The sequence below is a fragment of the Winogradskyella sp. genome, assembly GCF_965228925.1.
Classification (GTDB): domain Bacteria; phylum Bacteroidota; class Bacteroidia; order Flavobacteriales; family Flavobacteriaceae; genus Winogradskyella.
Genome location: NZ_OZ245845.1, coordinates 4,959,745 through 5,017,415 on the forward strand (window position 1 = coordinate 4,959,745; position 57,671 = coordinate 5,017,415).

36 protein-coding genes and 1 pseudogene (2 of these 37 only partly in view) are annotated in these 57,671 nt (G+C 40.4%); 20 read left to right on the forward strand and 17 right to left on the reverse strand.

Going from position 1 to position 57,671, the window contains the following annotated elements:
• The 3 genes from ACO052_RS20435 to asnB all read right to left on the reverse strand — a co-directional run.
• Positions 1–148, reverse strand: the 5' end (the start) of a protein-coding gene (locus ACO052_RS20435) for a CPBP family intramembrane glutamic endopeptidase (protein ID WP_422105666.1). It extends 563 nt beyond the left edge of the window; the window shows 148 of its 711 coding nt (coding positions 1–148); it begins with the start codon at positions 146–148; the stop codon falls past the left edge of the window.
• A 22-nt stretch (positions 149–170) separates the two neighbouring features.
• On the reverse strand, positions 171–737 hold the full coding sequence (locus ACO052_RS20440; RefSeq protein ID WP_422105667.1) for a DUF4870 domain-containing protein: 567 nt from the start codon (positions 735–737) through the stop codon (positions 171–173).
• Between the two features lie 252 nt (positions 738–989).
• Complete coding sequence (gene asnB, locus ACO052_RS20445) at positions 990–2,651, reverse strand: asparagine synthase B (protein WP_422105668.1); 1,662 nt, start codon at positions 2,649–2,651, stop codon at positions 990–992.
• Positions 2,652–2,891: 240 nt separating this feature from the next.
• On the opposite strand from asnB, the gene ACO052_RS20450 reads away from it, so the two are divergent.
• Complete coding sequence (locus tag ACO052_RS20450; RefSeq protein WP_422105669.1) at positions 2,892–3,437, forward strand: DUF2911 domain-containing protein; 546 nt, start codon at positions 2,892–2,894, stop codon at positions 3,435–3,437.
• A 145-nt stretch (positions 3,438–3,582) separates the two neighbouring features.
• Positions 3,583–4,854, forward strand: a complete 1,272-nt coding sequence (locus ACO052_RS20455; RefSeq protein ID WP_422105670.1) for a YCF48-related protein — start codon at positions 3,583–3,585, stop codon at positions 4,852–4,854.
• A 346-nt stretch (positions 4,855–5,200) separates the two neighbouring features.
• Here ACO052_RS20455 and ACO052_RS20460 read toward each other — a convergent pair whose 3' ends face one another.
• The 8 genes and pseudogenes from ACO052_RS20460 to ACO052_RS20495 all read right to left on the reverse strand — a co-directional run bounded on the left by ACO052_RS20460 (position 5,201) and on the right by ACO052_RS20495 (position 33,046).
• Positions 5,201–6,040: a T9SS type A sorting domain-containing protein gene (locus tag ACO052_RS20460; protein ID WP_422105671.1), complete on the reverse strand. Its 840-nt coding sequence runs from the start codon at positions 6,038–6,040 to the stop codon at positions 5,201–5,203.
• A gap of 82 nt (positions 6,041–6,122) precedes the next feature.
• Positions 6,123–6,314, reverse strand: a complete 192-nt coding sequence (locus tag ACO052_RS20465; protein ID WP_422105672.1) for a hypothetical protein — start codon at positions 6,312–6,314, stop codon at positions 6,123–6,125.
• Between the two features lie 12 nt (positions 6,315–6,326).
• Positions 6,327–12,779, reverse strand: coding sequence for a BspA family leucine-rich repeat surface protein (locus ACO052_RS20470; RefSeq protein ID WP_422105673.1), 6,453 nt, complete (start codon positions 12,777–12,779; stop codon positions 6,327–6,329).
• A gap of 75 nt (positions 12,780–12,854) precedes the next feature.
• Positions 12,855–23,933, reverse strand: a complete 11,079-nt coding sequence (locus tag ACO052_RS20475; protein WP_422105674.1) for a BspA family leucine-rich repeat surface protein — start codon at positions 23,931–23,933, stop codon at positions 12,855–12,857.
• A gap of 398 nt (positions 23,934–24,331) precedes the next feature.
• Positions 24,332–24,427, reverse strand: a pseudogene (locus tag ACO052_RS20480) (ATP-binding protein); the annotation flags it as partial.
• Between the two features lie 84 nt (positions 24,428–24,511).
• Positions 24,512–31,498 (reverse strand): BspA family leucine-rich repeat surface protein, encoded by a 6,987-nt coding sequence (locus ACO052_RS20485; RefSeq protein WP_422105675.1) that lies wholly within the window; start codon positions 31,496–31,498, stop codon positions 24,512–24,514.
• Between the two features lie 414 nt (positions 31,499–31,912).
• The gene (locus ACO052_RS20490) at positions 31,913–32,545 is read right to left on the reverse strand and encodes a 7-carboxy-7-deazaguanine synthase QueE (RefSeq protein WP_422105676.1); all 633 of its coding nucleotides are present in this window, start codon (positions 32,543–32,545) and stop codon (positions 31,913–31,915) included.
• A gap of 54 nt (positions 32,546–32,599) precedes the next feature.
• Positions 32,600–33,046 carry a RidA family protein gene (locus ACO052_RS20495; RefSeq protein ID WP_422105677.1) on the reverse strand — a complete coding sequence of 149 codons (447 nt, stop codon included), beginning with the start codon at positions 33,044–33,046 and terminating at the stop codon, positions 32,600–32,602.
• A gap of 150 nt (positions 33,047–33,196) precedes the next feature.
• On the opposite strand from ACO052_RS20495, the gene ACO052_RS20500 reads away from it, so the two are divergent.
• The 12 genes from ACO052_RS20500 (at position 33,197) to ACO052_RS20555 (ending at position 43,476) form a co-directional block, all read left to right on the forward strand.
• Positions 33,197–34,735 carry a helicase HerA-like domain-containing protein gene (locus tag ACO052_RS20500; RefSeq protein ID WP_422105678.1) on the forward strand — a complete coding sequence of 513 codons (1,539 nt, stop codon included), beginning with the start codon at positions 33,197–33,199 and terminating at the stop codon, positions 34,733–34,735.
• A 20-nt stretch (positions 34,736–34,755) separates the two neighbouring features.
• Positions 34,756–35,313 (forward strand): hypothetical protein, encoded by a 558-nt coding sequence (locus ACO052_RS20505; protein ID WP_422105679.1) that lies wholly within the window; start codon positions 34,756–34,758, stop codon positions 35,311–35,313.
• A 117-nt stretch (positions 35,314–35,430) separates the two neighbouring features.
• On the forward strand, positions 35,431–35,805 hold the full coding sequence (locus ACO052_RS20510) for a cupin domain-containing protein (protein WP_422105681.1): 375 nt from the start codon (positions 35,431–35,433) through the stop codon (positions 35,803–35,805).
• Between the two features lies 1 nt (position 35,806).
• A complete protein-coding gene (locus ACO052_RS20515; RefSeq protein WP_422105683.1) occupies positions 35,807–36,634 on the forward strand; it encodes an alpha/beta hydrolase in 828 nt (275 codons plus the stop codon).
• A gap of 6 nt (positions 36,635–36,640) precedes the next feature.
• The gene (locus ACO052_RS20520; RefSeq protein WP_422105684.1) at positions 36,641–37,357 is read left to right on the forward strand and encodes an acetolactate decarboxylase; all 717 of its coding nucleotides are present in this window, start codon (positions 36,641–36,643) and stop codon (positions 37,355–37,357) included.
• A 30-nt stretch (positions 37,358–37,387) separates the two neighbouring features.
• A complete protein-coding gene (rluF, locus tag ACO052_RS20525; protein ID WP_422105685.1) occupies positions 37,388–38,155 on the forward strand; it encodes a 23S rRNA pseudouridine(2604) synthase RluF in 768 nt (255 codons plus the stop codon).
• Positions 38,156–38,428: 273 nt separating this feature from the next.
• On the forward strand, positions 38,429–39,031 hold the full coding sequence (locus ACO052_RS20530; protein ID WP_422105686.1) for a LytR/AlgR family response regulator transcription factor: 603 nt from the start codon (positions 38,429–38,431) through the stop codon (positions 39,029–39,031).
• Between the two features lie 102 nt (positions 39,032–39,133).
• Positions 39,134–40,195, forward strand: a complete 1,062-nt coding sequence (locus ACO052_RS20535; RefSeq protein ID WP_422105687.1) for a linear amide C-N hydrolase — start codon at positions 39,134–39,136, stop codon at positions 40,193–40,195.
• Between the two features lies 1 nt (position 40,196).
• Complete coding sequence (locus tag ACO052_RS20540) at positions 40,197–40,811, forward strand: hypothetical protein (RefSeq protein WP_422105688.1); 615 nt, start codon at positions 40,197–40,199, stop codon at positions 40,809–40,811.
• 107 nt (positions 40,812–40,918) lie between these two features.
• Positions 40,919–42,010 carry a helix-turn-helix domain-containing protein gene (locus ACO052_RS20545; RefSeq protein WP_422105689.1) on the forward strand — a complete coding sequence of 364 codons (1,092 nt, stop codon included), beginning with the start codon at positions 40,919–40,921 and terminating at the stop codon, positions 42,008–42,010.
• Positions 42,011–42,066: 56 nt separating this feature from the next.
• Positions 42,067–42,945, forward strand: a complete 879-nt coding sequence (locus tag ACO052_RS20550) for a tetratricopeptide repeat protein (RefSeq protein WP_422105690.1) — start codon at positions 42,067–42,069, stop codon at positions 42,943–42,945.
• A 93-nt stretch (positions 42,946–43,038) separates the two neighbouring features.
• Entirely contained in the window at positions 43,039–43,476 is a 438-nt protein-coding gene (locus ACO052_RS20555) for a VOC family protein (protein WP_422105691.1), read from the forward strand.
• A gap of 1 nt (position 43,477) precedes the next feature.
• Here the strand turns inward: ACO052_RS20555 and ACO052_RS20560 are convergent, their stop codons facing one another.
• The 4 genes from ACO052_RS20560 to ACO052_RS20575 form a co-directional block, all read right to left on the reverse strand.
• Positions 43,478–44,362, reverse strand: a complete 885-nt coding sequence (locus tag ACO052_RS20560; RefSeq protein WP_422105692.1) for a bifunctional 5,10-methylenetetrahydrofolate dehydrogenase/5,10-methenyltetrahydrofolate cyclohydrolase — start codon at positions 44,360–44,362, stop codon at positions 43,478–43,480.
• 56 nt (positions 44,363–44,418) lie between these two features.
• Positions 44,419–44,790 (reverse strand): four helix bundle protein, encoded by a 372-nt coding sequence (locus ACO052_RS20565; protein WP_422105693.1) that lies wholly within the window; start codon positions 44,788–44,790, stop codon positions 44,419–44,421.
• Between the two features lie 52 nt (positions 44,791–44,842).
• Positions 44,843–46,174, reverse strand: a complete 1,332-nt coding sequence (ffh, locus tag ACO052_RS20570) for a signal recognition particle protein (protein WP_422105694.1) — start codon at positions 46,172–46,174, stop codon at positions 44,843–44,845.
• A gap of 689 nt (positions 46,175–46,863) precedes the next feature.
• Positions 46,864–48,882, reverse strand: coding sequence for a hypothetical protein (locus ACO052_RS20575; RefSeq protein ID WP_422105695.1), 2,019 nt, complete (start codon positions 48,880–48,882; stop codon positions 46,864–46,866).
• Between the two features lie 99 nt (positions 48,883–48,981).
• Here ACO052_RS20575 and ACO052_RS20580 point away from each other — a divergent pair, with 99 nt between their 5' ends.
• The 4 genes from ACO052_RS20580 (at position 48,982) to ACO052_RS20595 (ending at position 53,373) form a co-directional block, all read left to right on the forward strand.
• Positions 48,982–49,497, forward strand: a complete 516-nt coding sequence (locus tag ACO052_RS20580) for an RNA polymerase sigma factor (protein WP_422105696.1) — start codon at positions 48,982–48,984, stop codon at positions 49,495–49,497.
• A gap of 102 nt (positions 49,498–49,599) precedes the next feature.
• On the forward strand, positions 49,600–50,493 hold the full coding sequence (locus ACO052_RS20585; RefSeq protein ID WP_422105697.1) for a FecR family protein: 894 nt from the start codon (positions 49,600–49,602) through the stop codon (positions 50,491–50,493).
• Complete coding sequence (locus tag ACO052_RS20590) at positions 50,486–52,783, forward strand: TonB-dependent receptor domain-containing protein (protein WP_422105698.1); 2,298 nt, start codon at positions 50,486–50,488, stop codon at positions 52,781–52,783. Before ACO052_RS20585 ends, ACO052_RS20590 begins: the two co-directional genes overlap by 8 nt.
• 44 nt (positions 52,784–52,827) lie before the next feature.
• Positions 52,828–53,373 (forward strand): YfiT family bacillithiol transferase, encoded by a 546-nt coding sequence (locus ACO052_RS20595; protein ID WP_422105699.1) that lies wholly within the window; start codon positions 52,828–52,830, stop codon positions 53,371–53,373.
• A gap of 74 nt (positions 53,374–53,447) precedes the next feature.
• On the opposite strand, the gene ACO052_RS20600 is transcribed toward ACO052_RS20595, so the two are convergent.
• Entirely contained in the window at positions 53,448–54,746 is a 1,299-nt protein-coding gene (locus tag ACO052_RS20600; protein WP_422105700.1) for a carboxypeptidase-like regulatory domain-containing protein, read from the reverse strand.
• A 200-nt stretch (positions 54,747–54,946) separates the two neighbouring features.
• Positions 54,947–56,728, reverse strand: a complete 1,782-nt coding sequence (argS, locus tag ACO052_RS20605) for an arginine--tRNA ligase (protein WP_422105701.1) — start codon at positions 56,726–56,728, stop codon at positions 54,947–54,949.
• Positions 56,729–56,846: 118 nt separating this feature from the next.
• Here argS and ACO052_RS20610 point away from each other — a divergent pair, with 118 nt between their 5' ends.
• Positions 56,847–57,215 (forward strand): bleomycin resistance protein, encoded by a 369-nt coding sequence (locus ACO052_RS20610; RefSeq protein WP_422105702.1) that lies wholly within the window; start codon positions 56,847–56,849, stop codon positions 57,213–57,215.
• Between the two features lie 24 nt (positions 57,216–57,239).
• Positions 57,240–57,671, forward strand: partial view of a glycoside hydrolase family 53 protein gene (locus tag ACO052_RS20615; RefSeq protein WP_422105703.1) — the 5' portion only. The gene runs 687 nt beyond the window's last position; only the first 432 of its 1,119 coding nucleotides appear in the window; its start codon is at positions 57,240–57,242; its stop codon lies off the right edge, out of view.

Below are 57,671 nucleotides of genomic sequence, written 5' to 3' on the forward strand. Positions count from 1 at the left end.
GAACAATTACGGTTATGACTAACACTCCTATCATAAACTGAGTCCATCTATTTTTGTTAGGAGTAATCCCTAACACATCTATGTTTTTTTTCTCAATAAAATGCAACAGCAGCCCTGAGATTACTATTATTACTAATAATCCTAACATGTTTCTAAAAATTAAATTTGGTTTAAGCCTTAGGCTTTAAAAAAGGAATTGATAAAGGGTAGTAATAGTTCCCAGTATCTAATGAGGTCATAAAATTCTTTAGGCTAAAAATAATGCCGAAAAGGGCGATTCCTGCTGTTATCATAAAATTATACCCAGGGATTAAAAAAAACAACAGTAAGGACAGAATTATTAACAAGTTAAGTGTTGAATGAAAATTTACAACTGCTCTTCCATGCGCGTCATAAATCTTATTATCCTTGGCTTTACTTATCCAGATAAATAATGGAAATAGCACGTTCGCAAAAGGTATAATTAAACCAAAGAATGGCGAACCATGTATTAATAACATCCATTTTCGTTGTACGGTTTCCTCTTTAGGATCATCCAATACGATGAGATCTTCAACTTCGACACCAAGACCCACCGCCAATAATTTTACAGTTTGTAAATGCGGTTGTACATCTCCTTTCTCAATACGCTGAATGGTTCGGACAGTGACCGAAGTTTTATCCGAAAGTTCCTCTTGTGTATAGCCTTTCAGTTTTCTCTGATAGACTAAGTTTTCGCTTAAAGAATATTTATTCATTACTATTGTTTTGCTGCTACAAATTTACAGCAAGCCATTGGTCTTCAACACGACATTTAAGTGTCATCTATCTGTCATATACAGTAAATATAGGTGTTTCGCGAGACATTATTAGCAAACCAAAGCAATTATATGGCTACAAAACAAAAGAGACAAACCTTTCGGTTTGTCTCTCTATAGAAGTAAAACATTATCACATTTGTGTGAGTTAGATAAACTCTTAAGTTCATATCTTAAAAGTTCAAAGGGCAATTAATAGGCATCTTCATGTACTTTTGCCACTGCTCTACCAGAAGGGTCATTCATATTTTTAAAAGCTTCGTCCCACTCTAGTGCTATTTTTGTACTACAGGCTACACTTGGCTCCTGAGGTACGCTTAACGCCGCCGCATCGCTTGGAAAATGTCCTTCAAAAATGGTTCTATAATAATACTCTTCTTTATTTTGGGGTGTTTGAATTGGGAAACGGAAATGGGCATTGGCCATTTGCTCGTCACTTATTTCTTTTTCCACAATAGCTTTTAGAGTATCTATCCAACTATAACCTACACCATCGCTAAACTGCTCTTTCTGTCTCCATGCTACACTTTCTGGTAACATATCTTCGAAGGCTTTGCGCACCACCCATTTTTCCATACGTTCACCAGTAATCATTTTGTCTTGTGGGTTAATACGCATGGCAACGTCCATAAACTCCTTGTCTAAAAATGGTACACGGCCTTCAATGCCCCAAGCTGCTAAACTTTTGTTAGCTCTTAGACAATCGTACATATGTAACTTGCTTAGTTTACGCACAGTTTCTTCATGAAATTCCTGTGCATTTGGAGCTTTATGAAAATATAGGTAACCTCCAAATAATTCATCAGCACCTTCCCCAGAAAGCACCATTTTTATGCCCATAGACTTAATGACGCGTGCCATCAAATACATTGGTGTACTAGCCCTTATCGTGGTAATATCATAAGTCTCTAATTGGTAAATGACATCTTTAACAGCATCTAAACCTTCTTGAATCGTGAATTTAATCTCATGGTGCACGGTACCGATATGATCGGCTACTTTTTTCGCAGCCGCCAAATCTGGAGAACCTTCTAAACCTACAGAAAAACTGTGCAACTGTGGCCACCAGGCTTGTTCTTTATCGTCCGCTTCAATACGACGTTGCGAATATTTTTTGGCAATGGCGGAAGTAACCGAAGAATCCAATCCACCTGAGAGTAATACCCCATAAGGCACATCACTCATTAATTGTCTATGCACAGCATCCTCTAAGGCTTGTCTTACTTCTGCAATGCTCGTTTCATTATCTTTAACCGCATCATAAGCTTCCCAATCGCGCTTATACCATTGTACTAGTTCACCATCTTTACTGCTTAAATAATGACCAGGAGGAAATAACTCAATCCTTGTACAAACCCCTTCTAAAGCCTTTAATTCGGACGCCACATAAAAGGTTCCGTATTTATCCCATCCCATATACAATGGAATAATGCCCATATGGTCTCTAGCAATAAAATACTCATCGTTTTCGACGTCGTAAATCGCAAAACCAAAAATACCGTTCATCTCATCGACAAACTCGGGCCCTTTTGCTTTATAAAGTGCTAAAATCACCTCACAATCACTTTCGGTTTGGAACTTATAATCCGGAAACTGGGCGCGCAATTCTCTATGGTTATAGATTTCACCATTAGCCGCCAAAATTAACTTCCTGTCTTCACTAAACAGAGGTTGCTTGCCCGAAGCCGGGTCTACAATGGCCAAACGTTCATGGGCCAGAATGGCTTTGTCATCACTGTAAATACCACTCCAGTCCGGTCCACGGTGGCGAATGGTTTTTGCCATCTCTAAGACTTGAGGTCTAAGTTCTTCTGATTTTTGCTTTATATCGAACGCACATACTATTCCGCACATAACTTTTATTCTTTTTATTATTAATTATGAAGCAAATATTAGACTAAAGTTTCATTTATTAAACACAAAAGCATTAATCAATAATAAATTGATACTAAAATGAAGCGAATAATAATTTTTTAAAACATAAATAAGAAAAAACAAGGGTTTAACTTTTAATCTGTAAACTTTAGCATTTCTTTTCGACCTTTTCTTTTATCAATATCTAATTTTAACATAAATAAAATCACAGCATTTATTATGAAAAAAACACAACTAATCACAACCATTGCTTTTGCATTTATGCTATTAGTATCTTTTAATGCGGAAGCTCAAAAATTTAGAGGTTTAGACAAAAGCCCTATGGACGCCGCTTCCTTTCCAAGCGATTACAAAGTTTCTGACAAGCTCATTAAGATTGTATACAGCAGACCCCAATTAAAAGGTAGGGATATCAATAAACTAGCAGAGCCTGGCAAAGTCTGGAGACTTGGAGCTAATGAAGCTGCAGAATTACACGTTTACACTGATATGAAACTAGACGGTAAAGCTGTAAAAGCAGGTACTTATACCGTATACGCCATTCCTGGAGACAAAGAATGGACGGTCATTGTTAGTAGTGATCTGAATGTATGGGGAAGCTATTTCTATAACGAAAAAAATGATGTGGCAAGAATTACGGTTCCTGTTACAAAAGGGGACGAATCTCTAGAAGCATTTTCCATTGCCTTTGAAAATTCAAGTGATGGTGTACATATGCATATGGGTTGGGGCACTGTTAGAGTTGCCGTACCATTTACCAAATAAGAGCATTACTCACAAATAAAAAAGCCTTGATTTCTCAAGGCTTTTTTTGTGGTATATTAAAATATGGACTGAACGTTTATTAGCGAAAATATCTTCGACCAATAAAAACATATTTATACCTTTACAATCTGAAACTTAGCCTTATATGAAATTATTTCAATTTTTAGTTTTCCTGATCATTGCCAATATGAGTGCACAACCCAATTGGCAGGTGGCCCCCAACATATTCTCAAACCCTAATAACCAACGTTTTGATGATGTTTTCTTTTTGAATGAAAATTTGGGGTGGGCCGCCAACGGTTTTTATGCTAGAGTTTATAAAACCACAGATGGCGGTCTAAATTGGACGGAACAACTGAATGAAAATGATATTACTGGTAACTACTATTTTAGAAATATTGAATTTTTAAATGAAGATATCGGCTTTCTAGGCACCCTAAATGGTACTTTTTTTAAAACCATAGATGGAGGTTCTAATTGGAGCGAAGTCACTAATATACCCTCAAACCCTAATGCAATTTGTGGCATTGATGCCGTCGGTACCTCAACGATATATGGTTGTGGTGCCTATTTTAGTCCAGCACATATTATTAAATCTACCGATAGTGGGGATACATGGACGTTTATGGATATGTCGAGTTATGCCAATGCTTTGGTAGAAATTTTGTTTTTAGATGAAAATATCGGTTATGCTGCTGGTAGAAACGCTAATGGCGGACTGATTTTAAAAACTTTGAATGGTGGCACATCATGGACAGAAATTTATAATACAAATGTCAGTGGAGAATATGTATGGAAACTACAAACGCTTGAAAGCAATAACGATATTATCTTCGGTGCCGTGAGTTCTGTAGCCCCAAATAATGGAAAGCTTATTAAGTCCATTAATGGTGGCACTAATTGGACCAGTTTAGAATCTGTTGAAACAGACGTCCAAGCTGTTGGATTTATTACTGAGAACCACGGGTGGATGGGTGGACATACCACAGGTTTTTATGAAACTTTAGACGGAGGCCAAACGTGGAACAACTTAAATATTGGCAATAATTTAAATCGCATTTTTATTATTGACGCAACAACGGCCTTTGCGTCTGGAACCACGGTCTATAAATTCACTGAAGAAACCTTAAGTACCCAAGAAGAAGCCATTGTCCATGACGTATTAAACGTAAATCTACTTAAAAATCCTGTAGACACATATTTAGAATTTACGATTAACTTTCCGGCGGATGACAATTTATTAATTGAGCTTTATGACGCAAACGGTAAATACATTAAACAATTATCTAGAGATATCATTCTTGAAAAAACGGCAAAATCATATCGCTATAACCTTTCGGAGTTAGCTTCTGGAGCTTATTATCTTGATTTTCATAATAACTCTGGTCGATTCTCATTAAAATTTATCAAAAAATAAACACTACGTTGAAAACAGCAAGGCTATAGCACTAAGAAAATTATAGCCCCCAATCTTTCCGGCTCTGGGCGCCTTAATAATACTGATCACTTTATAATTTCCTCAAAGCATCGTCTTTTGAAACTTTTTCCTTAACTAGTAAAGCATACAGAAAAAGTATCGAACTTTCTCTTAGAAGAATTAGAAAATTCTCATTTTTAAAAAAGACCTAATATATCAAAAACAAAACCTCCTTGTTTTACAATAAGGAATCTGACATTACTGTAGTTACCCCTTTATCCAACAACAGCTATGTATATTTATTACTAGCATTATTGTTCAAGAGATAATCTTTGCTTTTAATCAGTTATTGTTTCACCAATTTAAAGGTTTGGGTAGATGAATTCTGTCCATATACCTTTAATAGGTAGACCGCTGATTCCAGTTCTGCTATAGAAATCTCGTTGAACTTATTTGTAACCGTCTTTACCAGCTGTCCGATCAAACTATAAATCTCTACACTTTCCAATTGATTGGTATCGCCATGTATGGCTATGATATCTTTTGCTGGGTTGGGATACAGGCTAAGCTCTAATCCTGAAAGCTTATTATCTACCACTGATAATGATGAGAACATAAAGCTGTTATGAGCTGGATCGGTCTGTCCGTAATAATCTTGGGTTCCATTTCCATCACCTAGATCTGCATTGATCACATTGTCTACCACAAAACCAATGCCTGCGAGTGCCAAGGCTATTGGATCATTGTTCTCCAAGATTTCGATCATACCACTAGATGGGGCATTGTCCACTACAAAAGATAGTACTGGTATGCCAACACCTGTAGCATGTGGTGTCGTGAGCTCTGACGTAGGTACCGGTAATGAGAACACCCAAATGTCCTTGCTCCCATCCCCAATACCAAAGCCTTGGATAGTGCTTCCCGTTAGGGCCGTGTTTACTTGCCAATTTGTGCCAAACAGTTCAGTAAAACTATTAGCCTGGATGCTATTCCCTGCACTTATGGCAACAGTCAGTTGAATGTCGGCCATGTTAGGGTCTGTATTGTCAAAATCTGGTGTGGCTACAAAGGTGAACTCGTATGGGTTTCCAGTACCGTTGTAATCACTGACGATTCCAAAGTCATAACTCTGGGCAGTTAGTGATACCGTCATTACTATCAATAGGGTTTGTAAAATTGTCTTCATTATTTCTATATTTTAAGGAGTTAATTGTTGTTGTTTTTAAGGGTTATCCAAGAGATATAAACCATTTATTTGCTATTAATCACTAATGAAGATTATCATGCCCCTTTTTGAATAACCCCTGAAAACAAAACCTCATAGGTGAAGTTTCGGCTATTAACTCAATATTAGTTTTTGGGTTGATATAGGTCTTAAGTGTCTCATTAGCGCTCGCGTTCACACCTAAAGGAATGGTAATGTTATACACACCATTTATGATCTGTAAAAATCGTTTCATTAGATTCGAGGATTAATCGTTATTTTGTGCTTGCCTGTTTTTCTCGGTCATCTCAATATCAAAGGCCATACGTCCAGCAGGTACTACTGCCGGTAATTGCTCCAAAATGTTATAACCATAGAACTGTAAAAAAGCATTGATCGGATGATTCAGTATATTGTCCCTGAGTGTATTGGCATCGTTGTGCACACCAATAATATTAGCACCGCCCGAGAGGTTCACATCTTCATTGGTATAACCCGACACTGTAAAACCATAGAACTGTATTACTGAGTTGATTGGGTCATTGAGTATCTTATCTCTTAAGGTATTGGTATCATTTGGTGCACCGATAATGTTCACCTTACCATCGCCATTGGCATCCCCTGCCCACATACCTTGTATACCATTAGGCATACCAAAGCTCGTCTGGGCATTGGTACCATAAGTCGCTACACTACCATCGGTAAAGTTTAGCATTGTAGCGGTACTGCTAAACGCTATGGCACTGTTGCTCATAATCCCCAAATGATTACGGTGCTTAATCACTACATAATAGGCATCAGCCGGTACATTGAAGCTTAGTGGTATGGCTAAACTTATATCTATAGGATCCACAATATTACCGTTTCGCGTCAGCATGCCAGACTGTCCTGCTATGACCACTGTAGGGTCATTCTTGTCTCGCAGTTCTACCCAGACCCAATCTACGAAGGCACCAGGACCTGAATAACCCATAAACGCGGATAGATCGTCTATTAACACACCATCCACATATGGGGATGTTCTGATTCCATCTGTGCCAGCGACACGAAAATCATCGCGCATCAAAGTCTCCTCGCCTGCATTTGGATTTAATGATGCGCCTTGCAGGTATACTTTTAGAGATACTAATATATGTGTTGAACAATTTAGACCACCATCGGTAATGCCCCACCCATAGGTGTCTATAAGCTCTTGTCTTTTAACTTCTGACGCACAGTACCGACTATCCCCTCCGCCAAAATTAACGTTTAGTGGAATTTGTGTTTCACCAGCATCTAAAGTGGCCCAACCTATCAATGTATTATCATAGTTCTGGGTAGAGAGCCTAACCCCTTCGAACATATCGAGCATAGAAAGAGCTGAAGAAATATCCCAATTCCCCAAGTCCTGATCAAAATTGGTGGCACCAGCAAACATCTCTTGCGTTTGTCTAACCAAAGCAGTATCCCAGTTATGTAAAGGCTGATTAAAGTTTGTAGCACCGGCAAACATAGCTCTCATGTTCTCCACTGCCGCAACGTTCCAATTATTTAAGGGTTGATTAAAGTCGGTGGCTAAACCAAACATACCACTCATGTTCTCCACTGCAGCAACATTCCAATTGTTGATATTTTGATTAAAGCTTGTTGCGTAAGCGAACATACCCTCCATATCCTGAACTGCAGTGACATTCCAATTATCTAAAGGCTGGTTGAAGTCGGAAGCATCAATAAACATTAGCTGCATATTTATTACATTAGATACATTCCAATTGTTGATATTTTGATTAAAGCTTGTTGCGTGAGCGAACATACCGTACATATTCTGAACCGCATTGACATTCCAATTATTTAATGGTTGGTTAAAGTTCGTAGCACCAGCAAACATAACGCCCATATCCTGAACCGCATTGACATTCCAATTATCTAAAGGCTGATTGAAGTTTGTAGCACCGGAAAACATACCGCTCATGTTCTCCACTGCAGCAACATTCCAATTGTTGATATTTTGATTAAAGCTTGTTGCCTCAGCGAACATACCGTACATATCCTGAACCGCAATGACGTTCCAATTATCTAAAGGCTGGTTGAAGTTTGTAGCACGGTCAAACATAAGGTTCATGTCCTCCACTGCAGCAACATTCCAATTGTTGATATTTTGATTAAAGTTTGTTGCCTCAGAGAACATACCCTCCATATCCTGAACTGCAATGACGTTCCAATTATCTAAAGGCTGGTTGAAGTTTGTAGCTTCAGCAAACATATACCCCATCATTTCTACATTGGATACATCCCACGAGTTGAAGCTTAGGTTTCCTACTAAGTTTTCGCAACCTCTAAACATGCCTGACATGTTGGTGACCTGAGATAAATCAGGGATGTCAGTAGCTGTTACCTGTAAATCGTCACACCCTGCAAATGTATATTCCATGGTGGCCCATGCAATATCACCCCAATATTGTACCGCTTTGATCTTTGAATTATTTTGTGAATCAAGGTGGAATCTTGGGAAATCCCCAGAAATAGAAACGGTATGTATACCTGGTGTTGCATATTGATGGATAGCATCTCCCGTTACACCGTTTTGTATGATACCGTCACCCCAATCTATATGATAATTGTATCCATCTCCCATGGTTGAAATAGTGATACTTTCATTTGTACTAGTGGTTTCCCAGGTTGTAACGAACGGAGATGCAAATATATGTGTATAACAATCCAAACCACCATCGGAAATGTTCCATCCATATGTATCTATAAGCTCTTGTCTTTTAACTTCTGACGTACAGTACTGACTATCTCCTCCGCCTAAATTAACGTTTAGTGGAATTTGTGTTTCTCCGGCATCTAAAGTGGCCCAACCTATCAAGAGATTGTCATAATTAGCATTTGATAATCCTGAATTCGAAAACATGAAAATAGCACTGTTTAAGCTTTCTATATTCCAATTACTCAAGTCTTGGTCAAAATCTTCGGCTCCATAAAACATACTATCCATTTGGTTGACAGAAGAAACATTCCAATTACTCAAATCCTGATTGAAGGCACCTGTATTATAAAACATATTGCGCATTATTAATGCGCTGCTTACATCCCAGTTACCAATGGGTTGATTAAAGACATCAGCACCCGAAAACATAGCGAACATAGTAACTACGTTGCTGGTGTTCCATCCACTAATATCCTGATTGAAGTTTGTAGCACCCGCAAACATAGCTCTCATGTTCTCCACAGCAGCAACATTCCAATTGTTGATATTTTGATTAAAGCTTGTTGCGTTAGCGAACATAGTGGCCATATTGATTACACTTTCCGTATTCCAATTACCAATAGGCTGATTAAAAGCTTCAGCTGATGAAAACATAGCTGCCATATCGATTACATTTCCCGTATTCCAATTTCCAATAAGCTGATTAAAAGTCTCAGCTGATGAAAACATAGCTGACATATCGATTACACTTTCCGTATTCCAATTACCAATAGGCTGATTAAAAGCTTCAGCCGATGAAAACATACTTTCCATGACTTGAACATTAGTAACGTTCCAATTATTAAATGCCGTAGTTCCAATTAACGAGGTACAATTGCTAAACATTCTTCGTAATGATGTAACATTAGTAAGTTCTGGCGCATCGATAGCAGTGACATCTAAATTTGAACATCCCCAAAATGCACCTTCCATAGAACTCCATGAAGCAGGTCCCCATTCCACTAGTGATAGTATTTTTTCCTTATCACCTGTATTATTGAAGTAGATACGCGGAAAGTCACCTGTAATTAAAACCGTATAAACCGCTGGATTATAATATACATGCGTAGCATCTCCTGTAAGACCTGTTTCTACAGTTCCATCCCCCCAATTTATGCTGTAATTATAGCCGTCTCCTGTTGTTGGGATGGTGATAGTTTCATATATGTCAGAGGTCTTAAAAGTCATCACAAAAGCAGTATCTATAGGATTTACATTCACGGTTGTATTACAACTGTGTTCCGTTCCATCATCCTCAGTAAGGGATATGGTAACATCTACCGAATAGGGATTTTCTGCCCAATCAAAGGTCGTTTGGCTCAACATGAAATCCTCAATATCATAACATGATAAATTACTAGACGCATCTCCGGCATCGTTAAATAACATATTATAGATATTACCATCGGTTAAGGTATATTGGCCTTGTACGTTGGTAACATTAATATCAATAGGAGCACATTCAATGTTAACTATACTGGTATTAATGACGTGCACCACAAAATTATGTACGTAGGTATTTCCACTTTGATCTTCAATAGTCCAAGCAGAAGGGACTGATGTTCCTACTTGGTCACATGTAAAAAGGGTAGGGCCTGTAAATCCTGAGCCTTGGTTATTAATCCCACAATTATCTGATGACGCCTGATAGAATTGACTTGCAAAATGTTGAATGGTTCCTCCAAAACGAATATCTACAGTCATCTCGTCATTAATACCAGTATCAAACGTTGGTGCTATGTCATCAATGACCGTTACGGTAGCCTCGCAAGAACTGCTTTGAAGACCGTCTGAAGAGGTCATAGTTAAAGTCACCAGGTTATCTCCCAGATTATCACATGTAAAGATATCTTGTGAGATGGTAAACGTAGGAGGCGCACATCCCACAGCTACACTATTATCATTTATTTCATTAGGATCCAATTGATACGTTCCATTTTCATCCAATGCAACCGTAATGTTTTTACAAATGGCTGTAAATTCTCCGTTTTCAGTAACAGTGACATCCACCACGCAAGAATCAGTATTTCCATTGGCACTAGTTACTGTTAAGGTGACTTGTTGTGTTCCTATATCATTACAGCTAAAGGTATCGATATCTGTAGAAAATGTAAGATCACAGTTTCCACCAGTACTACCATTATCTAATTCCATAGGATCGAGTGTAGCGGTTCCATTTTGTAAGGCTATGGTATACGTGTCTTTACAAATCGCTACCGTAGTACTACTATCAATAATAGTTACCATAGAGACACACTCTGAAGTATTCCCAACATAATCAGTCAAGATGAGTGTAATTGGTATGGTTTGCCCCACATCTTCGCACCCATAAGAAAGGTCGGTACCAGGTGCAAAACGTATCGTTCCATCACCTTCACAAAAGAATGAAGAATTATCATTTATATCATCTATTGTAAGCGTCTTATATCGTTGACCTTCTAAATCTAATTCAAAATCAGGTACACAATTTGCAGTAGGACCTTCATAAGGTAAAACCGTAACTTCAGTCCTACAATGACTAACAGCACCATTTTCTGATTGCACCAATAAAAAAACCGCCATATCTTCGACCCCTACATCAACACAACTGAATAAAGTTTGATCTGCAAAAATTTGTAGATTATCATTACAGTCTGGATGATAGGATCCATCGTTTATAAGTTGGGCCAAGTCAGGATTGTTATAGAAACCATCTGGCCCTAGTGTAATAGTAATATGATCTATACATTGCGCAACTGGAAGTGTATTATTGCTAACTCCTACCGTAAAATCATATTCAAAGACATCTCCCGTACCCGTATTGATTACTTCCAATGTGTAATCTCCAGCTCGCACAGAGCGAAAGACACCATCCCCCAAATAATTCCATCCATTGATAGGCAAAAGTCTCCAATCTAATGCCGTATCACAATATCCAGTATCAGCAAGCGTATAGTTAAATTGAATACGTCCTTGATCGTCTGCTGTACATAAAGTGTTTATATATTCAAAACCAGTGACATTTATAGTACATTCGTGGTTTAGCGCAATATATCCATGTTCTGTATTAGTGTCATGACCGCCTGCAGTGATATTGCCGTTAGCCGTATAAGTACTATTAAGATAGCTTCCACCGCCGCCGCCATTATCCAATTCGGAGCCACCGCCGCCGCCAGAGTAGCCGCCGCCACCGCCGCCGCCAGAATTAGCAGAGCCACCACCACCATAACCAAAACCACCTTCATGATCGTCCCAGGTACCACCATGACCTCCCCAATTACCCCCCTTTTTACCTCCCATTCTATGGTCGTCCTCACCAATAACGATATTGCTGCCAGTTCCATCAGAGAAGGCACCACCGCCACCGCCGGCCAAATCGGTCCATCCAAAATTGGCATCACCGCCTCCGGTACCTCCTTCACCATTACTTCCACCATCACCACCGTAGGTTCCATGGCCATTTCCACCAGAAGTCGTTGAACGCCCTCCTTGCCCAGGTTCGTTATCGACACAGAATCCTAGTGCTCGTCCACGGTAGGCACCGCCTCCACCACCAGCAACAGCAATGATTTCCCAGGATGAGTCTATATTTGCCAATACTGCAGTACCGCCGCCACCACTGCCTCTGGCTCTTACATTATCTGAATTGACAATATTATCGTCGGTTCCTTTACCGCCAACAATATATCTGAGTGTGGTCCCCGGAGGAATTTCATTGGCACCATAGCCTACGGTTAAGGTAAATTCGACAACAGCACCATTTCCGCCTCCAGACCAACAATCCGAAACTCTTGCAAAACCACCGTCGCCCCCTCTTATCTCAAAGTGAAGTTGCGACCCTTCATTTGCATTGGCATCAATGGTATCTTCATATATACCTCCAAAATACTCGAAAACCTGCTGCGCCCATATGGAAGTTGGTAGGAAACAAACTAAAAGCGCTAGAATGAAAGTGTTAATAACTGACTTATATTCTGTTTTTTTGGAGATTTCTGTTGGGCTTGCATTTTTCATCTTGATGTATTTGTTTTTAATCAATTATAGACCCTTTTCAATACCACTTAATCCTAGTTAACTTAAACAAAGGGATTATTCTGCTTTTTTAATCAATTGTTTAGTTGCTGTGGCGCTGTCACTGGTAATCTTTACAAGATATACGCCATCATCATAAGCGTTCATGTCTATGGGGCTATCATCGCTTCGCCGCTCCTCTATAATCAATCTACCGTTGACATCGTAAACCCGTACATGACTCGCTGTGGTCAATCCTTTAATTCTAAAGCTCGTGCTCGCTGGATTCGGGTACAACAGAATAGGGCTGTCGGTAATCTCCGTTATCCCCAAGGTACCTACGCCCGCCTCTGAACAGTCATAGCTATCGTTGGTGATCTGTACGCCTGGTGTGTTGGTACAATCTGCCGTGGCCGTACCACCACAGGCCGTAAAGAACTGGTCCTGAAAAATACCCTCGCTGTAGAAACACATCCCTGCTTCTTCGCTAACATCCGTATAGCGGATCTTGATATGGAACAACACCTTTGGTGTCGAAGTGATCTGCAGCTCCGGTGCCGTCTCCAGTCCGGTTAGGCCGACGTTTTGCTGAAAGGACAGTGACACCCTTGAAGTGATGTTGTCGTTCTCTATAAAATCCCTGTAGGCCGGTGAAAAGGCCCCAAAGCTATAACCCAGTATGGACCCATCGGGTTGGCTGTACTCTATGTTACCATTGGCGGATATATTCTCGCCAAAGGCCGCTGTAGCATAGTCCAGGTACACCTGGCCAGAGCCCACGTAAAAGTCCGTTGTGCCCGATATCACAATATCGGCTTCGTAGTAGTCATCAACGCCATCATTGGTGATCTGTGCATTGGCAAAGGCCAAGGTCACATCGGTCGATAACTGCTCTGTGGGGACACTAGGCCTACCAAACTGCTCTCCCCGTCCGATGTTGGGACTGATCAGTACATTCACATCCGTGTTCTGGATTTGGGTGTTAAGGTCCATATCGGCACCCTCATAGCCCGTAACGCCAATCTGTGGCACCACCGCATTGGCATCCGTATTCTGGATCTGCGCATTGGCATCATAATCGCCCGTGTACATCCCGTAACTGCCGTTGGCCAACAGCATTACCGAATTATCGCCCCCTTGGACCGTGGAAGGATCTGAGGACAGATCAACTTCGATCACGGTACCGCTCAAGCTTACTGCCGTACTGCTCATAATCCCCACATGGTTACGGTGATTAATCATTACATAATAGGCATCAACTGGTACATAGAAATTTAGTGGTACGGCTAAACTTATATCTGTAGGGTCCACAATATTACCGTTTCGCGTCAACATGCCAGACTGCCCGGCTATGACCACTGAAGGGTCATCCTTGTCACGCAGTTCTACCCAGACCCAATCTACAAAGGCACCAGGACCTGAATAACTCATAAACACGGATAGATCGTCTATTAATACACCATCCACATATGGGGATGTTCTGATTCCACCTGTGCCAGCGACACGAAAATCATCGCGCATCAAAGTCTCCTCGCCTGCATTTGGATTTACAGCCGCCCCTTGTAAATACACTTTTGGGGCTACAAAAATATCGGTAGGACAGCCTAAACCGCCATCGGTAATGCTCCACCCATAGCTATCTATTAATTCTTGTCGCTGTGTTTCGGACAAACAATATCGGCTACTTCCACCATTAAAGGTGATACCGGAAGGGATTTGTGTTTCACCTGCATCAAGCGTTGCCCAACCTATTAATGTACTATCATAATTCTCCGTAGATAGCGTAGCATTATAAAACATGTCATTTGCCCCGGTTAAACTAGAAATATCCCAACTCCCTAAATCCTGGTCAAAATCCGTTGCGCCATAGAACATCCATCCCATGTCGATTACATTGCCAACATTCCAACCGCTCAGATCTTGATTAAAACTAGTAGCACCATCGAACATCCACATCATGTCGATTACATTGCCAACATTCCAACCGCTCAGACCTTGATTAAAACTAGTAGCGCCATAGAACATCCAATTCATGTAGAGTACATTGCCAACATCCCAACCGTTCAGATCTTGATTAAAACTAGTAGCGCCATCGAACATCCATCCCATGTCGATTACATTGCCAACATTCCAACCGCTCAGATCTTGATTAAAACTAGTAGCGAAACTGAACATACTTTGCATGGAAGTGACATTCCCCACATTCCAATTGTTTAATGGTTGATTGAAACTAGTAGCGCCATAGAACATCTCCCCCATATTGACGACATTACTAACATTCCAATTGCTTAAAGGTTGATTGAAATTAGTTGCTCCTGCAAACATTCCTTGCATAGTTTCTACATTGGTGACGTCCCAAGCATTGAAGCTCGAATTGCCCACTAAGCCTACACAAGATGCCAGCATGTTATTGACGTTCGTCACCTGAGACAGATCCGGAAGATCGGTAGCAGTAATATCCAAATGTCTGCAACCCGTAAATGCGTTCTGCATACTGGTCCAGGCCGTACTTCCCCATTGCGTAACTTCTCGAATCTTTAAACGATCGCCACTACGGTTGAAATAGATTCTTGGAAAATTACCAACAATAGACACGGTATAGGTCCCTGACGTAGCATATTGGTGTGTCGCATCACCCATAAAACCAGTATCAATTGTGCCATCCCCCCAGCTTACATTGTAGCTATATCCTGAACCCGTTGTTGGGATGGTGATACTTTCGTTATCCGAAGTGGTTTCCCAAACGGTTACAAAACTATCAGAATCGAAACAAACCGAAGATTTCCCTCCATCCGAGATGGTCCATCCATAGGTATCTATTAATTCTTGTCGCTGTGTTTGAGACAAACAATACTGACTGTTTCCTCCATCAAAGACAATGCTTAAAGGTATTTCTGTTTCTCCGGCATCAAGCGTCGCCCAACCAATTAAGGTGTTGTCATAGTTTTCTGTTGATAGTCCAGCATTAACAAACATGTTACGCATACCTGAAAAAGGACCTTCTTCATTTATACTACTGACATCCCAAGTGCCAAGGTTTTGGTTAAAGCTCGTCGCATTATTAAACATACCATTTAAGTCGGTAAGCCGACCTGTATCCCAGCTTCCAATATCTTGGTTAAAATTGATAGCGTTTAGAAATAGGCTATTCATGCTATTTATATGACTTGTATCCCATGAAGCAAATGCCGATGTCCCGACCAGTGACGTGCAACCTGCAAACATTTCACTCAATGAACCTGTATTTGATAAATTTGGTGTATCTGTTGCAGTGACGTCTAAATTTGCACAACCTTCGAAAGCTGAATGCATACTGGTCCAGGCCGTACTTCCCCATTGTGTAACTTCTCGAATCTTTAAACGGTCTCCACCATTGTTGAAATAGATTCTTGGGAAATTACCAACAATAGACACGGTATAGGTCCCTGCCGTAGCATATTGGTGTGTCGCATCACCTGTAAAACCAGTATCAACTGTGCCATCCCCCCAACTTACATTGTAGCTGTATCCTGAACCCGTTGTTGGGATGGTGATACTTTCGTTATCCGAAGTGGTCTCCCAAACGGTTACAAAACTATTAGAATCGGAACAAATCGAAAGTTTCCCTCCATCCGAGATGGTCCACCCATAGGTATCTATTAATTCTTGTCGCTGTGTTTCAGAAAAACAATACTGACTGCTTCCTCCATCAAAGACTATGTTTAAAGGAACTTGTGTTTCACCTGCATCAAGCGTTGCCCAACCCATTAGTGTGTTATCATAGTTTCCTGTTGATAAACCCGCATTGAGAAACATGCCATCTGCCTCGGCTAAACTGGAAATATCCCAACTCCCTAAATCCTGGTCAAAATCCGTTGCGCCATAGAACATCCGCATCATGTCGACTACATTGCCAACATCCCAACCGCTCAGATCTTGATTAAAACTAGTAGCGCGACTGAACATCCAATTCATGTAGAGTACATTGCCAACATCCCAACCGCTCAGATCTTGATTAAAACTAGTAGCTCCATCGAACATCCATCCCATGTCGATTACATTGCCAACGTCCCAACCGCTCAGATCTTGATTGAAACTAGTAGCATCATAGAACATATCCCCCATATAGACGACATTACTAACATTCCAATTGCTTAAAGGTTGATTAAAAGTAGTCCATGCAAACATTTCTTGCATAATTTCTACATTGGAGACGTCCCAAGCATTGAAGCTCGAATTGCCCACTAAGCTTACGCAAGATGCCAGCATGCCACTGACATTCGTCACCTGAGACAGATCCGGAAGATCCGTAGCGGTAATATCCAAATGCTCGCAACCCCTAAATGCCGACGCCATACTGGTCCAGGCCGTACTTCCCCATTGTGTAACTTCTCGAATCTTTAAACGATCGCCCCCATTGTTGAAATAGATTCTTGGGAAATCACTAACAATAGACACGGTATAGGTCCCTGCCGTGGCATATTGGTGTATCGCATCACCCGTAAAACCAGTATCAATTGTGCCATCCCCCCAACTTACATTGTAGCTGTATCCTGAGCCCGTTGTTGGGATGGTGATACTTTCGTTATCCGAAGTGGTTTCCCAAACGGTTACAAAACTGTCAGAATCAAAACAAACCGGAGATTTCCCTCCATCCGAGATGGTCCATCCATAGGTATTCATTAATTCTTGTCGCTGTGTTTGGGATAAACAATACTGACTATTTCCTCCATCAAAAGTGATGTTTGAAGGTATTTGCGTTTCGCCAGCAACCGCATCTAAGGTCGCCCAAGCAATTAAGGTGTTATCATAGTTTTCTGTTGAGAAACCTGCATTGAGAAACATGCCATCTGCCATGGCTAAACTGGAAATATCCCAACTCCCTAAATCCTGGTCAAAACTGATGGCCCCATCGAACATCCATCCCATGTCGCTTACATTGCCAATATCCCAATTGTTTAGAGGTTGATTAAAACTAGTAGCGCCATTGAACATCCATCTCATGTTGCTTACATTGCCAACATCCCAACCGTTCAGATCTTGATTAAAACTAGTAGCGCCACTGAACATCTCATACATGGAAGTGACATTCCCCACATTCCAATTGTTTAATGGTTGATTGAAATTAGTTGCCAATGCAAACATCCTGGCCATGCTAACAACATTATTCGTATCCCAAGTACTTATGTTGCCGTTAAAGCTAGTAGTACTTCTAAACATCGAAGACATATCTGTGATAGTACTCGTATCCCATAAACTGAAATCGGTATCTGTTCCTGTTAAATTTGCGCATTCTTCAAACATGCCCACTAACGAGGTTACTCCTGATAAATCAGGGACATCTGTAGCTGTAACATTTAAATTTTGACAACCTGAGAATGCAGATCTCATAGAGGACCATTGCACATTACCCCATTGTTGGACTTCTTGAATCTTAAAATGATCCCCACCAAACCTGAAATAGATTCTTGGGAAATCACCAGCAATCGACACGGTATACATGCCCTCTGCAGTATAGTTGTGCGTGGTATCTCCTGTGACACCAGTTTCTATGGTTCCATCACCCCAATCTATGATATAATCGTATCCGGTACTGCCTGTTGTCGGAATAGTAATGCTTAGATCATCACTCGTGACTTCCCAAGTCGTTATAAATGCAATTTCATTGCAACCTGAGCCTCCATCGGTAATCGTCCATCCGTACGTATCCATAAGTTCCTGCCTTTGAAGTTCTGATAAACAGTATTGGCTATTACCACCATCGAATGTGACTCCTGTTGGAATTTGAGTTTCGCCAGCATCTAAGGTTGCCCAACCCATTAGTGTGTTATCATAATTCTCTATAGATAGCGCAGCATTAAAAAACATATCGTCCATGCCTTCTTGAAGTGAAGAAATATCCCAAGCTCCTAAGTTTTGATTAAACGAAGTAGTGTTCCTAAACATCCAACGCATGTTTTCTACTTGGCTCACATCCCAAATCAAAAGGTCTTGATCGAAACTTGAGGCGCTAAAGAACATGGCAAACATATTGGTCACATTGCCTACATTCCATGATGAAATATTTTGATTGAATTGCGAATTAGCCTGAAACATGCGCTTCATGTCCGATACACTATCAACAGTCCAAGAAGAGATATCTTGATTGAAATTGGATTGCCTGAAGAGCGAAGACATATTCTCAATAGTGCTTACATCCCAATGTGAAATATCGGCCCATAGATTGATATCTATATTATTCCCTGCTGCCTGAAGCATCCTTTCCATATTGGTGACATTTGATAAATCAGGTGCATCGGTAGCAGAAATAATTAGATTCTCACACCCAAGGAAAGCGCGTTCCATAGAACCCCATGCAATGGCGCCCCATTGTTGTATTTCAACGAGCTTTAAACGATCCCCACCATTATTAAAATAGATGTGTGGAAAATCCCCCAAAACACGGACGGTATAGGTATCTGCAGTAGCATAACTATGTGTAGCACTACCTGTAATACCCGTCGCAATGGTCCCGTCACCCCAATCTACGACATAATTGTATCCCGTACCTGCTGTGGGTATGCTAATCGTTTCATTATTTGAGGTCGTTTCCCATTGGGTGGTAAAGGATTCCGTTTCATCAATGGTGAGGGTTACCGTAGCCGTGCATTCTGCGGTATTTCCCATAGCATCAACAACGGTAAGCGTAACCGGGTTATCACCAAGGTCTTCATAGGTGAAGGCTACGGAAGGTTCCCCATTAATCAGAAATTCTGCTATGCCTACATCATCTGTTGAACCGCCGTCAATTTGATCTCCCGTGACCGTCACTCCATTGAGACCAACGGGTACTGTGATGTTTTGACAAATGGCCACTGGATCAACCCCATCGGTTAGTAAGACCACATCGTTGCCGTCGCCACCCACATAACTGATCATACCTCCGAAGTCTCCAAAAACGATTCCAGTGCCCTCGGGAAGGTTATTAAAGGTGCCTATCACGGGATCCGAACCATCGTTATCGATTAGTATGATTTCTTCCGTTCCAGAATCAATGCCAAAACTCCCCGTAGGCTCAAAGTCCACACCGGCCAATTCTACAGTCCCTATGACAGTCACGGCATCAAAATCCGTATCATTGTCAATGAACGGTGCAAAGTTGGAATTCTCATTGGAGGTCGAAAACAGCTTTAAATTCCCGTTGATGGCCAGTGTTCCTCCAGCCCCATCGGTACCGGGATTCAGCGTTGCTCCATTGCGGATGTCGACATCACCGATAATGGTTCCGGCACCTTCCAACGAGCATCCGGTAAAATTAAAGTTACCCTTGTTAAGTAAAGTCACCGTAGACCCCGCAGCGATTGTAAGTGCATCGAAGAAAAAGTTTAATGCTCCAAATGTTTGTGTATGGTCCGGTGTATCGATGAGCACCTGTACATTCGAGATCCGGGTCGTGGCTCCTGAAACGGCCGTATACCTAAACGCTCCTGTAAATGCATATGCGCTCGCACTGTCTAGAATTAATGTCCCGCCATTGTGATTGATCTGCGCTGGGTTGTTGATATCTGTTGCGGTCTGGTTGATTGCGCCAATTAAACTACTATTGGAAGCAATCGTAAGATTGGTGGCCCCTGTAAGGATAAATGTATCGGCCGTGACAAAAACAGCATCTGTATTAATAGCCCCCAATTCTAGGGCATCCGCATCTTTGAAAACAATCGCCCCTACCAAGTGGTTTGATGTATTGGAGCTGAGCTTATTCACATTATTAGGAGCCGCATCCAAAAAATATACGCTATTATCAATTGAAACGGCAGATTCTAATGTAAGTTCGTTGGTAGTGATCACCGCACTAGCCACCTGTTCTACAAACTCTCCCCGTATGACCAAATTAGAATCACCCGCGGTGGTCACTGTATCTGTAAAGTTTATATCTCCTGCCGAATATAGATAGTTGGTATCCGTAAGGGCATCTCCCGAGGCAGCAATGGTCCCGAAGGTAAGATTACCACTATTATTGGCCCTGAAATCGATCGTGTTTCCCTGTAAATTGACCACGCCACCGTATGAACCACTTGTGCTTACGATGTCGGCATCTCCCGTTATGGTGAGGTCACCCTCTATCTCTATGGCCCCCGATTGCACATAGTTGCTTATATCATTGATCACAATGCCATTGGTCGAACCCGTGAGCACAAGGTCGTCGGCAATGGTGATGCTGTTGGTGCCCTGGCGCCCATGGAACACTATGCCGTTGGTGATAGCATTTATCGGGACGCTCACTACGGTTCCCGTATCGCCATCGTACGACAGTGCGCCTCCTGAAAGCTCCACGGAGCCATTAAGGCCACTGATGTACAGAACGGTGCCGTCATCCGATATGGACAGTGTCACCTGGTCATCATCGGTGAGGGTATTCCAGTCCTCTATGACAAGCTCCCCCTGATCGAGGCTGACCCTCGTCTCAAAAGGGTTCTCAAATACTGTAACGTCGAATGAGTAGGTAAGGGTCGTGCTGCCACTGCTGACCTCGAAGGTATTCGTGGTGGTCCCCACCTCGAATTGAGAACCAGAAGGAAGCCCTGCTATTTGCACGGGCTGGGAAAATACCGGGCAATTTATATTAAAGGTATTTATATCGTATTCATAGGTCGGCAACGGGGCCCCGCGGTTTACATAGAGCGTCACGTCCTCTATTTCCGTTATGGGGGGAAGGATGGTCACGGTCGTGCTGCAGGTACTGGAAAGTCCTTCATCCGTGCTGATCTCTAGCGTGATATCCTGGTCGCCTATGTCTGTACACTGGAAACGTATCGTCGTATCTGAACCGTTGATGGTGGTACCCGTGAATAGGCCTTCGGCCGTATCGGCCAGGTCCCAGAAGCCCAGATCCACCTTTCCATTCTGGTCGTTCGATTCCAGATAGAACACCAGGTTGTTCTGGCAGCTTACCTGAAGCGGTGCGACTCCAACGCCCTTGGCGTCAAAGCTGTACGTCGGGTCATCCAGGTCATTGCTGTGAATCGTTATGGTGCCACTTTGTTCCCCTACCGCGGTCGGCGTAAAATTGACCGTAAATGTCGTGCTGCTCCCTGGGGAGATATTGGCTTCATGGCCCCCGATCGTGAACTGGCCGTCGCTGCTCGTTATACCGGACACCGTCAAAATATTGCTCCCGGTATTGGATATGGTGTAGGTCTTGCTCCTGGAGGTGCCTATCGTGGTCTCTTCAAAATAGGTGCTTACAATACCGATGTCCTCATCACAGACATCCGTTAGGCTCACGCGAAAGACGGCATCCCAGTCATGCCATAGGAAATGGACCCCCCTGGGGTAGTCTTCTGTCGCATAGAATGCAAGCCCCCAGTCCGTAGTGTCCGGATCGCTGATGGCAAAGGTATATACATGGTCCTCTTCCAGGTACAGTGTCTCGTCAATGGTTATCGTATTGAACCTGCTCAGCGCACCTACAAGGCTCTTGGTGTAGATCACCGGACCTGCGCCAACGCCCTCGCCTCGGTATATCTTCAAGGTGGCGTTCTGGGGGATCCCATACCCATTGTTCGGATTGTCGATCAGCTCGAAATACAGGCTCTCCATGGTGCCCGAGCTCTCCGGCGAAAAGGATTGCCACTGGGTATGATACCCATTGGGCGTAAGCCAAAATAAGGAGTGCACATTATCGATGAGCTCAACGTTTCCCGAGGTACAGTTGTCCACCGCTATCTCTGGGGCCCGCACATGGATCGTCATCTCGTGCGCGCAGGTCACGGTGCCGCCAAACGACACCAGTCCTATCTTTTGGGTGTATGCGCCCGAGGTGAACGTCTTCTCCTCGCCTTCGGCAGTGCTGCCGTCGTCATTTAGGAATTGGAAGCTGAAGTTCTCTATCAACGGGGTAGAGGTCCCTGTCATGTTCACCAGGTCCTGAGCGTTGAGCGTAATCGTAGGGGTATTCAAGGTAACGCTCACCTCGTCCTGCCATTCAAACTCTGGGTATACAATCGTTTTTTGAGAAAGCGCCGTATTGTTATACACTACAACAATAGTATTCTCAACTCCTTTTTCAATGAGTCCAATTGCCTCTCTATCACGCTCCCAACTATCACTCTCATGATTGTAAACGGCATAGCGGAGCCTGCCACTACAGGTATTCCCCAAAGGAGGGTTGGTTATAAAACTGAACCATTTACTAGGAGAGGTATCATTGCAATCGTTGCTATTTAGGGTTACAATGTCAATAAGCTCGGCTTCTGGCGTTACAGATAACACACAGTCCACAGCATATTCTATATAGCCATGATCTGGTGTAAGCGTAGTTCCGTTTTGTGTTACTGTTTGCGTTACAGCATAGTCAGTATTGACCCAACTACCACCACCGCCACTGGCATACGCACCATATCCAGTTACCTTACCGCCGCCACCGCCGGAGTAACCGCCACCGCCGCCAGCAGCCGTTCCATCATTATCAGTTACTGGGCCGCCGCCGCCGCCAAAGCCAAAAGAACCATTACCAGCGCCAAAACTTCCTATGGGTACACCGGCATCCGTTATAGAACTTAAATAGCCTCTTCCTCCTTTTGCGTAATTGTCATCATCATAGGAGCCATCTCCACCAGCAAATCCATTATTTTCATTTACTCCAGTTCCTCGCCCCCAATATCCAGCAGTCTGTCCTCTTCCTGGTCTGGCATCGTAATTGTAATTCTGCCCACCACTACCACCGCCACCGGCAATGGCTAAAAGCACCCATCTGTCTTCTCCAGGCACTTCAAAGGGTCTTCGAAATGCCAGGCCGGTTCCACCTGCTCCCGTATAATCCTTTTTTCCTTCGCCAAGAATCATTCGAAGATTACTTCCCACAGGTATTTCATTCACTCCAGACCCAATAACAACACGCATAGTGATGGTAACTCCTTCACCTCCTTCATTATAACCACTACTAATACTATCCTCAAAATAATAATAGTCTCCATCTGCACCTTGTATGGTAAAATCTATAGCCCTACCTTCAAACTCAGGAGGTATTGCGAAATCTTTAACAGCATCTAATGCCGGGTCGTTTGTACCATCTGGATATGATACACGTACGGTTTCATAGCTATCAGTTAATGGAATAGATTGAGCAATAGCACAAAAACTAAAAGATAATAAGTAGGCTATTGAAAATATGATCGGATGTTTCAAACATTTTTTCATAACGATTGGGACTATTAAAATAATTATCAAAACCAAAAGCAGTTGATTTTTTATCTTTGCATACTTTACATACTTTACATACTTTCTAACAAAATTCCATTAATTTGTACGTATAGGAAATACTTGCAAATACTTATTATATAAGTAGTGTTACTTATATTGAATGTCGGTTTTCTTTAAGAAACTTTTTAAAAAACCTCCTTTATCAGGATAAAAAAGAAAAGACTCAAACACAAAAAATGCTTGAGTCCCATTTAGTAGCGGGGACCTGCTTGTGCTCCGTTTTTGCAAGTAGGCGGGATTAACTCACTTTGTTCGTTGGACCTAATGGTAAGCTTGTACTTATTTCAAGTATTCAAGTCGGACTATTATTTACCTAAAATTTAACCTAACCACCCTTATCTATCCAAACTTCGGTACTGAATCGCTTCACTGATATGGTTGCCATCGACGTTTTCAGAGTGTTCTAAATCAGTGATAGTTCTGACGACCTTATTGTTCAAGAGATAATATTTGCTCTTAATCAATTATAGACCCTTTTCAATAAAGCTTTACCTTAATTAACTTAAACAAAGGGATTACCCTGCTTTTTTAATCAATCGTTTAATTACTGTGGCGCTGTCACTGGTAATCTTTACAAGATATACGCCATCATCATAAGCGTTCATGTCTATGGGGCTATCATCGCTTCGCCGCTCCTCTATAATCAATCGGCCGTTGACATCGTAAACCCGTACATGACTCGCTGTGGTCAATCCTTTAATTCTAAAACTCGTGCTCGCAGGATTCGGGTACAGCAGAATAGGGCTGTCTGTAATCTTTGTTATCCCCAAGGTATCCACGCCCGCTTCTGAACAGTCATAGGTATCGTTAGTGATCTGGACGCCAGGTGTGTTGGTACAATCTGCCGTGGCCGCACCACCACAGGCCGTAAAGAACTGGTCCTGAAAAATACCATCGCTGTAGAAACACATCCCTGCATCTTCGCTAACATCCGTATAGCGGATCTTGATATGGAACAACACCTTTGGTGTCGAAGTGATCTGCAGCTCCGGTGCTGTCTCCAGTCCGGTAAGACCAACGTTTTGCTGAAAGGACAGTGACACCCTTGAAGTGATGTTGTCGTTCTCTATAAAATCCCTGTAGGCCGGTGAAAAGGCCCCAAAGCTATAGCCCAGTATGGACCCATCGGGTTGGCTGTACTCTATGTTACCATTGGCGGATATATTCTCGCCAAAGGCCGCTGTAGCATAGTCCAGGTACACCTGGCCAGAGCCCACGTAAAAGTCTGTTGTGCCCGATATCACAATATCGGCTTCGTAGTAGTCATCAATGCCATCATTGGTGATCTGTGCATTGGCAAAGGCCAAGGTTACATCGGTCGATAACTGCTCTGTGGGGGCGTTAGGCCTGTCAAACTGCTCCCCCCGTCCGATGTTGGGACTGATCAGTACATTCACATCTGTATTCTGGATCTGGGTATTCAGGTCCATATCGCCATCCTCATAGCCCGAACCACCAATGAGTTGTACTACTACATAAGCATCCGTGTTTTGGATCTGCGCATTGGCATCATAGTCGCCCGTGTACATCCCATACCTGCCGTTGGCCAACAGCACTACCGCACTGCTGCCCCCTTGGACCACGGAAGGATCTGAGGACAGATCAACCCCGGTCTCGGTACCGCTCAAGCTTACTGCTGTACTGCTCATAATCCCCACATGGTTGCGGTGTTTAATTACTACATAATAATTGCCAGAAGAAACGGATTCAAATCTTACAGGTGCTGATCCATCAACATCTACCACATCACCATCGCGTTGTAATAAGGCTGAACGCCCTGCTATAATATTGGTATCATCTGCAGCATCACGTAATTCTACCCAAACCCAATCTACAATGTTGTTATTAGGCTCTACTTCTGAAAATGCATTAGCGTCAGCTGATAAGTCTCCATATGGACTATTTATTGGTAATAGACTTGCCACACGTAAATCGTCACGCATCCAACTCTCCTGACCTGAATTTGGATTTAATGATGCGCCATTCAGGTATACTTTTGGAGATACTAATATACCTGAACAACTTAGACCACCATCGGTGATCGTCCAGTTGTAGGTGTCAATAAGCTCCTGACGCGCCGCGGCTCCAAGACAATACTGGCTGCTCCCGCCAAGAAAGTTCAGATTCGTTGGGATATGGGTCTCCCCGGTACTGGTGTCCAAGGTGCTCCAGCCCATTAACAGCGCATCGTAGTTGGCCGTGGACAGGGTCACACTCGAGAACATATTCCCTGCTCTGTCACTTTCAAGGCTACTGATGTCCCAATCGCCTATATCCTGGTCAAAGGATATTGCACCAGCAAACATTGCGTTCATCCAAGTAACCTTTGATACGTCCCAACCACCAATATCTTGGTCAAAGGCTTCCGCACGAAAGAACATTGCATGCATGCGCTCTACACCCGAGGTGTCCCATCCGGTAATATTCCCATTGAAGGCCTTGGCTGCAGTGAACATATTGGCCATACTAATCACATTGGCCGTGTTCCATCCAGAGAGGTCCTGATTAAAGGCCTGAGCATTCGAGAACATGCCTTCCATATTGGTCACTGAACTCACATCCCAGCTCCCTATGGGCTGGTTGAATGCCAGAGCGCCAGTAAACATAGAGTTCATGCTCGTGGCACTGGTCACTGTCCAACCACTGATATCTATATTGAACGGTTCTGCACTAATGAACATAGCGTCAAAGTCTTCCACATTGGAGACGTCCCAACTACTGAATGCAGCGGTTCCCGTGAGCGCAAAGCATCGATAGAACGCATATCTCATGGAGGTGACCCCCGATAGGTCCGGAGCGTCCGGAGCGGTAACGTCCAGATTGTAGCACCCTCTAAAGGCATCTTCCATAGAGGTCCATTGGATGTCGCCCCATTGGGCAACATCAATGATCTTTTGGGAATCACCACTGTTATTAGAATTCTGAAAACTAAAGTAGATCCTGGGAAACGTGCCGGCTATCCTGACGGTCACCTCGCCTACGGTCTCATAGGTATGCGAGGGAGAGGTATCCGTGTTGAAGGCCTGCACGGCAGTACCATCACCCCAATCCACATAATAGTCATAGGTCTCCCCCGCAAAGGTGGGGATGGTGATCGTGTTGTCATCGGATGCCCCGGGGTTGTCCGTTCTCCACACCGTTGTAAAGCTGGTGGCAGGGTCGATCGTGAAAGCTTTCAGCACCACGTCATTACCGTCCCCACCCACATAGCTAATAATGCTGGCATAGCCTCCTATGTTGACGATGCTGCCCTCGGGATGGCCCATGAAGGTCCCTATCACGGCATCTGTTCCATCATTGTTTATGAGGACCATCTCTTGGTCTTCATCCGTAATGACAAAACTCCCCGTAGGCTCAAAGTCCACATCGGCCAATTCTACGGTTCCCATGACAGTCACGGCATCAAAATCCGTATCATTGTCAATGAACGGTGCAAAATTTGAGTTTTCATTGGATGACGTGAATAATTTCAAATTCCCATTGATGGTTATGATTCCTGCAGCCCCATCGGTACCGGGATTTAGCGTTGCTCCATTGCGGATGTCGACGTCACCGATAATAGTTCCGGCACCTTCTAGAGAAGTGCCCAGAAAGTTAAAGTTTGCTTTGTTAAGGACGTTGACCGTAGACCCCGCAGCGATTGTAAGTGCATCGAAGAAAAAGTTTAATGCTCCAAATGTTTGTGTATGGTCCGGTGTATCGATGAGCACCTGTACATTCGAGATCCGGGTCGTGGCTCCTGAAACGGCCGTATACCTAAACGCTCCTGTAAATGCATATGCGCTCACACTGTCTAGAATTAATGTCCCGCCATTGTGATTAATTTGCGCTGGGTTGTTGATATCTGTTGCGGTCTGGTTGATTGCGCCAATTAAACTACTATTGGAAGCAATCGTAAGATTGGTGGCCCCTGTAAGGATAAATGTATCGGCCGTGACAAAAACAGCATCTGTATTAATAGCCCCCAATTCTAAGGCATCCGCATCTTTGAAAACAATCGCCCCTACCAAGTAGTTTGATGTATTGGAGCTGAGCTTATTCACATTATTAGGAGCCGTATCCAAAAAATATACGCTATTATCAATTGAAACGGCAGATTCCAATGTAAGTTCGTTGGTAGTGATCACCGCACTAGCCACCTGTTCTACAAACTCTCCCCGTATGACCAAATTAGAATCACCCGCGGTGGTCACTGTATCTGTAAAGTTTATATCTCCTGCCGAATATAGATAGTTGGTATCCGTAAGGGCATCTCCCGAGGCAGCAATGGTCCCGAAGGTAAGATTACCACTATTATTGGCCCTGAAATCGATCGTGTTTCCCTGTAAATTGACCACGCCACCGTATGAACCACTCGTGCTTACGATGTCGGCATCTCCCGTTATGGTGAGGTCACCATCTATCTCTATGGCCCCCGACTGCACATAGTTGCTTATATCATTGATCACAATGCCATTGGTCGAACCCGTGAGCACAAGATCGTCGGCAATGGTGATGCTGTTGGTGCCCTGGCGCCCATGGAACACTATGCCGTTGGTGATAGCATTTATCGGGACGCTCACCACGGTTCCCGTATCGCCATCGTACGACAGTGCGCCTCCCGAAAGCTCCACGGAGCCATTAAGGCCACTGATGTACAGAACGGTGCCGTCATCCGATATGGACAGTGTCACCTGGTCATCATCGGTGAGGGTATTCCAGTCCTCTATGATAAGCTCCCCCTGATCGAGGCTGACCCTCGTCTCAAAAGGGTTCTCAAATACTGTAACGTCGAATGAGTAGGTAAGGGTCGTGCTGCCACTGCTGACCTCGAAGGTATTCGTGGTGGTCCCCACCTCGAATTGAGAACCAGAAGGAAGCCCTGCTATTTGCACGGGCTGGGAAAATACCGGGCAATTTATATTAAAGGTATTTATATCATATTCATAGGTCGGCAACGGGGCTCCGCGGTTTATATAGAGCGTCACGTCCTCTATTTCCGTTATGGGGGGAAGGATGGTCACGGTCGTGCTGCAGGTACTGGAAAGTCCTTCATCCGTGCTGATCTCTAGCGTGATATCCTGGTCGCCTATGTCTGTACACTGGAACCGTATCGCCGTATCTGAACCGTTGATGGTGGCACTAGTGAATGGGCCCTCGGCCGTATCGGCCAGGTCCCAGAAGCCCAGATCCACCTTTCCATTCTGGTCGTTCGATTCCAGGTAGAACACCAGGTTGTCCTGGCAGCTTACCTGAAGCGGTGCGACTCCAACGCCCTTGGCGTCAAAACTGTACGTCGGGTCATCCAGGTCATTGCTGTGAATCGTTATGGTGCCACTTTGTTCCCCTACCGAGGTCGGAGCAAAATTGACCGTAAATGTCGTGCTGCTCCTTGGGGAGATATTGGCTTCATGGCCCCCGATCGTGAACTGGCCGTCGCTGCTCGTTATACCGGACACCGTCAAAATATTGCTCCCGGTATTGGATATGGTGTAGGTCTTGCTCCTGGAGGTGCCTATCGTGGTCTCTTCAAAATAGGCGCTTACAATACCGGTGTCCTCATCACAGACATCCGTTAGGCTCACGCGAAAGACGGCATCCCAGTCATGCCATAGGAAATGGACCCCTCTGGGGTAGTCTTCCGTCGCATAGAATGCAAGCCCCCAATCGGTAGTGTCCGGATCGCTGATGGCAAAGGTATATACATGGTCCTCTTCCAGGTAAAGTGTCTCGTCAATGGTTATCGTATTGAACCTGCTCAGGGTCCCTGCAAGGCTCTTGGTGTAGATCACCTGTCCGCTAACACCTTCGCCTCGGTATATCTTCAAGGTGGCGTTCTGGGGGATCTCATACCCATTGTTCGGATTGTCGATCAGCTCGAAATACAGGCTCTCCATGGTGCCCGAGCTCTCCGGCGAAAAGGATTGCCACTGGGTATGATACCCATTGGGCGTAAGCCAAAATAAGGAGTGCACATTATCGATGAGCTCAACGTTTCCCGAGGCACAGTTGTCCACCGCTATCTCTGGGGCCCGCACATGGACCGTCATCTCGTGCTCGCAGGTCACGGTGCCGCCAAACGACACCAGTCCTATCTTTTGGGTGTATGCGCCCGAGGTAAACGTCTTCTCCTCGCCTTCGGCAATGCTGCCGTCGTCATTTAGGAATTGGAAGCTGAAGTTCTCTATCAACGGGGTAGAGGTCCCTGTCATGTTCACCAGGTCTTGAGCGTTGAGCGTAATCGTGGGGGTATTCAAGGTAACGCTCACCTCGTCCTGCCATTCAAACTTTGGGTATATAATTACTTTATTTGTAATTATATCTTCAGAAGAAACAACAAATGAAGGTGATATTAATATAATGTTATACTCAACACCTTTTTCAATATAAGCATTTGCAGCTGATTCGGTAGTTACATTTTCGGACGAATAGGGAATGCTAAAATCCCAAATTCCTTGATCTTCGTTGTATGTTACTAATCTGGCACCACAAGCAGAACCTAATAGTGGATCCGCTACTACATTTAGCCATACATGATCGGATGCAGAACCGCATTCGTTGTCATTTAGGGTTACAATATCATTGATTTCGACTTCTGGAACTGTAGATAGACGACATCTTACCTGAAATTCCACAAATCCGTGACCAGGAGAGGCTGTATTACCGTTTTCTATAATTGATGACCATTGCGCATAATTGGTATTTGCATAGCTTCCACCGCCACCGCCGCCAGCGTAGTGGGGACTCATGATACCGCCACCGCCGCCAGAATAACCGCCGCCGCCACCGCCGGCTCTACCATTGAAGTTGGTAGTATAACCACCGCCACCGCCAAAACCAAAAGTTCCAGAACTATTACAACCACAACCTACATCTCTAGGCCCCACAGTACCTATGGGTTCTCCACTAGCACTTAAAGCACCAAGATAGCCATCACCTCCTCTTCCGTAATCATCGTTATTCGTAGCATCTCCACCATTTGTTCCGTTGTTCTCATTAGTACTAGTCCCTCTGCCCCAGTAGCCTGCTCTAGTAGCTCGTCCAGGGCGAGCTAAACCTAGATCATTAGAAGTAGAAGCTCCACCACCACCTGCGACTGCTAGAACAGTCCATTCGGTTGTAATGGGATGTCGAAAAGCCAATCCTGTTCCTCCACCACCAGCTCCCCAAACGTCACCTTCTCCAAGAATAACCCTAAATGTAGCCCCTACTGGAATTTCGTTTGGACCTGAACCGATATTAACCATTAACTCTACAGTAGCGCCTTCTCCGCCTCCATTATCATCTTCATCGCCATCTGCACCTTCTAGCCTAAAATAAATAACTTTGCCGTCTAATGCGGGTGTTACTGTATAATTTGTAACAGCATCCACCCATGGACTGCTTGAACCGTTCGGATAATTTACGTTTACAATTTCATTGGTATCAGCAATATCAACATAAGTTTGCGCTATAGCACAAAAACTAAAAGAGAATAGGCCTACTATTGAAAATACGACTGAGCTCTTAAGACTTTTTTTCATAATTATAAGGGGTGTTTAACTGAATTATCAAAACCAAAAGCAGTTGATTTTTTATCTTTACATACTTTCTAACAAAATTCTATTAATTTGTACGTATAGGAAATACTAGCAAGTACTTATTATATAAGTAGTGTTACTTATATTGAGTGTAGTCTTTCTTTAAGAAACTTTTTAAAAAACCTCCTTTATCGGGATAAAAAAGAAAAGACTCAAACACACTAACAAAATTGTGGTTCACTCCGATCATTTTTGCGACTTGATGTTGAGTAACCTCCTATCTATAGGCGCACCACGTAGTTCATCGTCTACAGTCAAAATCTCCTTCGGACACCAAAATACTGGGTTTTAGCATTCTTAAATTAAAGGGGAAAATGAGGTGCAAAACGTAGAGGTTTCGGAAATTTCTAAAAAAGGTTATGGAATATTCAAATACTTATGGGTCTGAAGCGAGACTTTCCACTTCGGGTTCGCCATGACATAATCTACAATAAGGGGCATCACTTTTTCGCGTTTGCTCCACTCGGGTTGCAGATATAAAATACAATTGTCATTGACTTTAGATGCCTGCTCTTCTGCAAATCTTAAATCGTCTTTGTTATAGACAATACATTTTAGCTCATGAGCTTTGTCATAAATCTCTTCTTTGGGAAGCTTTACTTTTTTTGGTGATAAGCAAATCCAATCCCATAGGCCCGTTAATTTATAAGCACCAGAAGTTTCGATATGTGTTTGAACCCCTTTTGCCTTAAGCTGTTCTGTTAGAGGCCCCATATCCCAAGTCAGCGGTTCACCGCCTGTAACGACAATCGTATTACTATACTTCACTGCATTGGCTACAATCTTTTCAGTTTCCGTTGGTGGATGTAATTCTGCTAGCCAACTTTCTTTAACATCACACCAATGACAACCCACGTCACAACCGCCAATCCTTACGAAATAAGCCGCTGTACCCTTATGGTAGCCCTCGCCTTGAATTGTATAAAATTCTTCCATCAAAGGCAATAAATGGCCTTGATCTATTAATTCTTGTCGTTCTCTTCTCGTCATAGGCGGCAAAGATAGGTCTTAAAGTTAGAAGTACGAAGTTCGAAGTCACTGAATTTACTTGGCTGCAATCACATCAATCTCAATATTTGCCTCGCCAGCTAAACCAGCAGCTGCATAGGTCGTCCTAGCAGGTTTTTTAGTAAAATAGGTGGTATAAACCGAATTAAACGCTTTAAAATCATTAATGTCTTTTAAAATAACAGTACATTTTACCACATCATCTAAAGACAGGTCGTGATGCTCTAAAACCGCTTTTATATTTTCAATCACTTGTTTGGTTTCTGCTCCAATACCGCCAGATACAAGTGTGCCTTTTTTGTGGTCCTTACCGATCTGACCGGTTAAAAACAAAAAACCCTTAGTTTCAACAGCATCACTAAAAGGCACATTGGCCCTACTGGGTTCGTGCGATTTATGGAATATAACTTCTGATTTTACATCATTGCAAGATTGAAAACTTGCAATAACTAACAGACCTAATATTAAGAAAGAAAACTTCATAGATTAAGGTTTTAAACTCGACAAGATCATCGCCATTTGAATATAATAAACTCACCTAGAATTTCTAGGACTTTTGCATTATAGGTCGCTTTGATACGCTCCGAGGTAGTTTACCAAAATTACATTATTTTTATGCAAACTTTCTAATCGATGACGAACTCTGAAAAATTCATAAATGATATTAACAAAGGTAACACCTTTAAGGGCGACTATATCAGCTTGGGTGCTGCGATGCTTGAAGGGGAAACTAAGACAAATACTTACGTCAATGTCCCTTTAAAGACCATGAACCGTCATGGCTTAATTGCAGGTGCCACAGGAACTGGAAAAACAAAAACTTTACAGGTATTGGCAGAAAACCTATCCGAAAAAGGCGTTCCGGTATTGCTTATGGATATTAAAGGCGATTTAAGTGGTTTGGCTAAGCCAAGCCCGGGACATCCTAAAATCGATGAACGTCACGAAAAAATAGGACTTCCTTTTGAGCCTAAATCCTTTCCCGTTGAGATTCTCACGCTTTCGGAACAGGATGGGGTTCGATTACGAGCTACCATCAGTGAGTTTGGCCCAGTATTGATTTCTAGAATCTTAGGCGTCACCGAAACACAAGCTGGTATTATTTCCGTCATCTTTAAATATTGTGATGACAATGCCTTACCACTTTTAGACCTAAAGGATTTTAAGAAAATGCTACAGTATGCCACTAGTGAAGGCAAAAAAGAATTTGAAGAAGCCTATGGACGCATCTCTACAGCCTCCACAGGAGCCATCTTAAGAAAGCTTATTGAAATAGAGCAACAAGGAGGTGATCTCTTCTTTGGGGAAACATCTTTTGACACGCAAGATTTACTGCGAATTGACGAAAACGGAAGAGGCTACATCAATATTATTAGACTCACTGACATACAGGATAAGCCAAAACTATTTTCAACCTTTATGTTGAGTTTATTGGCCGAAATTTATTCGACCTTTCCTGAGCAAGGGGATAGTGGTAGACCAGAACTCATTATGTTTATAGATGAGGCGCACCTCATTTTCAATGAAGCTTCTGATGCGCTTTTAAATCAAATTGAAAGTATTGTTAAGCTGATTCGTAGTAAAGGCGTTGGTTTGTATTTTGTGACCCAAAATCCGACGGATGTTCCCGAAGCGGTTTTAGGGCAATTGGGATTAAAAGTGCAGCATGCCTTGCGAGCCTTTACAGCAAAAGACAGAAAAGCCATAAAGTTAACAGCTCAAAACTATCCTGATACGGCCTACTACGATACAGCCGAAGTCCTAACCTCTCTTGGTATTGGTGAAGCCTTAGTCTCTGCTTTGGACGAAAAAGGAAAACCCACACCATTGGCAGCAACGATGATGCGGGCTCCAATGAGTCGTATGGATATTTTAACCGAAACCGAGCTCAGCAATTTGTTAGCACAGTCGCAATTAGCAAAAAAATACAATACAGTCATAGATCGTGAAAGTGCTTACGAAATGCTGAATGAAAAAATAAAGCAAGCCGAGGCCGAAGAAGCTAAACGTAAGGCCAAAGAAGAACAAGAAGCGCTCAAAAAAGCAGAAAGTAAGCGACGATCGAGTTCTGGCAGAAGGCGAAGCAACCGACAAAACCCAATTGTTAAAGTACTGTCGAGCCCAACAGTTATAAGAAGTGTTTTAGGAATCTTGACGAAAATGCTTAAATAATTAACCCTAAATCTATACTAATGAAACATAGTTTATTGATACTCCTAATTTGTGCTATACTTTTAACGAGTTGTTCAAAAGACAAAGCCCCAGATCCCTTTTTAATCGAAAAACACCATATAGGATTATTGACAGATTCTACACAAGTCAAGGATTTGGATGCTGTATTTAGCAATGACTCTGTGGTACGCTACATTGCTGGTGATGAATTTACAGGTTCTGTGAATACGATTGAAATTTTTGACAAAGGAGGAAAAAAGCTTTTAGACCTCTCCCCAAAAGAAGCCCTAGATTCTACTTCGGTTATTAATAGCGTGCGGATATACGATGAACGTTATAAGACAGAAAAGAACATCTCTAAGCTCAGTACGTTTAAAGATATAAAAGACGTTTATAAAATTTCAAAAATTGATAATTTAATAAATTCCATAGTGGTATCAGTCAATGAAATTAATGCCTCATTCACCATTGATAAAAAAGAACTACCAGCTAGTTTAAGATTTGATATGGACATGACCATTGAGCCTATACAAATACCGGAAAAAGCAAAAATCAAATTCTTTATGATACATTGGTGAGCCTACGCCAAGGCTTAGGTTCAGAAGCATGACCCTAGGCTGCGGCCTATACGTAGAAGCCAAGGCCTCGGCTTTTACCCAATATTCAAAAGCGTTTTAAATTATACAAATACCTACATGACAACCAAAAAAAAATATACAATACAGACCTCTCCATTTGTCGTACCCACGGATGATGGAAAAATTATAAGGGAACATTTTGGTTTAGTCAGTGATGGCAATGCTGAAATCAGTATTGCGCATATGGTAGCACCTCCGGGTTGGAGTGAGCCTTTTCAAACTCCAGAATTCGATGAATTTACATTCATTATTAAAGGCAAAAAGCAATTCATTATCGAAGGTGAGACTTTGGTCCTTGAAGCTGGACAGTCTATAAAAGTCAACAAACATACAAGAATACAATACGCTAACCCCTTTACAGAACCTTGCGAATATATAGCCATTTGCTTACCGGCATTTTCAATAGACGCTGTACATAGAGAAAATCCATAGAATGAGCAGTTTTGTCATAAAATCCATAGGCAGCGCCTTAAATGCTACCAGTTTCATTTCATCAAAATACGCCTCAAAAAAGGCCTTAAATTTATTTGCTTCACCGCGCAAAGGTCGATATACGGAAACGCAGCGAAAAGTTGTGAGTTCGGCCTTATTCGAGGAAGTTGATTTTAATGACACCACGATTGCCACCTATCGCTGGAATGGTAAAGGAAAAACCATTTTATTGACACATGGTTGGGAAAGTAATGCATCGCGATGGGACTACATATTAAACGATTTAAGAGCACAAAACTATAATATTGTTGCTTTAGATGCCCCAGCTCATGGGCGCTCAAGTGGAAAACGCTTCAATGCTGTCTTGTATTCGGAATGTATTAATGTCATTGCTCAAAAATTTCAACCTGAAGTGATTATCGGTCATTCCGTTGGCGGTATGGCTAGCGTCTTTTTTATGCATAACTATCCATTAGATACCGTAAAAAAAATGGTTTTGCTTGGCGCACCAGCGCATTTTACTGGTGTGTTCTCAAGATATAAAGCTTTAATGGGCTACAACAAGCGTATTTCTAATGGATTGGACAACATCGTACTAGAGCGATTCGGTCAACCTGTAGACTATTTTTCTGCTGCTAATTTCACTAAGTCTATCAAGGCCGCAGGACTAATCATTCACGATAAAAATGATAAGATTATTCCTTATGAAGATGCTTTATTGTTTGCCAACCGCTATGAGAATTCTGAATTAATTAGTACGACTGGTTTTGGTCATGGGCTAAAAGATGCCTCTTTAACACCTAAGATTGTTGAGTTTATAAATGGATAAAACAACATGAGCAGGATAAGCTATTTCGTTTTATTGACACTGATGTTGATCTTGAATTGTAATTCGAACAAAAGAGACCAATTGGACAATTCTAATGTTATTAGTATTGGAGCCATGAGAGACGTTATGTGGAAAGGTGAGCTAGATGGAAAGATTAAACTAGATACTATTAAAAACAAGTCTGGCCTCTATGGGCTTGGGCCCGAGACCTATTTAAGTGGTGAAATACTCATAAACAATGGGAAAATATTTGTATCACGTGTCGTTACAGATTCGGCTATGGTAGTTGAAGAAAAAGAGAACGTCGAAGCTCCTTTTTTCGTTTATGGGAATGCCAATAATTGGACTGAAATGCAACTACCCAAAACTATAACATCTATCAAGAGCCTAGAAGAATTCATAAACGATAAAACTAAAACACAAAAACGTCCTTTCGCCTTTAAACTTAGAGGTACAATTTCTAGTGGAGTCATTCATGTTCAAAATCTTCCTATGGGCACTAAAGTCGCTTCACCTAAAGAGGCACATCAAGGGCAGGTAGATTATAGGTTAGCACATGAACATGTCGAAATTATAGGCTTTTTCTCAACCGAGCACCAAGGTATTTTCACGCATCACGATTCTTATCTTCATATGCATCTTATCACTAAAGACTTAAAGAAAATGGGGCATTTGGATAAGGTTATTTTTGATGACATGACTTTGTTTCTGCCTAAGTCTTAGGTATTATGTTCATTGTTGTATTTTTACATCATGTCAGATAATTTAGTACGTCTTAATAAATACCTTAGCGAAGCGGGTTATTGCTCACGTCGCGAGGCTGACCGTTTAATCGATGCTGGTCGTGTTACCATCAATGGGGTTGTCCCAGAAATGGGAACAAAAGTAGCCCTCGGCGATATCGTCAAAGTTGATGGCGAAACTGTAGGAGAGCGCAAAAAAGATTTTGTTTATTTAGCATTTAATAAACCTGTAGGTATTGTTTGTACGACGGATACCCGTGTTGAAAAAGATAACATCATTGACTTTATCAATTATCCTAAGCGGATTTTTCCGATTGGTCGCTTAGATAAACCGAGTGAAGGGCTCATCCTTTTAACGGATGATGGTGACATTGTTAATAAGATTCTCCGTGCCAGCAACAATCACGAAAAGGAATATGTGGTCACCGTAGACAAACCGATTTCTCAAACCTTTATTGAGCGTATGGCTGGAGGCATCTATATTGAAGAACTCAAACAACGGACAAAAAGATGCGAGGTGAAAAAAATAGATAAATACACCTTCAGCATTATCCTTACCCAAGGCCTGAATCGTCAGATACGTCGCATGTGCACCTATTTAAACTATGAAGTACAAACATTGAAGCGTATCAGAATTATGAACATTACCCTCGATATGCCCGTTGGGACCTACCGCGAACTCACCGATGAAGAGTTTAAAACACTGAGCAAACTTATTAGTGATTCTAAAAAAACCTTCCAGCCTAGACAAGACCGTTCAAGAAAAAGCAGACGATAAATGACTATTTTGAGTTATATAAAAGCCTATAAAAGGATTATGATCCTTGTTCTCTTCGTGCTCTTTTTAACGGTAACTTTTGAAACATCTCAACAACTATTTTATCTTAAACGTTTTAATCTCAGTGATGATGCCACTTTCTTTTACCTTTTGAAAAATCAGGCTTATCGTTGGTTGATTTGGTTTTTATTATCAGGCTTTATTTTTTGGTACGTTCATTCTAAAAGAAGTCATACGAGACTATCTGCGTCATTAATTTTCAAATATTCACTATTGATTATTGGCTTAGTGATTATAAATATTGTCATCATCTCCATCAGCCAACAAATGACTGGTAGTGATCCTTTTTCAATGGAATTGTTTATAACAGAGTACTTACAGTTCTTTATGTATCAAAAAGCTCCTATGTATACCTTGGGTTATATCGCCATGACGGTTATTATGCATTTGTACTATGTCAATGAACAACTTCATATTAAAATCCAAAACCTATCCGAACTAAAAGTGACTAATACGGAATTATATGAACAACTAAAACGTCGGATTGACGATAAATCTTCAATTCTAAATATCAAGATTGGTAATAAAAGAAAAATTGTACCTGTGACCGATATCCTCTGGATTGAAGCTGATGATTATTGCGTCAAAGTACATACCATAGCTGACGACACTTATACCATGCGCAGTTCCTTAAAAGCATTAGATGAGAAGCTAGACGACAACTTCATAAGGGTACACAGGAAGGCCTTGATAAACGCAGATTTTATTGAAGAACTTTATACATCTTCGGGATCGACCTATTTAACTCTTAAAAATAAGATACAAATACCGGTCTCTAAGAAAAACCTTAGCGTAGTCAGAAAACTTATCAATTAGCATTTCGTTAACTTATTTTACTGCAAAATCGGTACTGTTCTCTGCAAAAACAGATCTAAAAGCATTTTATTATTATTTCTTTGAAAGCATATCAACGCTTATATGTTAAAAAGAAACTTATTAATTATTCTCACAATAATAATTGCTGTACCAAAAGTAAATGCATGTACCTCGTTTTGTTTTTCAAAAAATGGCAAACACTATTTTGGTAAGAACTACGATTGGTTTGCTGAAAGCGGTATGATTATAATTAACCATAAAGGCTTATCAAAAACTTCTGAAGTTCGAAAAGATGGAAATACAATCAGCTGGGTTTCTAAGTATGGTAGTGTTACGTTTAACCAATACGGCAAAGAATTTCCTTCGGGCGGGATGAATGAAAAGGGCTTGGTCATCGAATTGATGTGGCTAAGTGAAACGCAATACCCAAAAAAGGACAAAAGGGCATCTTTAGATGAATTACAATGGATACAGTATCAACTCGACAATAGTGCAACCATCGAAGATGTTATTAATTCAGACAAGCTTATTAGAATAACATCGAATGGTGTCCCCTTGCATTTTTTAGTTGCCGATACCTCTGGCAACACAACAACTATTGAGTTTTTAAATGGGAAATTGGTCGCGCATACTAAAAAGAATATCCCTTTTTCCGTATTAACTAATAGCACTTATAAAAAGTCACTAAATGAGACTGTAAAAAACACAGCCCAAAAACTTGAAAAACCTTCATTCAAAGCTAATTCTTTTTCAAGGTTTGCCACGGCTTGTAAAATGATCGACAATTTTAAAAGAAATGAAAAGGGTAATAGTATAAAAGCGGCTTTCAATATACTCAATAAGGTTAAACAAGGCAGCTTTACTAAATGGAGTATTGTTTATGATATATGCGAACGAAAAATTTATTTTAAATCGTTCTCGAGCAACCAATTAAAAAATCTAGAATTTGATTCAATTAATTTCAACTGTACCGCAGCGCCTTTATGCATAGAATTGGATACAGATTTTAAAGGAAATATCAATAATAAACTTAAAGTATTCAACAATAGAATTAATGCACTTGTCCTTGAAAAATCCATACAACAGAGCGCTAGACAGATTAAATTGAATGAATCTTTTAAAAAAAGAAGGCTAAAATATATTGAACACATTAAATGTCATTAAGATGAATAGAACTATTAAGAACATACTAAACAAAACGCTTTTATTTTTTTCGGTGAGTTTACTTACGTTGTCGGCATGTAAATTACATGCACAAAGCGAATACGAACCTTCTCAAAAGCATCCCTATGGCTTACCAAACCCAGAAGCCCCAGAACAAGTAAAAGATTTTGAACCGATGATTGGTGAATGTAACTGCAAGTCCACAGCTCGAAATCCCGACGGTACTTGGCAAGACACGCAAAACATGGTTTGGAAGTGGAAATACATAATGAACGGTAATGCCGTGCAAGACGAAACCATAAAGGAAGACGGTGGTCATTCGGGTAGCATTAGACAGTTCATTGCAGATAGCAGCAAATGGTATGTGCATTATTACTCTATAAAATTTCCCCCTACAACGCTGCCAACTTGGGAAGGCAATAAAACGGAGGACGGCAATAAAATTGTGCTTTATAGAGATCAAACAGCACCAAATGGTATGGAAGGCTTTTACAGACTTACATTTTATGATATGAGCGAAACAGGTTATAAGTGGGTTGGTGAATGGGTAGACAAGGCTGAAAAAATCACTTATCCAACTTGGAAAATAGAATGTGAAAGAACTTCAAAAGAGTGAATTGGACTGAATCTCACCAAAATATATTGTAGTTAGGGACCTTAACCTTGAGTAAATATTTATAAAACTATACCTTAGTACGTGCTATTTGTTTACATTAGTTTCTTATGCAATCAGCACCATCTTTTGACACTTGGACTTCAGGATTCCTATTTGCGGTCGCCATGGGAATCTTTCTGTTCGTTGTTTTAATAGCAGGCCAAAATAAACGCAATTACCCCATTGCCCTTTTAGTATTAGCCTTTTCAAGCATTCTATTTTCATATGTGCTGTTTTGGACAAAATATCATATACAACTCCCCTACTTTAATACATTTCAATTTATTGGTTACTATGCCGCTGGACCATTACTATACAGTTATCTGCTAAAACTTCATAACATTAAAATGAGATTTTTCTATCTTCATTTTGCATTTGCCTTCCTATCAATTGCTTTGACTTTATTTATTTGGTCTCAGTACATTTTTAATTTTAGCATCTCAGTTGGATCTATAAACAAGTGGTTATCTAATTATATTTTAATTATAGTACACCTTGCCTTTTACCTCTTTTTAATGCTTCAACTCATCAAAAAAAATAATAGAGCGACCACTGAATTTGAAAAAATACGTTTGAAATGGGTCAAAGTTTTAATTGCACTTTACACCCTTTTCTTATGCTGTTACATTTCATATTATATTTTAATAAATTTCTCATTTTTCAATAACCAATGGGATTATATGATATCTATTTCTATGTCAATAGCAATTTACACCATTGGTTATTTCGTTTATAAAGTCCCTCAGATTTTTGATGGAGAGTTTTTTTCTGAGGTGTTCTTGCCTATAGAAAACAAATCGGATAGTTTTGAAGATCATTTGCTCAATGAATTTTACAGTAACCTCATTAACTATATTGAACGAGAAAAACCGTTTAAGGATAATGAACTTCGTTTGGCAAATCTAGCTGATAAAATAGGTTACTCTACGCATCTTTTATCTAAGGTCATCAATAAAAAATCTGGTAAAAATTTTAATACCTTCATAAACGATTATCGCCTCTTGGAAGCCGAAGCGTTATTGCGCTCAAACAACGATGGTCATAATGTAAAGACCATTTATTTTGAGGTTGGCTTTAACAACAAGGTTACATTTTACAAAGCCTTCAAAAAAAAGCATAATTGTACGCCTACAGCGTATAAAAAAAGTAAACATTTATAATTACGGACTTCACATCATCGATTGTCATCTTACTTTGAGCTTATCAATTAATTATCATGAAAACTATTATCCTTGTTATAAGTGTATTACTCTTCCTTAAGGTTCCCGCCCAAAACAACAGCCCATACCAGCCAGATTTTGGGAATAAGGAATACAACAAAGTTATTGCTACCGCTAAAGAACAGCTCAAAGTCAATCCTAAAGATTCGATGGCTCATTATTATATGGCATTTAGTTATGCCAATTTGAATAAGCACAAAATGGCCATAGAGAATTTCGAAATTGCTAAAAAAAGTGGTCTTAAAGGGCCTTATGTACGTTTGTGGTTGGCCAAAAGTTACACCGCAGAAAATCAACCAAATAAAGCCCTCGATGAGCTTGAAGCGTTAGACAGTTTACAGGTTGGTTTTTCTAAACAATTAGAAGACGAAGCTTTTGATGCCTTAAAAGATCATGGTCGTTTTAAGACTATAAAGAAGAGCATCTATAAACAAGCCAATCCCTGTAGGTTTGATGACAATTACAAAAAGTTTGATTTTTGGATTGGAGAATGGGATGTCTATGTACAAGGTCAGAAAGTTGCAGAAAGCAGCATTACACATACCAATGGCGCTTGTGGTATTTTAGAAAATTGGCGGCCTACTAATAGCAATGGCGGAAACTCCATAAGTTATTATGACACTGCAGATCAAAAATGGAAACAAAATTGGGTAGCCAATGGTGGTGTAAGTCATTATGAAGAACCCGAAGATTACACTTATGGAAATATGCAACTCATAGCAAAAGGAGATGGCGTTTGGTATAAAATGATATACATCCATGATAAAACCGAAGATACCGTTAGACAAACCATGGAATCGAGCACGGATGAAGGAAAGGCATGGACCAAGGTCTTTGATGGTTTATATAAAAGAAAAACAGAAAATTTGAATTGATTGATGGTTAGATCAATTTGTTTTGGGCTTGTTAAATTCTATATTTAGCAAGCCTTTTTTGATGTATCTTTGATTTGTTACAATACTATAATCATGTCAAAAATTGCACCTTTCCATTTGGCAATTCCTGTCTCCAACTTAGCAGAATGCAGAAACTTCTATACCAACGTCTTAAATTTTGAAGAAGGCCGAAGTAGTGACCATTGGGTAGACTACAACTTCTTTGGACATCAATTGGTCATTCATTACAAACCTAACCCTGAGGATATTGATACAGAAGAGGCGCTGCACACCAATTTAGTCGACGGAAAGGATGTTCCTGTACCTCATTTTGGTGTGGTGTTGCCCTGGGATACCTTTCATGAGTTTGCCGAGCACTTAGAGTCTAAGGGTATCACTTTTGTTATAGAACCCTATATACGCTTTGAAGGACAAGTTGGTGAACAAGCTACCATGTTTTTTAAAGACCCTTCAGGTAATGCGCTAGAATTTAAGGCCTTTAAGGATTTAAATCAATTATTTGCTAAATAATCTAGCTCCTATTTTTTCTGTGCTGTTCTCTGGCTAAAAGTGTATTTTTAAGAAGCATGGCTATGGTCATGGGTCCTACACCACCCGGAACTGGTGTAATAAAACTGGCCTTTTTACTCACATTTTCAAAATCAACATCTCCTGTTATATAATAGCCTTTTTCTGAGTCGTCTGGAACACGAGTAATCCCAACATCAATGATTACAGCATCGTCTTTTACCATTTCTGCCTTTAAAAAACCCGGTACACCAAGAGCGGTGATAATAATATCCGCCTGTGACGTGATTTGTGTAATATTTTTGGTATGACTGTGTGTAAGTGTTACCGTAGAGTTCCCTGGAAAGCCCTTACGCCCCATTAAAATGCTCATAGGACGTCCTACAATATGCGAGCGACCTATAACTACGGTGTGTTTTCCTTTGGTTTCTACGCCATAACGGTCGATAAGTTCTAAAATTCCAAACGGAGTGGCAGGAATAAAAGTGGACATATCCAAGGCCATCTTTCCGAAATTTGTGGGATGGAAACCATCCACATCCTTATCTGGGTGGACCGCCATTAAAACCTTTTGGGTATTAATTTGCGGTGGCAAGGGCAACTGAATAATAAAACCATCGATATCCTTATTATGGTTTAAATCTTCAATAGTATCCAACAGTTCTATCTCACTAGTTGTGTTTGGTAAACGTACCATGGTAGATTCAAAACCCACACGCTCACAAGCTCTAACTTTACTACCAACATAGGTTAAACTGGCGCCATCATTACCTACAATGACAGCAGCAAGATGTGGGACCTTTTCCCCATTGGCCTTCATTTTATCAACTTCGACCTTTATCTCATCCTTAATCTCCTTGCTTGTTTTTCTTCCGTCTAAAATTGTCATATCTTATTTTTAGTTTTCAGTCGCAGTCACAGTTGCCAGCAGTTTTAAAGATCTAATTACTCAACTTTGACTCCAAACTTCTCTGGATTATTAATCATATAATTTATTAATCTACCAACTTCTTCAACTTGTTTTGATAAATTATTATGTTCTTGTTTTGTGATGTAACTGCATTCATAAGCAAAATCAAGCCACGTACTAGACTCCGAATTCTCTCCATCAGCATCAGTTAGTTTACTTATAAAATGCCTAATATATCTTCTCTTTCTATAAGCTTCAGAAAGATTAGCACAAACCGACCTTGAACTTCTTCTGATTTGATCTGTAAGCGAATACAATTCTTCTTTCGGGAATGCTTTAGAAATTTCAAAAATTGACATAGCTAAATCAAATCCCTTTTGATAAGCTAATAATTTTTTGAAATCCATGAATATAACTTTATTTGATTCTGCTTACTGAATACCGAGACTGCAAACTCAATTATCTGGGCATATTCTTCATCATCTGCATCATGCGTTTTCCGCCACCACCTTGCATCATCTTCATCATTTTGCTCATTTGGGTGAACTGCTTTAACAGCTGATTAACTTCTTGTACTGATGTTCCAGATCCTTTTCCAATTCTTTTCTTGCGACTTGCATTAATTATAGATGGGTTGGAGCGTTCAGCTGGCGTCATGGAATGTATAATGGCTTCAATACCTTTAAAGGCATCATCATCAATATCAATGCCTTTCATCATTTTTCCAGCGCCGGGTATCATTCCGATGAGATCCTTCATATTACCCATTTTTTTGATTTGCTGAATCTGTTTTAAGAAATCATCAAATCCAAACTGGTTTTTGGCAATTTTCTTCTGCAGTTTGCGTGCTTCCTCTTCATCAAATTGTTCCTGGGCTCTTTCAACAAGGGACACTACGTCTCCCATTCCCAAAATACGATCGGCCATACGTGATGGGTAGAAGACATCGATGGCTTCCATTTTCTCACCTGTACCAATAAACTTTATAGGTTTGTTGACTACCGATTTAATAGAAATCGCTGCACCACCTCTCGTATCACCATCTAACTTTGTTAGAATAACACCATCAAAATTTAGAATATCATTAAATGCCTTAGCTGTATTCACCGCATCTTGACCGGTCATAGAGTCGACTACAAACAAGGTTTCTTGAGGTTCAATGGCTTTATGGATATTAGAGATTTCGGTCATCATCGCTTCATCAACCGCTAAACGACCTGCTGTATCTATAATTACCACATTGTGACCATTGGCTTTTGCATGTGCTATACCAGCTTGGGCAATGGCTACCGGGTCACTGTTGCCCTTATCGCTATAAACCTCAACACTGATTTGATCCCCAACCACATGAAGCTGGTCAATCGCCGCAGGACGGTAAACATCACAAGCAACCAATAAGGGTTTTTTGGTCTTTTTATTCTTAAGATAGTTGGCAAGCTTTCCTGAAAAGGTGGTCTTACCCGAACCTTGCAAACCAGACATTAAAATGACACTTGGATTACCTGATAGGTTAATGCCTTCAGCATCGCCACCCATAAGTTCGGTTAACTCATCTTTAACGATTTTAACCATCAATTGTCCAGGTTGCAAAGTGGTCAATACATTTTGACCTAATGCCTTTTCCTTGACTTTATTGGTAAATTCCTTGGCTATTTTAAAATTAACATCGGCATCTAAAAGCGCACGTCTAACTTCCTTTAGGGTTTCGGCTACATTGACTTCAGTAATACTTCCATGCCCCTTTAGAACGTGTAAGGCTTTATCTAACTTTTCACTTAAATTATTGAACATATTTTTCAGTTTTCAGTCGCAGTATTCAGTACGCAGAATCATCACGACTTATTCTAATTTAATAAGATGCAAAAGTACATGAATTTTTTCATTTGAATATTCTAAAACGCTAAATGAAACAAATTTATGTACTAACGAAGTGGTTCCTGAAGTGAAGCTAAATTTTGTGTTTTTTTTAGAAAATTTAGGTTTCCACAGAAGAAATTTAAGAATTTACAAGAGATAAACGCATAGCATATCTATAATTCTATAAGGGTGCAATTGAGAATATTACAAAGATCTCATCTTATTGTGGGATTAACCTGCCTGTCCTCCGTGCAAGACTTCGGAAGGCGGGGCGACAAAGACAGGTTCAGCTTACAGTTTTTTAGGCGCCTTTCAGGCTTTAAAAAACTGAGCAACTGTTCGGGAAATATGTTAAAAAGATCCCGCTATACAGCGGGATTAGTTCAGCTTGCAGCTTTTTATGCGCCTTTCGGGCTTTAAAAAACTGAGCAACGGCTCGGGGCATATGTTAAAAAGATCCCGCTATGCAGCGGGATTAGTTCAGCTTGCAGCTTTTTATGCGCCTTTCAGGCTTTAAAAAGCTGAGCTTCACTAAAAAGAAAAGGGCAGCCTAGCGGTTGGCAACCCTCTTCATCAACTTAAACTTACTAAAAAAATACTAACTTATTTAGCGGTTCATTTTATTATTCACAATTCCTTTCCAATATTAAAAAGTCATTTCCTCGTTGGAGCTGTAAAGCTTCTTCGGTACATTCTACAACTAACCATTCCCCGTTAATGGCCTGAATATTTGGCCCAGCAACGTTAGAGAACGTCAGGACAACACCATCTTCTGATTGCGAGGTGATCCATGTGGCATCAATGGTCTCCGTATCTGTATAGATCACGACAATATTATTGGCACCTTCAAAGTCAAAATTCCATTCCATTAAATTATCACTGCCATTGTAGTTCACGGCATTCCAAATACATTCCATAAGAATACCGTCAACATCTTCCTCAGTACAATAGTTGGTACAATCCTCAACTATTAAATCATGAGTGAATATTTCAAAAATATTTGGATCACCTGCAAGCGAAACTCTAGAGTAAATTGTTTGAGGGTTTGTAGTATTATTAAATGGATTTGGTAATGGATTTGTCTGATTTTCTGCATCTTCAACAGTATGATAAAACTCGTAAGAAACGTCATCATTCGGACAGTTTGAAAATATAAGGTTGAGATCAAATGCTTCTGTGGTGTCTTGAGTTTCATCATCACAAACACTTAAATCATAATTACCAAAGCATTCAAAAGGATTCTCTTCATATGCTTGACATACTAATATGAGCTCTCTATCGCCTTGATGAAAAACTAAACCATTATCATCACATTCAGACAAATACCATTGTCCATTATAATACTGGTCTATAAAAGGAGTGAAATTAATAACTATAAAAATTCCATCCTCATCAGAACTAATATCCCATGTTCCACTATGTGGAAGGTCGCCTTGGTACATAGTGAAAATAGTATTGTCCTCTGAAAATTGAAACGTCGTAAGTGGTGATGTATAACCATCTACCGTAGGTATAATATTGCATGATAATAAATAATCGCTTACTTCTTCTTGAGTGCAATCGTCCTCTCCATCACCCTCACAATCTAATTCAAGTTCCATAGTAAAATGACCATTATCAGTCTCTTTTACAAACTCCAATTCACCGTCCTCATCACATTCATCCAATAACCATAAACCATTAGCCAACGTAAAGGTCTGCAAGCCTTCTATTATTAATTTCTTCCCTAAATCGGTTTCTACCAAGCCCCATTCTCCTTCGTCAACAACAGCTGCATCTCCAGTAGCCACTATCGATCCAGATGCATTAAATGCAAATTGAAGGCTATCGGATAAATCATCACTTTCGTCATAAATCTCTACGTCGAAAGCACATTCCAACAAAATGGCTTCGAGTTCTTCAAGGTTAAGGTCGCAAATATCCTCCTCTTCATCGTCTTCGCAATCATCTTCGGCCGCTTCAATGGCATCAGCCAATTCTTGATTAGAGGTGACCGTTATCGTTTCGCCATTGGCATAAACCAAGGTCACAGGATAATTTAAACTAACTATTAAGGCCTCTTCGTCGTCATCTAATCCGTCTAAGAAGTTGTATAAGGCTTCGTCATTTTCAATGGTGACGGTATCCACAATATCAAATTCAGTATTAAATACAGAAAATGTAATCGGATATACAAAGTCTACACACTCAATAATATCGTCATCAACGCCATCCTCATCGAGGTCACATTCTTCAATAAATGTTTCGAGTTGATCCAAATTTTCAATGATGATTTCTGAATAATCACTAAAGATTATTGTGATCGGAAATACAAAATCAAAAAAGTCTTCTTCATCTTCAAAGGCTTCGAATAGCTCTTCGAGCCCCTCAATGTCTTCTAAAGTTTCTATAACAATGGTAATATCTCCTACTATAATTGTTACTGGCAATTCAATAGAGAAACAGCTAGACTCATCCAAAATATCATCATAAGCCCCATAATTGGCAGTAACACTACTCATAAATGCGGCCACTTGGGAATCGGGTTGGATGATTTCCTGTGTATCGGGATTATTAACGTTTACCTCTTCATCTTGACAAGCAGTGAATGCTAAAAGGGCAAAAAAGGCATAAAGAAATAACTGATTGATTTTCATTTTCATAACATTGGAGCTTTTTGATTTTTATTATACAACAGCCCGTAATTTATTTTTCCTACCTGTTCCTTAGAAAATTTATTTATAATTTGTGAAGCGAAAATTATGAACCGACCTTTACAAGACCATATCTGCGAAGAGCGTTTATTTGAGCGTTTATACGAAAAACACTCAAAAAACCTCTATGATTTTCTATATTACAAATTTGGGGAACGCCTGAATCCTAAAGATAAAGTACAAGATGCTTTTATAAAACTGTGGCAGAACTGTGCAAAGATTTCCCCAGACAAAGCCAAGAGTTTTTTGTTTACCACGGCCAACAATCTAATGCTCAATGCCGTTGCCCACCAAAAAGTGGTTTTGAAATATGAGAAACTCCCTCAAAAAATATCTACTAACGAATCGCCTGAATTTATATTACAGGAAAAAGAATATCATAAAAAGTTACAAAAGGCACTTGCCAATCTAACTGAAGCACAGCGTGTAGCCTTTTTAATGAACCGTGTTGAAGGAAAGCGATTTAAGGAAATTGCAGCCATTTTGGATATATCGACAAAAGCTGTTGAGAAGCGAATTTATGGCGCCTTGAAAGCCTTGCGAGAAGATATTGATGGTTTATAACTTAAGTGAACAACAGTAATCAACATATGCAGTTTTTGAATTTGCAAGCTATGGAAGGTAGGAATTTTTGCTAATTAACTGTTATATAGCTGAAATAGAACTATGGACAGAGAAACACTCATAAAAAAATGGCTAGACCATAACCTAAGTGCAGAGGAGCGAGACGCTTTTGAGCAACTGGAGGATTATCAGCACTTAATCCAAATGGATGCTGCCCTAAAGTCGTTTAAATCTCCCGAGTTCTTCGTTGATAGACACTATGAGGACTTAAAACCCCAACTTAGACCTAACAACACTCAACCAAAATGGTATAAGCCTCTGCTAAGAATAGCCGCTATTTTAGCGATTTGTTTTAGCGTCTATTACTACACCACGACATTAGACACGGAAGTCCATACCCAAATAGCAAAACAGACAACTATTGAATTACCTGATGCTTCTGAAGTTCTCCTAAATGCCAATTCATCCGTCGTTTTTAATGAGAGTGGATGGACCAAAAATCGTGAAGTGACATTAAGAGGAGAAGCATTCTTTAAAGTTGCCAGAGGTAAAACATTTGATGTGATCACAGACAAAGCGATTGTTAGTGTTTTGGGGACTCAGTTTAATGTCAAACAACGCCATAACTATTTTGAGGTGACTTGCTTTGAAGGCTTAGTAGGCGTAACGATGGGTGAAGACCTTTTAAAATTAAATCCTGGACAACGTATTAGAATTATAGATGGGAAGTTACTTGCTGATGAAAAAGAAATCGCTGCGCAACCGTCATGGTTGCGCGGTGAAAGTACATTTAAAAACACCCCTTTGAAACACGTTATCGAAGAACTTGAGAATTATTATAACATAAAGGTGTTAGTAGACCAAGCAGATAGATTACGCGTATTTAGCGGAAGTTTTACCCACAAAAATCTAGATTTAGCATTGCAGTCTATTACAATACCTTTAAATTTAAGCTATAGTAAGTCTGGAACTTCTATTGTATTAAAGCGTGAATAGACTTTTACTACGTGCCATTTTATTTTTTTTAGCCGTTACCTCTTTCAGTTTAATCCATAGCCAAAATGAGGAACCACAACCCCTTGTTCAAATTCTCGAACAACTAGAAATACGCTATGATGTAAAGTTCTCTTACGAAACAAAAACCATAGACGGTATTGCTATCGCTCCACTAAATCCTCAGTTATCACTAAAACAAGCATTGAACGAATTAAGATTTTTAACGCCATTAGACTTTAAAGTACTGGACGGTAGATTTATAGCCATAGCACCAAAGGTTAAATCCGTGCAACGCCTCGAAGAAGTAGTTGTGAACAACTATCTAACAAAAGGGATCTCTAAGACCAATAATGGCACTATAGAAATTGATGCCAAAGCGTTTGATATTCTGCCAGGTTTAATAGAACCGGACGTATTACAAATATTACAGAATCTTCCAGGTATAATTAGTGTTGACGAGCGCATATCAAATATCAATGTTAGAGGCGGTACCAATGATCAAAATCTTGTTCTTTATGAAGGCATCAGAATGTATCAGTCCGGTCATTTCTTTGGGCTAATTTCTGCCTTTAACCCTTATTTGTCAGATGACATGCGGATTTCTAAAAATGGTACTAGTGCCCTTTTTGGTAATGGTGTTTCTAGTACGATTTCAATCAAAAATTCAGACCGAATTGACCACAGGTCTAGCGCAGGTATAGGCACTAATCTTCTGAATGTCGATGGCTATGCAAAAATTCCGTTAAGTAAAAAGATGGAGTTACAAATTTCTGCAAGACGGGCTTTTACAGACCTTTTGGCCTCGACAACTTATGACGCTTATTTTGATCGAATTTTTAGAGATTCTGAACTTAACGTTTCAAGTGACATTAGTTCTGTTGTAGCTCTAAATGAGCGTTTCCTTTTTTATGATCTTAATGCCAAGTTTTTATACGATATCGATGACACTTCTAAACTTCGGGTGAGTTTACTTAACATTTACAATGATCTTGATTACAATCAAATATTCACGAATTCGGACAATAACCTTCAAGAAACCAGAAGCGCCTTAAATCAAGTGAGTTATGGTGCTAGTGCTACGTATTCGAAGATTTTTAATGATGATTTACAGGCCTCAGCCCAATTCTATTATTCCAACTACGACTTGGACGCCCAAAATAATGACATCACCAATGACCAACTCCTTATTCAAGAAAACAAAGTAGAAGATTATGGGCTACGATTAGACCTGTCAAAAACTATAGATTATAATACGCAATTAAGAGGCGGCTATCAATTCAATGAAGTTGGTGTTACGGATTTTGAAGATGTCTCTAATCCGGATTTTACAAGTCTGGTAAAAGAAATTATCAGAACTCATGCGTTTTTTGGAGAAACTGAACGCTATTCCAAATCTCGTAATACTTACATTCGTTTAGGGGCTAGAATCAGCTATTTTGAAAAATTAAAAGAACTTGTTATTGAACCCAGGTTTGCCTTTAATCAAAAGATTTCTAATGCTATTAGACTTGAAATCCTTGGTGAACTAAAAAGTCAATCCATAACCCAAGTTATCGATCTCCAACAAGACTTTTTTGGTATTGAAAAACGCCGATGGCTACTCTCTAACTTAGACGATGTTCCGCTGGTAAGAAGCCAACAAATATCTCTGGGCGTCAGTTACAATCAAAATAATTTATTGGTGTCTCTTGAAGGTTATTATAAAAATGTGGATGATATTACTGCACAAAGTCAGGGCTTTCAGAACCAATTTCAGTTTGTCAATGATATTGGTTCCTACACTATAACCGGTTTGGATTTTCTTATCAATAAACGCTTTAAGGATTTTAGTGCCTGGTTGAGCTATACACTAAGCCAAAATAATTATAAATTCGATACGATAAACAATGGCGCGGCTTTTCCGAATAATGTAGACATTGCCCATGTCGCCAATGCTTCCTTGACCTATAGTCTTAAGAGTTTTAAATTGGGATTGGGTATAAATTGGCATTCTGGTCGTACTTACACGGAACCGTCACAAGTTCAAATCCCCAATAACCCTTCTATAGAATACAATACTCCCAATAACGTGAGATTGCCCGATTATTTTAGAACAGATATCTCTGCCATTTATAAATTCGATATCTCCAAGGGTATAAAAGCTGAAGCTGGCGCTTCGATTTGGAATCTATTTAACCGGTCTAATATTATTAATCGCTACTACGCATTTGATGCTGACGACAATATTGTGGAGGTCAATAACCAGTCATTAAAATTTACGCCCAACTTGAGTTTTAGAGTTAACTTCTAAACTAAGCATTTAATGCTTAATTTTAAGTTCTAAATTTTAATCCTATGACTGAACAAGAATTTCATAAACTTCGATTTCCTATTGGTGAATTTGAAAAACCAGAACAAATTACACAACAGCATATAGACCAATGGATTGCCGACATAGAGTCATTACCAAATCGCATAGCATCCATAACGCAAGACCTAACTGACAGTGAATTAAGCTTTAAATACAGACCAAACGGCTGGACCATTAAACAAGTGGTGCACCATTGTGCAGATAGCCATATGAATAGTATTATTCGATTTAAATTGGCACTCACTGAAAATAGACCTACCATTCGACCTTATTTTGAAGACCGTTTTGCAAAACTCGTTGATTATTCTGAGTCCCTAGATGCGCCCATGGCTATCTTAAAGGGAGTGCATAACAAACTTGGGGTTTTGCTCAAAAGTTTTTCTGATAATGATTTAAAGCGCGAATTTGTCCATCCAGAACATGACAAAACCTATACCTTAGGAGAAACCATTGGTGTTTATGCCTGGCATAGTAATCATCATTTTGCGCATATAGAGCAAGCGCTTCAATTTAAGGGAGCATTTAACTAACACATACTTACTGACCATAAAACATAAAGCCCAGAAGACTAGTCTCTGGGCTTCATAAGCTATATGGTTATAATTTAAGGTTTCCCGTTAGCGGTTGCCCTTTTCTCCTTTCGCTTCTGCTTTTCTATGTTTTTTCTTATTTTATCAATAGCCGTTTCAATAGATTTATCGGGTTCTATTAAATTGTATTCACCCCAAAAATCGGGATCAGAAAATCCAGAAATTGCATCTGTAATGATGACAGAAGGTCTCAGCTTCTCTCTACTTTTTATCTTACGATCAGTGATATCAATCTCCCAATCGGTAACGGCCATTTCGCTCGACAAACTATAGACTTTATTAAATAGCTGTCGCTTTTTATTGACCTTAAACTTTAAATACAAATTTGAATAACTGTAATACCATTTGTCACCCTTTTCTTTATAATCCACCTTATAGTTAGCTTCCAAAGGATAAACAATGACACTACTTGGCTTTTTCTTTACCAGTAGGTTTTTGCTTTTATTCTTATTGCTAAGATCTAAAGTATAATCTGCACTGACCAAGGCTAAAGACTCTACATCTACATAAAGTTTACCTATGTAACCATAGTTCAACGCGTCATTTTTAGGGTTAAAATCTACGACATAGACGTTTCTGTTATTGACTCTTGAGGGAGCACTAAATGAAAAGCTATAACTAGGAATCGTTTCATCCGTGAAAATATATTCTGGGTACTTCATAATATCCAAATATATCGTTGAAAACGGACCTCCCTGAAGCTTAACGGACACCGTATCTAAACGTTTATAGTCCGTACTTTTTCGAGCCTTATTGAGTTTTATGGCGTCAGGTACTGATGATGTATTAGGATACTTCATCACATTGACTACAGCCTCCGTTAAAGACACGTTTCTACTACGCCTTTTAATGGTTTCCCTATAAAACGCGGTCATGTAAACAGATTCGTTTTGATGGCTTTTATCTTTATTCTTAAAGACTTTACGCACTAAACTTTCAGCATCTTTAAAGGCCGAAATATTAACGGCTGATAGTTCGGTGACCGCCTGATACAATTCTATGACATTGTTCGTTTTGGAAAGCTCTGAAAGCGGAACAACGCGCGTGTTATATCCCAATAAATTGACAATGACTTTTGAATCTAAATAATCATTGGGCACCTTCAGTAAAAATTCACCTTCGGAGTTGGTAATCGTACTGATATTGGTTTCATTAACATTAAGGCTCGCCGCGTCTAAAGCCTTATTTGTTTTACCATCGACCACTTTACCACTAAATTCAGTGAAGTTTCCCTGAGCGCTTAGTGTAAAGGTTACCAACAACAAAGCAATGCATGTGCCGGCAAAAGATTTGAGAAAGTTAATTGTTTTCATCTGATCAATTTTTTATTGTTCTGAGTAAGCCAGATGTATTTCGCCAATAATATTGAAGTGTGTATCAACGATACCATTATGGCTTATTATATAGCATTTTATATAACGCTTTACCGTCTGCAAAGATACAGAAAAACACGGTAGGGACTATGAATCAAAGTGTTAAAAATAGTTTAATGGCAGACACTCCGCAAACTCGTCTACATGCGTTCAGGGACATCAATACCTAAAACACTAAATGCATTTTTTATGGTTTGTCCAACTGTTTTTGAAAGCTGTACCCTGAAGATTTTTTCCTCTTCTTTCTCTGCGCCGAGAATAGATACATTTTGGTAGAATGAATTAAAATCTTTAACCAAATCATAGGTGTAATTAGCAATCAGAGCAGGACTATGCTGCATTGCTGCATTTTGAATCACCTCAGGAAACTGTTCTAACTGCTTTAGCAATTGCTTCTCCTTTTCATGAATCGATACTTCAACTCCACCGATTGTGGTATCTTCTACGCTACCAGCCTTTCTTAATATGGATTGTATTCTAGCATAAGTATACTGGATGAAGGGACCTGTATTTCCCTGAAAATCTATAGACTCTTTAGGGTCGAATAAAATACGTTTTTTCGGATCCACCTTTAAGATGTAATACTTTAATGCTCCTAAGCCAATTGTCTTGTAAAGTGCTTTTTTATCTGCTTCGGAATAATCATCTAATTTCCCTAATTCTTTAGAAATTTCTTCGGCAGTATCCGCCATTTCTTCAATCAAATCATCGGCATCAACTACCGTACCTTCCCTACTTTTCATTTTACCGCTTGGCAAATCCACCATACCATAACTTAAATGATATAAGTTTTCTGCCCAGTCAAATCCGAGCTTCTTCAAAATCAAGAACAGTACCTTAAAATGATAATCCTGCTCATTACCCACCGTATACACCATACCACCAACATCGGGGTAATCCTTGATTCGTTGAATAGCCGTCCCTATATCTTGGGTCATGTAAACCGCCGTACCATCGGCTCTCAATACAATTTTTTCATCAAGACCATCTTCGGTTAAATCGCACCATACCGAACCATCATCTTTTTTAAAAAAGACACCTGTTTTTAAACCCTCAGCAATAAATTCTTTCCCTAACAAGTAGGTCTGGCTTTCATAATAGTATTCATCAAAATCGACACCAATAGCTCTATACGTAGCTTCAAAACCATCGTAGACCCAACCGTTCATTTTTTCCCAAAGGGCGACCACCGCTTTATCACCAGCTTCCCAATGACGTAGCATATTTTGTGCTTCTAATAGAATCGGCGCATTCTTTTTGGCTTCTTCTTCAGACTGTCCTTTAGATATTAAATCAGAAATATCCTGTTTGTAAGCTTTATCAAATTCCACATAATATTTCCCCACCAACTTGTCGCCTTTTAGACCAGAAGATTCCGGGGTCTCCCCGTTGCCAAAACACTGCCAGGCCAACATGCTTTTACAAATATGAATCCCTCTATCATTGATAATCTGGGTTTTATAGACTTTCTTTCCAGACGCCTTTAAAATCTCAGCTACGGCATAGCCTAACAGTACATTTCTTACATGGCCTAAGTGCAGGGGCTTATTAGTGTTTGGAGATGAGTATTCTACCATGACGGCCTTACCGTCCTTAAGCTCAGCAAAACCATAGTTTTCGTTGTCCTTTATCGAATTAAAGAACGTCGTATAATAGGCATCATCAATTTCAATATTTAAAAACCCCTTGACCACATTAAACCCCTTGACCAAACTGACATGATCTTGCAAGTATGCTCCTATTTGTTCACCAATGACTGCAGGATTTCCTTTAATAACGCGCAACATCGGAAACACGACCACCGTAATATCTCCTGCAAACTCCTTACGAGTTGCCTGAAATTCAACAGATTCCAATTCCGATTGAAACAAGGCTTTTACAGCGGCCTTAACCTGTAATTCTAAAGTATCCTGAAGCTTCATATTTTATTCTATGCTTTGGCTTTTAAACGCCTGCAAAGATAGCAGTTTTATTATTTCATTAAGGTTTTGAACCCTTATAATTCGCTAATTTTAAAGCTGCACTAAACATCAATAAAAAATGGAACGAAAAAAACATCTATTAAGAGGTATTCCTGTTTTAGCATCGCTAAATATTAAGAAGACGGTTGAATTCTATAAAAATAAACTTGGCTTTGACCGTGTAGGCTATTTAGATGATAATTATGCCGTTATTGCACGCGATAATTTTGTCGTTCATTTTTGGAGATGTAATGATAAAATTCATCCAGAAAATACAAGCTGCTATGTTGACGTCGAGGATATCGATACGCTTTACAATGAATTATCGCCTTTCAATGTTATCCATCCTTACGGAAAATTAGAAGATAAACCCTACGGAATGCGTGAGTTTGCCATATTAGATGAAGACGGAAATTTAATTAAATTTGGACAAGAGATATCAGAATAATAAAAACTTAGCATCAAAAGTCACATGAAATTACTAAAGCTCATCCTTTTAATTGTATTGGTCTCCTGTTCAACTAATGATGACACTAATAGTGGTTCTGACGGTTCTGACGATTTTTACAAAGGCATGGACTTATCCTTTCAGAGTGAATTGGAAGCCTATGATATTGATTACAAAGATGGGAATGGAAATTCGGTTGAGCTGCTGGATTTTGTAAAATCAAAAGGTACAAATCTTGTTCGCCTAAAACTTTGGCATACGCCACAAAATGGCGAAAACGGGTTATCTGATGTGAAGGCCTATGCGCAAAAGATCAAATCAAAAAACATGGATTTTCTACTCAATTTTCACTATAGTGACTATTGGGCAGACCCAGGAACCCAAACGCCACCAACAGCATGGCAGAACATGACGTTTGAACAACTAAAAGTTGCCATTTACAGCTATACAAAAGAT

Excerpts from the sequence above, each read along its gene's own strand:
- ACO052_RS20535 (WP_422105687.1), top strand. The coding sequence starts at position 39,134 with ATGTTAAAAAGAAACTTATTAATTATTCTCACAATAATAATTGCTGTA.
- ACO052_RS20540 (WP_422105688.1), top strand. The coding sequence starts at position 40,197 with ATGAATAGAACTATTAAGAACATACTAAACAAAACGCTTTTATTTTTT.
- ACO052_RS20575 (WP_422105695.1), bottom strand. The coding sequence starts at position 48,882 with ATGAAAATGAAAATCAATCAGTTATTTCTTTATGCCTTTTTTGCCCTT.
- ACO052_RS20510 (WP_422105681.1), top strand. The coding sequence starts at position 35,431 with ATGACAACCAAAAAAAAATATACAATACAGACCTCTCCATTTGTCGTA.
- ffh (WP_422105694.1), bottom strand. The coding sequence starts at position 46,174 with ATGTTCAATAATTTAAGTGAAAAGTTAGATAAAGCCTTACACGTTCTA.
- ACO052_RS20560 (WP_422105692.1), bottom strand. The coding sequence starts at position 44,362 with ATGACAATTTTAGACGGAAGAAAAACAAGCAAGGAGATTAAGGATGAG.
- rluF (WP_422105685.1), top strand. The coding sequence starts at position 37,388 with ATGTCAGATAATTTAGTACGTCTTAATAAATACCTTAGCGAAGCGGGT.
- argS (WP_422105701.1), bottom strand. The coding sequence starts at position 56,728 with ATGAAGCTTCAGGATACTTTAGAATTACAGGTTAAGGCCGCTGTAAAA.
- ACO052_RS20490 (WP_422105676.1), bottom strand. The coding sequence starts at position 32,545 with ATGACGAGAAGAGAACGACAAGAATTAATAGATCAAGGCCATTTATTG.
- ACO052_RS20580 (WP_422105696.1), top strand. The coding sequence starts at position 48,982 with ATGAACCGACCTTTACAAGACCATATCTGCGAAGAGCGTTTATTTGAG.
- ACO052_RS20495 (WP_422105677.1), bottom strand. The coding sequence starts at position 33,046 with ATGAAGTTTTCTTTCTTAATATTAGGTCTGTTAGTTATTGCAAGTTTT.
- ACO052_RS20475 (WP_422105674.1), bottom strand. The coding sequence starts at position 23,933 with ATGAAAAAATGTTTGAAACATCCGATCATATTTTCAATAGCCTACTTA.
- ACO052_RS20500 (WP_422105678.1), top strand. The coding sequence starts at position 33,197 with ATGACGAACTCTGAAAAATTCATAAATGATATTAACAAAGGTAACACC.
- asnB (WP_422105668.1), bottom strand. The coding sequence starts at position 2,651 with ATGTGCGGAATAGTATGTGCGTTCGATATAAAGCAAAAATCAGAAGAA.
- ACO052_RS20455 (WP_422105670.1), top strand. The coding sequence starts at position 3,583 with ATGAAATTATTTCAATTTTTAGTTTTCCTGATCATTGCCAATATGAGT.
- ACO052_RS20440 (WP_422105667.1), bottom strand. The coding sequence starts at position 737 with ATGAATAAATATTCTTTAAGCGAAAACTTAGTCTATCAGAGAAAACTG.
- ACO052_RS20460 (WP_422105671.1), bottom strand. The coding sequence starts at position 6,040 with ATGAAGACAATTTTACAAACCCTATTGATAGTAATGACGGTATCACTA.
- ACO052_RS20515 (WP_422105683.1), top strand. The coding sequence starts at position 35,807 with ATGAGCAGTTTTGTCATAAAATCCATAGGCAGCGCCTTAAATGCTACC.
- ACO052_RS20470 (WP_422105673.1), bottom strand. The coding sequence starts at position 12,779 with ATGAAAAATGCAAGCCCAACAGAAATCTCCAAAAAAACAGAATATAAG.
- ACO052_RS20505 (WP_422105679.1), top strand. The coding sequence starts at position 34,756 with ATGAAACATAGTTTATTGATACTCCTAATTTGTGCTATACTTTTAACG.
- ACO052_RS20545 (WP_422105689.1), top strand. The coding sequence starts at position 40,919 with ATGCAATCAGCACCATCTTTTGACACTTGGACTTCAGGATTCCTATTT.
- ACO052_RS20520 (WP_422105684.1), top strand. The coding sequence starts at position 36,641 with ATGAGCAGGATAAGCTATTTCGTTTTATTGACACTGATGTTGATCTTG.
- ACO052_RS20595 (WP_422105699.1), top strand. The coding sequence starts at position 52,828 with ATGACTGAACAAGAATTTCATAAACTTCGATTTCCTATTGGTGAATTT.
- ACO052_RS20585 (WP_422105697.1), top strand. The coding sequence starts at position 49,600 with ATGGACAGAGAAACACTCATAAAAAAATGGCTAGACCATAACCTAAGT.
- ACO052_RS20610 (WP_422105702.1), top strand. The coding sequence starts at position 56,847 with ATGGAACGAAAAAAACATCTATTAAGAGGTATTCCTGTTTTAGCATCG.
- ACO052_RS20485 (WP_422105675.1), bottom strand. The coding sequence starts at position 31,498 with ATGAAAAAAAGTCTTAAGAGCTCAGTCGTATTTTCAATAGTAGGCCTA.
- ACO052_RS20465 (WP_422105672.1), bottom strand. The coding sequence starts at position 6,314 with ATGAAACGATTTTTACAGATCATAAATGGTGTGTATAACATTACCATT.
- ACO052_RS20450 (WP_422105669.1), top strand. The coding sequence starts at position 2,892 with ATGAAAAAAACACAACTAATCACAACCATTGCTTTTGCATTTATGCTA.
- ACO052_RS20550 (WP_422105690.1), top strand. The coding sequence starts at position 42,067 with ATGAAAACTATTATCCTTGTTATAAGTGTATTACTCTTCCTTAAGGTT.
- ACO052_RS20565 (WP_422105693.1), bottom strand. The coding sequence starts at position 44,790 with ATGGATTTCAAAAAATTATTAGCTTATCAAAAGGGATTTGATTTAGCT.
- ACO052_RS20555 (WP_422105691.1), top strand. The coding sequence starts at position 43,039 with ATGTCAAAAATTGCACCTTTCCATTTGGCAATTCCTGTCTCCAACTTA.
- ACO052_RS20600 (WP_422105700.1), bottom strand. The coding sequence starts at position 54,746 with ATGAAAACAATTAACTTTCTCAAATCTTTTGCCGGCACATGCATTGCT.